This is a genomic window from Pseudomonas sp. GM25, from assembly GCF_000282255.1.
Taxonomy (GTDB): domain Bacteria; phylum Pseudomonadota; class Gammaproteobacteria; order Pseudomonadales; family Pseudomonadaceae; genus Aquipseudomonas; species Aquipseudomonas aphyarum.
In genome coordinates this window covers 1-53253 of sequence record NZ_AKJQ01000036.1, presented here as the reverse complement: position 1 = coordinate 53253, position 53253 = coordinate 1, and the positions used below count along the sequence as shown (strand labels likewise).

At 60.0% G+C, this 53253-nt stretch carries 39 protein-coding genes and 1 pseudogene; 16 read left to right on the top strand and 24 right to left on the bottom strand.

The window, feature by feature from the left end; all coding sequences use genetic code 11:
* The 11 genes and pseudogenes from PMI24_RS13100 to PMI24_RS13050 all read right to left on the bottom strand — a co-directional run.
* Nucleotides 1–471: pseudogene (locus tag PMI24_RS13100) on the bottom strand (S8 family serine peptidase); the annotation flags it as partial.
* Nucleotides 472–653: 182 nt separating this feature from the next.
* Nucleotides 654–3605: an autotransporter serine peptidase EprS gene (eprS, locus tag PMI24_RS13095; protein WP_007954593.1), complete on the bottom strand. Its 2952-nt coding sequence runs from the start codon at nucleotides 3603–3605 to the stop codon at nucleotides 654–656.
* Nucleotides 3606–3661: 56 nt separating this feature from the next.
* Nucleotides 3662–5029 (bottom strand): TolC family outer membrane protein, encoded by a 1368-nt coding sequence (locus PMI24_RS13090; protein ID WP_045121741.1) that lies wholly within the window; start codon nucleotides 5027–5029, stop codon nucleotides 3662–3664.
* 2 nt (nucleotides 5030–5031) lie between these two features.
* The gene (locus PMI24_RS13085; protein WP_007954591.1) at nucleotides 5032–6381 is read right to left on the bottom strand and encodes an HlyD family type I secretion periplasmic adaptor subunit; all 1350 of its coding nucleotides are present in this window, start codon (nucleotides 6379–6381) and stop codon (nucleotides 5032–5034) included.
* Nucleotides 6378–8165: a type I secretion system permease/ATPase gene (locus PMI24_RS13080; protein WP_007954590.1), complete on the bottom strand. Its 1788-nt coding sequence runs from the start codon at nucleotides 8163–8165 to the stop codon at nucleotides 6378–6380. Before PMI24_RS13080 ends, PMI24_RS13085 begins: the two co-directional genes overlap by 4 nt.
* Nucleotides 8166–8369: 204 nt before the next feature.
* The gene (locus PMI24_RS13075) at nucleotides 8370–8798 is read right to left on the bottom strand and encodes an AprI/Inh family metalloprotease inhibitor (RefSeq protein WP_007954588.1); all 429 of its coding nucleotides are present in this window, start codon (nucleotides 8796–8798) and stop codon (nucleotides 8370–8372) included.
* A 93-nt stretch (nucleotides 8799–8891) separates the two neighbouring features.
* Entirely contained in the window at nucleotides 8892–10358 is a 1467-nt protein-coding gene (locus tag PMI24_RS13070; RefSeq protein ID WP_007954582.1) for a serralysin family metalloprotease, read from the bottom strand.
* Between the two features lie 386 nt (nucleotides 10359–10744).
* On the bottom strand, nucleotides 10745–11830 hold the full coding sequence (locus PMI24_RS13065; RefSeq protein ID WP_007954580.1) for a polyamine ABC transporter substrate-binding protein: 1086 nt from the start codon (nucleotides 11828–11830) through the stop codon (nucleotides 10745–10747).
* Nucleotides 11831–11886: 56 nt separating this feature from the next.
* Nucleotides 11887–12231: a cupin domain-containing protein gene (locus PMI24_RS13060; RefSeq protein WP_007954578.1), complete on the bottom strand. Its 345-nt coding sequence runs from the start codon at nucleotides 12229–12231 to the stop codon at nucleotides 11887–11889.
* Between the two features lie 29 nt (nucleotides 12232–12260).
* Nucleotides 12261–13667, bottom strand: a complete 1407-nt coding sequence (locus tag PMI24_RS13055) for an NAD(P)/FAD-dependent oxidoreductase (protein ID WP_007954576.1) — start codon at nucleotides 13665–13667, stop codon at nucleotides 12261–12263.
* Nucleotides 13668–13718: 51 nt separating this feature from the next.
* Nucleotides 13719–14534: a helix-turn-helix domain-containing protein gene (locus PMI24_RS13050; RefSeq protein WP_007954574.1), complete on the bottom strand. Its 816-nt coding sequence runs from the start codon at nucleotides 14532–14534 to the stop codon at nucleotides 13719–13721.
* Nucleotides 14535–14797: 263 nt separating this feature from the next.
* Here PMI24_RS13050 and PMI24_RS13045 point away from each other — a divergent pair, with 263 nt between their 5' ends.
* Nucleotides 14798–15070 (top strand): DUF1652 domain-containing protein, encoded by a 273-nt coding sequence (locus PMI24_RS13045; RefSeq protein ID WP_045121742.1) that lies wholly within the window; start codon nucleotides 14798–14800, stop codon nucleotides 15068–15070.
* Between the two features lie 58 nt (nucleotides 15071–15128).
* Here PMI24_RS13045 and PMI24_RS13040 read toward each other — a convergent pair whose 3' ends face one another.
* Nucleotides 15129–17603: a UvrD-helicase domain-containing protein gene (locus tag PMI24_RS13040; RefSeq protein ID WP_007954570.1), complete on the bottom strand. Its 2475-nt coding sequence runs from the start codon at nucleotides 17601–17603 to the stop codon at nucleotides 15129–15131.
* A 278-nt stretch (nucleotides 17604–17881) separates the two neighbouring features.
* Here PMI24_RS13040 and PMI24_RS13035 point away from each other — a divergent pair, with 278 nt between their 5' ends.
* Nucleotides 17882–18577, top strand: a complete 696-nt coding sequence (locus PMI24_RS13035; RefSeq protein ID WP_007954568.1) for a pirin family protein — start codon at nucleotides 17882–17884, stop codon at nucleotides 18575–18577.
* Nucleotides 18578–18638: 61 nt separating this feature from the next.
* Here PMI24_RS13035 and pgm read toward each other — a convergent pair whose 3' ends face one another.
* The 4 genes from pgm to PMI24_RS13015 form a co-directional block, all read right to left on the bottom strand.
* Nucleotides 18639–20285 carry a phosphoglucomutase (alpha-D-glucose-1,6-bisphosphate-dependent) gene (pgm, locus tag PMI24_RS13030; protein WP_007954566.1) on the bottom strand — a complete coding sequence of 549 codons (1647 nt, stop codon included), beginning with the start codon at nucleotides 20283–20285 and terminating at the stop codon, nucleotides 18639–18641.
* Nucleotides 20286–20361: 76 nt separating this feature from the next.
* Complete coding sequence (locus PMI24_RS13025; protein WP_007954563.1) at nucleotides 20362–21792, bottom strand: aminotransferase-like domain-containing protein; 1431 nt, start codon at nucleotides 21790–21792, stop codon at nucleotides 20362–20364.
* A gap of 49 nt (nucleotides 21793–21841) precedes the next feature.
* Nucleotides 21842–23296, bottom strand: a complete 1455-nt coding sequence (locus PMI24_RS13020) for a hypothetical protein (protein WP_007954561.1) — start codon at nucleotides 23294–23296, stop codon at nucleotides 21842–21844.
* Between the two features lie 547 nt (nucleotides 23297–23843).
* On the bottom strand, nucleotides 23844–24866 hold the full coding sequence (locus PMI24_RS13015) for a zinc-dependent alcohol dehydrogenase family protein (protein WP_007954559.1): 1023 nt from the start codon (nucleotides 24864–24866) through the stop codon (nucleotides 23844–23846).
* Between the two features lie 270 nt (nucleotides 24867–25136).
* Here PMI24_RS13015 and PMI24_RS13010 point away from each other — a divergent pair, with 270 nt between their 5' ends.
* The 6 genes from PMI24_RS13010 (at nucleotide 25137) to PMI24_RS12985 (ending at nucleotide 33167) form a co-directional block, all read left to right on the top strand.
* Nucleotides 25137–26054: a LysR family transcriptional regulator gene (locus tag PMI24_RS13010; RefSeq protein ID WP_007954553.1), complete on the top strand. Its 918-nt coding sequence runs from the start codon at nucleotides 25137–25139 to the stop codon at nucleotides 26052–26054.
* Between the two features lie 134 nt (nucleotides 26055–26188).
* The gene (locus tag PMI24_RS13005; RefSeq protein WP_007954551.1) at nucleotides 26189–26542 is read left to right on the top strand and encodes a DUF4190 domain-containing protein; all 354 of its coding nucleotides are present in this window, start codon (nucleotides 26189–26191) and stop codon (nucleotides 26540–26542) included.
* A gap of 15 nt (nucleotides 26543–26557) precedes the next feature.
* Nucleotides 26558–27019 (top strand): DUF805 domain-containing protein, encoded by a 462-nt coding sequence (locus PMI24_RS13000; protein ID WP_007954550.1) that lies wholly within the window; start codon nucleotides 26558–26560, stop codon nucleotides 27017–27019.
* Between the two features lie 269 nt (nucleotides 27020–27288).
* The gene (gene mexE, locus PMI24_RS12995) at nucleotides 27289–28542 is read left to right on the top strand and encodes a multidrug efflux RND transporter periplasmic adaptor subunit MexE (protein WP_007954549.1); all 1254 of its coding nucleotides are present in this window, start codon (nucleotides 27289–27291) and stop codon (nucleotides 28540–28542) included.
* Between the two features lie 15 nt (nucleotides 28543–28557).
* Nucleotides 28558–31749 carry an efflux RND transporter permease subunit gene (locus tag PMI24_RS12990; protein ID WP_007954548.1) on the top strand — a complete coding sequence of 1064 codons (3192 nt, stop codon included), beginning with the start codon at nucleotides 28558–28560 and terminating at the stop codon, nucleotides 31747–31749.
* Nucleotides 31746–33167: an efflux transporter outer membrane subunit gene (locus tag PMI24_RS12985; RefSeq protein WP_007954547.1), complete on the top strand. Its 1422-nt coding sequence runs from the start codon at nucleotides 31746–31748 to the stop codon at nucleotides 33165–33167. The genes PMI24_RS12990 and PMI24_RS12985 overlap by 4 nt, the downstream gene beginning before the upstream one ends.
* A 58-nt stretch (nucleotides 33168–33225) precedes the next feature.
* On the opposite strand, the gene PMI24_RS12980 is transcribed toward PMI24_RS12985, so the two are convergent.
* Genes PMI24_RS12980 through PMI24_RS12970 form a run of 3 tightly spaced genes read right to left on the bottom strand, consistent with a single transcriptional unit; the run spans nucleotide 33226 to nucleotide 36536 of the window.
* Nucleotides 33226–34206, bottom strand: a complete 981-nt coding sequence (locus tag PMI24_RS12980) for an HlyD family efflux transporter periplasmic adaptor subunit (RefSeq protein WP_007954546.1) — start codon at nucleotides 34204–34206, stop codon at nucleotides 33226–33228.
* 4 nt (nucleotides 34207–34210) lie between these two features.
* The gene (locus PMI24_RS12975; protein WP_039768281.1) at nucleotides 34211–34411 is read right to left on the bottom strand and encodes a DUF1656 domain-containing protein; all 201 of its coding nucleotides are present in this window, start codon (nucleotides 34409–34411) and stop codon (nucleotides 34211–34213) included.
* The gene (locus tag PMI24_RS12970) at nucleotides 34401–36536 is read right to left on the bottom strand and encodes an FUSC family protein (protein WP_007954544.1); all 2136 of its coding nucleotides are present in this window, start codon (nucleotides 36534–36536) and stop codon (nucleotides 34401–34403) included. Before PMI24_RS12970 ends, PMI24_RS12975 begins: the two co-directional genes overlap by 11 nt.
* A gap of 192 nt (nucleotides 36537–36728) precedes the next feature.
* Here PMI24_RS12970 and PMI24_RS12965 point away from each other — a divergent pair, with 192 nt between their 5' ends.
* The 3 genes from PMI24_RS12965 to PMI24_RS12955 all read left to right on the top strand — a co-directional run bounded on the left by PMI24_RS12965 (nucleotide 36729) and on the right by PMI24_RS12955 (nucleotide 41083).
* The gene (locus tag PMI24_RS12965) at nucleotides 36729–37784 is read left to right on the top strand and encodes a tetratricopeptide repeat protein (protein WP_007954543.1); all 1056 of its coding nucleotides are present in this window, start codon (nucleotides 36729–36731) and stop codon (nucleotides 37782–37784) included.
* A 129-nt stretch (nucleotides 37785–37913) separates the two neighbouring features.
* Nucleotides 37914–39416 (top strand): ATPase domain-containing protein, encoded by a 1503-nt coding sequence (locus PMI24_RS12960; RefSeq protein WP_007954541.1) that lies wholly within the window; start codon nucleotides 37914–37916, stop codon nucleotides 39414–39416.
* Entirely contained in the window at nucleotides 39413–41083 is a 1671-nt protein-coding gene (locus tag PMI24_RS12955; protein WP_007954539.1) for an ATP-binding protein, read from the top strand. Before PMI24_RS12960 ends, PMI24_RS12955 begins: the two co-directional genes overlap by 4 nt.
* 13 nt (nucleotides 41084–41096) lie before the next feature.
* Here PMI24_RS12955 and PMI24_RS12950 read toward each other — a convergent pair whose 3' ends face one another.
* From PMI24_RS12950 to PMI24_RS12930, 5 genes are read right to left on the bottom strand one after another with little or no spacing between them, the layout of a single operon-like run.
* Complete coding sequence (locus PMI24_RS12950) at nucleotides 41097–41474, bottom strand: response regulator (RefSeq protein WP_007954537.1); 378 nt, start codon at nucleotides 41472–41474, stop codon at nucleotides 41097–41099.
* A gap of 44 nt (nucleotides 41475–41518) precedes the next feature.
* Nucleotides 41519–42733: a hybrid sensor histidine kinase/response regulator gene (locus PMI24_RS12945; protein ID WP_007954535.1), complete on the bottom strand. Its 1215-nt coding sequence runs from the start codon at nucleotides 42731–42733 to the stop codon at nucleotides 41519–41521.
* Nucleotides 42727–43320 (bottom strand): chemotaxis protein CheB, encoded by a 594-nt coding sequence (locus PMI24_RS12940; RefSeq protein WP_007954534.1) that lies wholly within the window; start codon nucleotides 43318–43320, stop codon nucleotides 42727–42729. The genes PMI24_RS12945 and PMI24_RS12940 overlap by 7 nt, the downstream gene beginning before the upstream one ends.
* Complete coding sequence (locus tag PMI24_RS12935) at nucleotides 43317–44150, bottom strand: CheR family methyltransferase (RefSeq protein ID WP_007954533.1); 834 nt, start codon at nucleotides 44148–44150, stop codon at nucleotides 43317–43319. The genes PMI24_RS12940 and PMI24_RS12935 overlap by 4 nt, the downstream gene beginning before the upstream one ends.
* A complete protein-coding gene (locus tag PMI24_RS12930) occupies nucleotides 44150–47641 on the bottom strand; it encodes a response regulator (RefSeq protein WP_007954532.1) in 3492 nt (1163 codons plus the stop codon). Before PMI24_RS12930 ends, PMI24_RS12935 begins: the two co-directional genes overlap by 1 nt.
* Before the next feature lie 263 nt (nucleotides 47642–47904).
* Here PMI24_RS12930 and PMI24_RS12925 point away from each other — a divergent pair, with 263 nt between their 5' ends.
* The 5 genes from PMI24_RS12925 (at nucleotide 47905) to PMI24_RS12905 (ending at nucleotide 53236) form a co-directional block, all read left to right on the top strand.
* On the top strand, nucleotides 47905–48270 hold the full coding sequence (locus PMI24_RS12925) for a response regulator (protein ID WP_007954531.1): 366 nt from the start codon (nucleotides 47905–47907) through the stop codon (nucleotides 48268–48270).
* A gap of 158 nt (nucleotides 48271–48428) precedes the next feature.
* Nucleotides 48429–49718 (top strand): glycosyltransferase, encoded by a 1290-nt coding sequence (locus PMI24_RS12920; protein WP_007954529.1) that lies wholly within the window; start codon nucleotides 48429–48431, stop codon nucleotides 49716–49718.
* Nucleotides 49719–49872: 154 nt separating this feature from the next.
* Nucleotides 49873–50718 (top strand): hypothetical protein, encoded by an 846-nt coding sequence (locus PMI24_RS12915; protein ID WP_007954520.1) that lies wholly within the window; start codon nucleotides 49873–49875, stop codon nucleotides 50716–50718.
* A 75-nt stretch (nucleotides 50719–50793) separates the two neighbouring features.
* Nucleotides 50794–51699 (top strand): AraC family transcriptional regulator, encoded by a 906-nt coding sequence (locus PMI24_RS12910; RefSeq protein ID WP_007954518.1) that lies wholly within the window; start codon nucleotides 50794–50796, stop codon nucleotides 51697–51699.
* A 226-nt stretch (nucleotides 51700–51925) separates the two neighbouring features.
* Nucleotides 51926–53236, top strand: a complete 1311-nt coding sequence (locus tag PMI24_RS12905; protein ID WP_007954515.1) for an ABC transporter substrate-binding protein — start codon at nucleotides 51926–51928, stop codon at nucleotides 53234–53236.
* The last annotated feature ends 17 nt before the right edge of the window (nucleotides 53237–53253 follow it).

The window sequence follows — 53253 nt, the reverse complement described above, 5'->3', positions numbered from 1 at the left end:
CCCGCCGTCACGGCTGCCGGCGGCGATACCGCCAACGTGGGTGCCGTGGGCGCCGAGCTTGCCGTCGGAGCCGACCGAAGGCGAACCGTCATAACGAAACGCGTCACCGGCTTTGACCGGGATGTACGGGTCGGTGTATTCGCGGATCCCCGAGGTCACCAGGGTGATGACCTTGTTGCTGCCGGAGAACTCCGGGTGCGCGGCGTAGACCGGCTGGTCGAAGATCCCCAGTTTCACGCCTTTGCCTGTATAGCCGGCGGCGTAGGCGTAATCCGCGCCGATGGCGCCCAGGCCCCAGTCGGCCTTGAACTCGGCACTGCGCCAACTGCCCGGATCCCCTGCCCGACCGCTTTCCACGTAGGGCGCGGCGTGTGCGCTGCCCCAGGTGGCCAGTGCGCAGAGCAAGGCAACGTTGAGAGATTTCAGGCGAAAGCCTCCACCCGATTGCGCGGGGGTGTTGTTGTTTTTCATCCAGCGACCTTCCTTAGTGATGTTGCGAAAAATCCGTCTATTGAATTGATCGTTTGATCGTTCCCACGCTCCGCGTGGGAATGCAGCCCGTGACGCTCCGCGTCACTGGACGCGGAGTGTCCCTAGAGGCGTTCCCATGCAGACGGTTCGACGCCTCGACGTGGGAATGATCATCCGTATGTTTAGAACTGCCAGTTCAGGCTCAGGCCCACGCCGTGTTGCTTCTCGCGGCTGGCCAGTTGTCCGGTGTAATCGAGGTTCACCCGCACGTCGCGGGTCAGTGCCAGGCTGGCCTGCACGCCGACCAGCGCGGCGTCGCGCACCAGTGGCGAGCTTTCGACCGTGTACGGCGCACTGCCGCTGGCGAAACGCAAATGCTGTTCGGATTCGATGTCGGTCAGGCTGTGCTGCCAGCCCAGATGCCCGCTCACTTGCAGCTTCTGCGCGGACGGCAGGTCGAAGGTCTTGATCGCCCGCACGCCGAGGGTGCTCAACACCGCGTCGCGCTGGTCGTCGCCGCTTTTCAGCGCGGCCGCGTCGCCCTTCTCGGTGAAGCCGTCGGTGTCGAGATGCACGTAGGCCAGGTTGGCGAACGGCTCCAGGGCCAGCGGTTGCAGGTTCAGTCGATAAGCCGCCTCGCCGAACACCTGGGTGGTAGCAGCATCGATCTTGGCTTTCTGTTTTGCGCTGACGTTGCCGTACTGCAAGTCGCGTTTCACATCGGCACGATGCCAGCTGTAGGCCGCGCCGGTACTCAGGCGCCAGGCGCCGATGTCGTGACCGGCGTAGGCGCCGAGGTGATAGCTGTCGACCTTGGCCGAAGAATGCGTGCCCGAACCCATGCTCAGCGAGCTATCGCTGTAACCGGTGACCAGACCGATGCGGGTCTGCTCGTCCAGCGCTCCGTCGACACCGGCCAGCAGCCCACCAATCGACGTGCTGTATCCAGCGGTGTCGTGGCGCGAGTCGGTTGTACCCCAGGCACCGAGAGCCTTGATCCAGCCGTTGCTTTGCGTGGCTTGCGCATCGTGCAGGCGTTCGCCGATGGCGTCGCGCAGTTGCCGGCTGTCGTTGATCAGCACCGAACCTAGGGCCGGATAGATTTCGCCACTCAACTGTTGAAAGGCTTGTTGCGCATCACTGGCGGTGGCCGACAACAGCAGGCTTTCGTAAACGGAGTTGCCCGCGCCCATGCCTTCCACGGCGGCAGCCACGGCGCGTTGATTCGGAGTCTGGCCGACGCTGGCGAACGATGTCGCGTTGCGCTCGACGTTCAAGCCGATGCCGTTACCGCTGTAGGCCAGGCTGCCACCGATAAACAGATAATCCGGCAGCACTGCACCGAACCGGCCCTGAATGCCGCCCGCCGCTTGCAGAATGTCGTACTGCCGGCCGAGCAGGCTTCTGGCCTCGGTGGTGCTGAGCAGCGTCGGGCTGTTTTCCAGCGACAGGCTCACGGTGGCGCCGCTGATGGAGGCGGTGCCGCCAGCGACGATACGGTCGCTGCTGGTGGGAGACAGTTCCACCGCGTAGGTCGAGCCCGGCGCGAAGGTCACGTCACCGGCGACGTTCAACGTGCCGATGGAATTGCCCGGTGCCACCCGGCCGCCGCTGTTGGCGGTCAACGCGCCGATCCGCCCGGAGCCGCCGAGGGTACCGCCGTCATTGACGGTCACGGCCGAAGTCAGCGATCCGTTCACCGTCAGCAGGCCGCCATTGACCGTGGTCGGCCCGCGATAAGTGTTTTCACCGGTCAGAATCAGTCGCCCGTCGCCGGACTTGATCAGACTGCCTTGATAAACCCGAGTGGAAGCTGCTGCGTCACGGGCCATGCCCACGGCGTAATCGGTCTGATCCTGCTGGCTGGCGCCGGCCGGCACGCCGTTCTGCCAGCCTTTGTTTTGCAGGGTTTGTTGCCAGGCGCTGTGTTCGGCGAGGTCTTCGCCCTGGCGCTGGATCAGCGCTTTGTCGCTGATGTCATTGCTCCAGACATCGCTTTGCCCAGCCGCCAGATTCGCGTCGAAAGCACCGAGCAATTGCCCCGGCCCGCGCATCGCCCGGTACAGGTTGGCCACGCCCCAGCCGACTCGCTCGGTCGGTGCGTCGGTCACCGAACCGTCGAGTTGAGTGGCGGTGGTCAGCAGCACTTCGAGAGCCTGCTGATTGTTCATGTACGGGTAGCGTTCCATCACCAGCGCCAGTGCGCCGGTGGCGTGCGGCGCGGCCATCGAGGTGCCGGACTTGATCGCATAACCGCCGTCGGGAATGGTGCTGTCGATCTTCGCCCCCGGCGTGGTGATGCACCAGTACTTGGCAATGCCGCACTGGTTGTACTTCTGCTGATTGCTTTGATCGAGCCCGGAAACCGCCAGCCAGTGGCCTTCCAGATCCGGCTGAAAGTACGGCAGCGCCGAGCGCACGCTGGCATTCGGGTAGCCACTGTTGCCGGCGCTGAACACGTTGATCACGCCTCGACGGGAAACGTCCGCCGCTGCGTCGAGCCAGGTGCCTTTGTTCCAGTGCTGGGCGTAAGCGGCGTGTAGATCCGCAAGGGTTCGATAGCTGACATCCGGCGGCTGGCTGCCCCAGCTGTTGTTGATCGCCCGCACACCGGCGTCGGCCAGGGCGTCGTACACCGCTTTGAAGTAGCGCGGATCGGGGTTGGGGCCGAACAGAAAACTGTCGTTCTTGTTGGTGTTGCCGACGTAGATCTGCGCGTTGTACGCGACGCCATGCATGCCGGCGCCGTCACGGGATGCGCCCATGGTGCCGACCACGTGGGTGCCGTGAGAGTCGTTGTTCGGGTTGAGGGTGCCGTTGACGTTGAACAGCGAGCCGTCGAGGTAGCTGCCGCTGGCCAGTACCGGGTGATAACGCTCGCTGGCGAACTCGGGATGGGCGGCGTCGAAACCGGAGTCCAGCGCGCCGATCTTCACGCCCTTGCCGGTGATGCCGGCGGCGTAGGCCTGATCGGCCTGCATTCGGCCCAGGCCCCAGTCACGCAGGAATTCGGCGCTGCGCCAACTGGCGGGATCGCCGGGTTTGCCGGCTTCGAGGTACTGGGCCTGAGCCTGGGTTGCAGAAATCACAAGCAGCAGGGTGCCGACCGAAACCGGCTTGATGCGTACGTCCATGTTCACCACTCTTTTTGTTGTTTTGGGTCGAAGCTTTTTGCGATGAAGCTACGGTGTTATTGCGTCCGTGGGCCCTGTCCGAAGGCCTCATCCACCCGCGCCAGATCCTGTTCGCTCAAGGTGCCCGCGTAGTAATGCAATTTGGTCCAGGCCATGAGGTAGTCATAGCGTGCCTGGGCCAAATCACGGCGGGTGGTAAATAGTTGTTGTTCGGCGTTCAGAGCGTCGAGGTTAGTCCGCTCGCCGCCGAGAATGCTTTGCTTGGTCGACACCACCAGCGCTTCGGCCGAGGCCAGGGCCTTTTGATAGGCGCGCAATTTGTTGACCCCGGACAGGCACGCACTGAATTGCCGGCGCAATTCGATCAGCGTCTCGCGAGTCTTGCCGTCCAGCTCATATTCGGCCTGTTCCATGGTGCGGCTGGCCTGACGGGTCGATGCTGATACCCCGCCGCCGGCGTACAACGGCACGCTGACTTCGAAACCGATGGTGTTGGTTTCGTAACGCTGGTTGTAGGTGTTGCCGCTTTCCGATTCGTTCTGGCGCATCGTGGCGTAAGCGCTGACTTTCGGCAGGTGCCCGGCGCGGTTGCGCTCGACTTCGTAACGCGCCACTTCCACCGCCTGACGCTGGGACGCGAGATTCGGGTTGTTGCTGACCGCCAGCTCGTGCCAGGTGTCGTAGTTGGCCGGCATCAAGGCGAATGTCTGGAAGTTCTGATCCAGCGGCGCCAGATCACTGATGTCCATCGCCGGCACGCCTACCAATGCGCCCAGCTCCCGTAGCGCGGCGTCCTGCTCGTCGCGGGCTTCGATTTCCTCGGCGGTCGCCAGTTCGTAACGCGACTCGGCTTCGAGGATGTCGGTGCGAGTGCCCTCGCCCTGCTTGAACATGTGCTCGTTCTGCTGGAATTGCTGTTCGTAGGCCTTCTTCTTGGCCTGCGCAATGTCGATCTGATCCTGGGCAAACAAGGCCTTGGTGTAGTTATCCAGTACGCGAACCAGCAGTTCCTGGCTCTTGCCGCGAAAGTTTTCGTCGGCAAACAGCGACTGGGCTACGCCCTTGCGATACGCCGCGTAGGCTTCGTAATCGAGCAACGGTTGTTGCAGGGTCAGGCTCGAGCCGTAACTGCTGTAGTTACGCTCGTCAGTGTTGTTGCGGGCGCGGGAGTCGAGTGAAGTGGCTTTCGACGAGTTGCGACCCTTGTTGTAGTTGTAACCCAGTTTCGGCAACAGGCCTGCGCGGCCGATGGCGCGGTTTTCAAGGCCTGCGTCGCGTTCCTTGATCGCACCGAGGAACACCGGGTCATTGCGCAACGCCTGTTCGTAAATCTCGAACGGCCCCATGGCCGCCACTGCACTGTTGCCCGCGAGCAGCGCGAACGCTGCCGCCAGCATGGAAAGCTTATTCATACAGCCGAACATCCTTATTCTTCGGTCAACGCGGAACCGGCGCGGTCGAGCAGCGGCTTGAACAGGTAGTTGAGGAGTGAACGTTCGCCAGTGCGAACGAACATTTCCGCCGGCATGCCGGGTTTGATCACCAGACCGTTGAGTTTTTCCATGGCCTGATCGCTGACGCTGCTGCGCAACACGTAGTACGGCACGCCGGTTTTCTCGTCGACCATCTGGTCGGCGGAAATCAGGCTGACTTCGCCGGGAACCCGTGGCGTCTTGCTCTGGTTGAACGCGGTGAACAGGATGTCGACCGGCAAGTGTGTGCCGACCTTGTCGATCAGGTTGATCGGCAGGTGCCCTTCGACTTCCAGGCGCGTGCCTTGCGGGACGATTTCCAGCAGGGTTTCGCCCTGACGGACCACGGCGCCTTCGGTATGTACTCCGAGGTTGACTGCCACGCCGTCGGCGGTGGCGAGGATTTCGCTGTGTTGCAGGTCGAAGCCGGCGGAAGTCAGTTGCTCCGACAGCGTGACGCTTTTCAGTTGCGCGTCGGCCAGCTGGGTACGGACTTCCTTCTGGTATTCCTCACCGTGCTGTTGCAGCTTCAGGCGGGACTCAAGGATGCCCTGCTCCACTCGGCCACTTTCGCCGGTGTTCTCGGCCAGTTGCTGCTGAACCTGCGACAACTGACGCTGGTATTCCATCAAGCGGTTGCGCGGGATGTAGCCGTTGTCGGCCAGCGGTTGCAGGTTGCTCAACTGTTGTTGCAGCGAGTCAGCCTGCGCATTCAGGTCAGTACGCGCGCGGCGCATGCCTGCCAGTTGCGCGGTGGCGCCTTCGATGCTGGCGCGCAGTGCGGCTTGCTCGCGGGAAAACGCTTCGCGGCGGCTGCTGAACAATTGCCGCTGGCCTTCCAGTACCAGCGCCAGGCGCGGATCGGCGTTGTCGCTCAGTTCTGCCGGGAAGGTCACTTGCTTGAGGTTGTCACGCTCGGCCTGCCAGCGCGCCAGGCTGGCCCACGCCATGCAGTATTGCGCCTGCAGCGATTGCACGTCGGCGGCGACCTGGGTCTGGTCGAGGCGGAACAGCGGCTGGCCCTGCTTCACGATTTCGCCTTCGCGCACCAGAATCCGGCTGACCACGCCGCTGCTCATCGACTGTACGGCTTTGCGCTTGCCCGATACGACCACGGTGCCTTGTACCGGAATGCCTTGATCCAGCGGCGCCAATGCCGCCCAGGTGAAGAAACTGCCGGCACCGACCAGCGCCAGAATCCAGCCCATGCGGGCGAAGAACTTCGCATCGCGCTCCGGGCGTTCGGTGATGTACGCGTGTTCCATGGTTGCTTCGTTTTGCGTGTTCATGCTCGCGCTGCTCATACACCCGAATTCCTTGTCGTCGGCTGATACTGTCGGCTCATGCTGAGCCCGGCCGGTGCTTGCGCAGGTTTTTCATTTTGTTGTGACGGGTTGCCGGGCTGATTGCCAGACAGCGCCTTGAGCACATCGTGGCTCGGGCCGAAGGCTTGCAGGCGACCGTCGTTGAGCACCAGCAGCTTGTCGGCCTGGGCCAGTACCGAAGAACGGTGGGTCACCAGCACCACGGTGGTGCCCTGGGCCTTGAGCTGCACGATCGCGCTGGACAACGCGGCTTCGCCGACGGTGTCGAGGTTGGAGTTCGGCTCGTCCAGCACCACCAGGCTCGGGTTGCCGTACAGCGCACGGGCCAGTGCCACGCGCTGCTTCTGGCCACCGGATAAACCGCTGCCGTCCTCGCCCAGTTGCGTGTCGTAGCCTTGTGGCATGCGCAGGATCAGTTCGTGCACGCCGGCCTGTTGCGCGGCGGCCACGACCTTTTGCGGATCGGCTTCGCTGAAGCGGGCGATGTTCTCGGCGATGCTGCCGCTGAACAGCTCGATGTCCTGCGGCAGATAGCCGATGTATGGGCCAAGCTGATCGCGGTTCCAGCGGTGGATGTCGGCGCCGTCCAGACGCACCGTGCCGCCAAGGGCCGGCCATACGCCGACCAGCACACGCGCCAGAGTCGATTTGCCGGAGCCGGAGGCACCCAGCACGCCGAGCACTTCACCGGCCGCCAGGTTGAAGTTGACCATGTGCAGGGTCGCGGCACGCTGACCCGGAGGGCCGGCGCTGACTTGTTCGAAGGTGATCTGGCCTTTCGGCGCCGGCAGCGCCATGGCGTCATCGCTCGGCGGGAAGGCTTGCAGCAACGCATCGAGGCGACGGTAAGCCAGCTTCGCGCCGCTCCACTGCTTCCACACGGCAATCAACTGGTCGATCGGGCTCAGCACCCGGCCCATCAGGATGGAGCCGGCGATCATCATCCCGGCGGTCATGTCGCCCTTGATCACCAACAGTGCGCCAAGGCCCAGCACCAGCGATTGCAGGCACAGACGCAGGGTCTTGCTCAGCGAGCTGATCACCGCGCCGGTGTCGCTGGCCTGATTTTGCAGACCGAGAAAGCGCGAATGCACCTGGAACCAACGTTTGCGCAAGGCGCCGAGCATGCCCATGGCTTGAATGGTTTCGGCGTTGTGCAGGTGGCTGGTGGCCAACTGGCTGGATTTCTGCGAGAAGCCGGCGGCTTCGCCCAGCGGCTTTTTGGTCATGTATTCGTTCATGCACGCCAGCGCGATCAGCAACAACGCACCCGCCGTGGCGAGCACGCCGAGCCAGACGTTGAACAGGTAAATCACGAACAGGTAGACCGGGAACCACGGCGCATCGAAGAACGCGAACAGCGCAGGCCCGGTGACGAACTGGCGAATGTGGGTCAGGTCGCCCAGGGACTGCCCGGCGTTGCCCTCGCCCTTGAACAGATTGCGTTCGAACGCCGCCTGATAGACCCGCAGATTGAAACGACGCTCCAACTGGCTGCCGATGCGGATCACAATAAAGCTGCGCACCACTTCCAGCAGACCAATGAAGGCGAAGAAACCGACGACCATCAGCGACAGCATCGCCAGGGTGGTTTCGTTCTGCGAAGACAGCACCCGGTCATAGACCTGAAGCATATAAATGGAGGGCACCAGCATCAGCACGTTAATCAGTGCGGTAAAGCATCCGACGCTGATCAGAATGCTTTTATAGTCACCCAATGCCTTGAATAAGGGAGCGGTGGCTGGGGCCTTCGCCATCTTCATTGATTATTCCTGAAATGGTATTTCCCGCCCTGCTTGGCGAGACTTCAATTAATTGTCCGCATTGAGTGCGGGACATACACCGCCAGTACTTGCTTACACTTCAATAACAACTTTGCCGATTAACACCGGCCTGCGTGTTATTGCGCTATGGCTTATAACTGTAACGGGGTGCTTTATATTTAAACTGTCAGTCGGTTTCGGTCATCAAGGTTGCTGTACAGCACGCTTGAGTGTAATCACCAGGCCCGACTTCAAAGTGCTCAGATAAAGCCCATCACGTTGTCGGCTGAAAAACTGGATTCTTGAGCCTTCCTTGCCGGTGATCGACAGACCGTCCGGATCGGGGAACCAGCCGATGGCGCTGTCTTGCAGCCACGCGCTCAGGCAATCGGCACCGTTGCCCAGCGTCTGGTTGGCTTCAAGGTCGATAAGACAAGTGTTCGACGGTTTGTCCTGCAAAGCCTGGGCCTCTGGAGCGTCGTTGCGGTCGCTCAGGGTCGCTTGCCACTGCCCGGCAAATACCGATGGGTCTTCGAGTCTCAGGCTGCTTGCCATGGTTGTTTCTCCAGAAATCATCATCAGCATCGGCAACAGATACGCCGCCGCTTTGCGGGTAAAAGCGAATTGGTTCATAGGAAATTTCACTCCGGCACGTAGCCTTGCTTACCGGTCACGGCGATGCAAGTGAAGAAAGCGGCGCACGACGCGCCGCTTTCCCGTGTTACATCACGCCACGATGTCGCTGGTGGCTGCCTGGCCAACGGTGCTGACCTGGAAATCAGCCACGCCGTGACCGGAGAAGTCCACCGACAGCAGGCTGTTGCCGCCCGAGGACGTCAGAACCGCATCACCCGCCGCGCCGGTGAAGGCGCTGACGAAGTGCAGGCCTGCGCCCTTGGTGATACCGGTCAGGTCGATTTTGTCCAGACCGCTGACGAAATCGAGGATCTGATCGATCGCACCCGGCTTGGAGTCGGAGCTGGCCGCGAACACAAAGGTGTCCGAACCCGCGCCGCCCCACAGCTTGTCGGCACCGCCGGCGCCCCAGATGATGTCGTTGCCGGCACCGCCCTTGAGCTCGTTGGCCGCGCTGTTGCCGATCAGCAGGTCGTTGCCCGAACCGCCGATCGCGTTCTCGATGGTGACGCCCTTGGCGATGGACACGTTGCCCACCAGGCCGCCAACGTCGGAGAACGAGGCTTCATTGAGGTTGATCTTCTGGTTCTGGGTGAAACCCGAGAAGTCGAAGGTGTCCTTGCCGCCCGCATCCCACACCGAGAACACCAGCTTGTCGGCCGACGACGAGGCGCTGAGGAAATCGCGACCGGCGTTGGAGTTGAAGCCGTAGGTGGTGTCACCGGTACGGGTGGTCATGTTGGCGCCGTAGAGCTTTTGGATCGCTGCAATGTCATCCATCAGCGGGCCGGAGGAATAGGCTTCCACGCCGCCCTTGCTGAAGTTCTGGCTGGTGTTGCTTTCGCTCCAGTAGCTCATGACGCTGTAGCCGCGGGTATCTTGCCCGTAGGTCGCGTCGTTGTAGGTCGGGTTGCCGTTGCCGGCGTTGTAGTCGCCCGGGTGCGCCAGGCCAAGGGTGTGGCCGATTTCGTGGGTCAGGGTCTGACGACCGTAGTTGTTCAGATCCGGGGTCTTGTTCTGCGTGTAACCGCTGTTGATCAAGTACCACGAAGTGCCGTCGTAACCCGGACCGGTACCCGGCAGGTAGGCGAACGCTGCTGCGCCGTCCACACCACCGCTGTAGTTGGCGAACGTCATGTGGCCATCACCGCCCGAGGCTTTCTCGGTGAAGGTGACATTGGCCACGTCGGCCCAGGATTGCATGGCGAGCACGGCCTGGGCTTTCTGTTGAGCACTGAACTGACTGAACCCGGTGATCCCGTGCTTGTTCATCGTGCTGGACGATACCGAAGTCAGGAACGTGTAGGTGAGTTCGATCTTGCCGCTGCCATCCTTGTCCTGGTAGGCAGCGCCGTCGCGCAGCAACTGGGTTGCGGCCTGGTCGACGGAAAAGGAGGGTTTGCCATTGACCGTGAGGTTGCCGCCACGATCGTACTGATGGCTGAAGCTATTGATCTGGTTATACGCCGTACTGGTCGCTGCCAGAGGTTGCGGCGCCGCGCCCAGCTGGAAAGCCTGTTCGGCGGTATCAACAGCATTAGCTTTTACTTTCGACATAAACACACTTCCTTGTTTAGCAATGGAACAGTTTTTGTCCGATAGCGACAACCTCTGGCGAGATTGTCCTATCACTCGCCCAATGAAGGCGTAAGAAACCTGACACAATTTGAAATCTAACGTCTAGCGTTTTTTTGAGATCAAATTGAACTGTTCCGGGAAACTCCCGTAAACAAAGCGCGTGCCGCCGAAAGAAGTTTGTAAGTGTGGTGAATTTGCCTAATTGTCTGACGATTTCTTATTTAAATATTAAATATCGGTAAGTTGTATTTTGTTAGCAGCGTCTCACTTTGCTGCACTTTATCAGTGCAATGCCAGTGGTTTGATATCAAGTTGATTCAACAGTACATATCAGGCGAGGGCCGTACTGCCCTCGCCTGTTTTCTTCAGCTGCCAGTCCGAATCTTGTTCCACACCCGCGTGCGGATCCGGTCGATGTTCAGCGGCATCGCTTCCAGTGCGAACAGCTTGCCCATCATTTCCGGGCTCGGATAAACCTTGGTGTCGTTCTTGATCGCCGGATCGATCAGGCTGTCGGCCTGTTCGTTGCCATTGGCGTAGTGCACGTAGTTGCTGATGCCGGCCATCACGTCGGGCTGCAGCAGGTAGTTCATGAACGCGTAGCCGGCCTTCTCGTCCGGTGCGTCGGCGGGCATGGCGACCATGTCGAACCAGATCGCGGCGCCTTCCTTGGGAATCTCGTAGCCGATTTCGATGCCGTTCTTCGCTTCTTTGGCGCGGTTTTCCGCTTGCAGGATGTCGCCGGAGAAACCGACGGCCACGCAGATGTCGCCGTTGGCCAGGTCGCTGGTGTACTTCGAGGAATGGAAATAGCTGACATACGGCCGCACTTTCATCAGCAGCGCTTCAGCTTTCTTGTAGTCCTCGGGGTTCTTGCTGTGATGCGGCAAGCCCAGGTAATTGAGCGCCGCCGGCAACAGTTCCGGACCGTTGTCGAGGATCGCCACACCGCATTTCTGCAGTTTTTCCATGTATTCGGGTTTGAAGATCAGGTCCCAGGAATCCACCGGCGCGTTGTCACCCAGCACAGCCTTGACCTTGGCAATGTTGTAGCCGATGCCGGTGCTGCCCCACAGGTACGGAAAGCCGTGTTCGTTGCCCGGATCGTTGGTCTGCAAGGCCTTGAGCAACACCGGGTTGAGGTTCTTCCAGTTCGGCAACTGGCTCTTGTCGAGCTTCTTCAGCGCCCCGCCCTCGATCTGCCGCGCCATGAAGTGGTTGGACGGAAACACCACGTCGTAACCGGATTTGCCGGTCATCAACTTGCCGTCGAGGGTTTCGTTGCTGTCGTAGACGTCATAGGTGACGCCAATGCCGCTGGCCTTTTCGAAGTTCTTGGCGGTGTCCGGCGCGATGTAGTCGGACCAGTTGTAAACCTTGACCGTATCCGCCGCCTGAGCGAGGGAAACGGCGAGCATCAAGGGTGCGAGCGCGAGGGTCTTTCGGATCATGGATCGATTCCTGTATTGGCTATTGTTGTTGGCAGGCAATCAAAAGGATCAAAACGTCAGAAAATCAGGACATAGGTCTTGCGCACGGTTTCTTCGATGTCCCAGATCCCGAGCGTGTTGGCCGGCAACATCAGTGCGTCGCCACCTTGTATGTGCAGGGTTTCGCTGCCGTCGTCCGGGGTGAACGTGCAGCGACCGGAAATGAAATGGCAGAACTCCTGAGCGGTGATCTGCCGGCGCCAGCGACCGGGAGTGCATTCCCACACGCCGGTTTCGACGCCGTCGTCGCGCTCGACGCTGGTGGTCGAGGCAATCGCCACCGGCGTGCCGAGCGGCACGGCCACCGGGTTGGACTCATCCAGTTGCAACGTGGCGGTGTTCTTGAATTGGGTGATGCTCATGGCGTTACCTGTCTCGTAGTAAACAACGTTTAGTGCATGAAACCTTCCATGAACCCGGCCACCTGGCTGGCAAGCTTGCGCCGCCAGGGCGCGGTCGCCGGGTTGGCCAGGGTCTGGTCTTCGTGGACGAAACTCTTGATGATCGCGTTGTAGCCGAGCCAGCGGCACGGTTCCGGCTCCCAGGCCCGCAGCGCGTGGATCCCGCCGTCGGGCAGCACCCACGGCTGCTGCGTCAGCTCGGTGTCGCGCTCGAGAATCAGATCCGCAAGCGTCCGCCCGCCCAGGTTGGAAGCGCCGACACCCTCCCCGCCATAGCCGCCGGACAGCGCGATGCCGTTGGCCCGGTCGCAGAGCATGTGCGGTTTGAAATGCCGGGACATGCCGAGGTTACCGCCCCAGGCGTGGGTGATCTGGACGTTCTTCAGCTGCGGGAACAGCTCACCGAACAGGTAGCGGCGCAGCTCGACTTCATCGCGGGTCAGGTCGAAGTTGTGGCGTAGCTTGCCGGCAAACTGATAACCGCCACGGGCGCCGAAGATCAGACGGTTGTCGGCGCTGCGCTGGCCGTAAGTGACCTGACGGCTGAATTCGCTGAAAGCCTGGCCTCGACTGAGGCCGATTGCGTCCCAGGTCGCGGCGGACAACGGCTCGGTGGCGACGATCAGGCTCTGCACAGGTAATTGATAGCGGCCCAGCGGTGGCAGCGTGACGGAATAACCTTCGATGGCCGGGACGATCCAGCGGCTGCGCACGCTGGCCGTGTCGGTCCGCAAGCTGCCTGCCTGCCAATGGGTGACCGGGCTGTTTTCGTAGATCTTCACCCCCATGCTTTCAACGGTTCGCGCCAGACCGCGCACCAGTTTCGCCGGGTGAATGGTCGCCACATGTGGCGCGAAGATGCCGCCGTAAGGCTTGGCGATGCGAATCTGCTGCGCCAGTTGTTCAGGGCTGAGCCAGCGATAATCGTCGTCGGTCAGGCCTTGAGCGTGGAGTTTTTTCAGGTAGTCGCGAAGACTGACTTCCTGTTCGGGATAGCGCGCGGCGCAGTACAGCACCCCGCCTTTGCGGTAATCGCAGTCGATGCCTTCGCGTTCGAGGACGACTTCTACCTCATCAGGAATGCCGTGCAACAGGTCGAACGAAGCGCGGCGTTGTTGTGGCGACAGACCGGCCAGCAGGCGATCCTCGCCCAGCAGATTGCCCATCAACCAGCCGCCGTTGCGACCGGATGCACCGAACCCGGCGGTTTGCGCTTCGATGATGGCGATGTTCAGGCTCGGCGCCTGTTGTTTCAGGTAGTACGCAGTCCACAGCCCGGTGTAACCGGCGCCGATGATCGCCACGTCGACGTCCAGATCCTGCGCAAGCGACGGGCGCGCGGTCAGCGGCTCGTCGAGTTGATCCATCCACAAACTGATAGTGCGCCACGCCGGCATGCAAGACTCCGCCAATCCAGGTTTCGATGGCGTCGATCCTAGAGGCAGAACTCAGGGATTGTCTTGCGCGCGTGTCCGCAAAGAAATTTGCTTGGCGTAGGCCTTGGGTGACTGGCCGGTGTGCTGGCGAAAGCAGCTATAGAAAGCCGACAGCGAATTGAAACCGGCAGCGAAGGCCAGTTCATCGATGCGCAACGGCGGCGTGGCGTTGTCCAGCGACTGCAATAGATGTTGCAGACGCGCCTGATTGACGTAGCGGTAAAAGCTTTGCCCCAGCACCTGATTCAGCAAATAGGAAATCTGATTGCGGCTGTACCCGCACTCTTTCGCCACCCGTTGCAGGTCCAGTTCGGGGTCGAGGTACGGTTGCTGACGCTGGAAATATTGCTGCAAGTCATCGGCCATGAAACTCAGCTGACGCGGCGACAGCCCCAGTCGACTCACCGCCGGGCGCTGGCTAGTTGCCGTCGGGCTGTCGGCCTGTTCGCGCACCAGCGAAGCGTATTCGTTGACCCGCCAGATTTGCCCGTCCTTGACCGTGATCGCTTCGCTGGAGCGAAACGACACCAGCCCGTTGCCGCCACGCAACGTCACTTCGTACTGAATGAAGGCGGTGTTGCCGTCGATGCGGATGCGGTCGCAGTGCTCCAGTGCTTCGTCGGATTCACGCGGCATGCTGACCCTGACGTACTCGCGCAACTCGTCGAGGCCGAGCACGCGATTCTGGAAAAAATCGTTGTACTGGATGTCCGGGTGGTACAGCGTCATCACGCCGTCCAGGTCCCGGTGTTTCCAGCACAGGTGATAGCGCATGACCGTTTCGGCCGTGGCCCGCGTCTGTTCCGGGCCGTCATCGTCGGCGTGCATAAGGGACTCTTGGAAAAAGAACCGAGCTTGCCCAACTTCTGGCCCTGCATCAACAACCCGTCGTAATGGCACTTTGGCGACGATTGGGGTGGAGCGTGACTTACATCAAAAAAATCCGCGCAATCGCTAAATGAACTGAAAATTCTCACAGGAATTTCACATCCAGATGCTACTTTTAAAGGCAATCACCGGTTGGGCCAATGAAGGCTCTTCCCACCTACCATGAGCAAACGGAAGCGCTCGATGAAGAAGGCGGGCAACACATGAATAAAGGGTCAAGCAAGGTCACGTTCCCCAATGCCTGCCAGCTGATGCGCTGGCATTTTCATCCCATGGGTTTCGAGGCGACCATGGATGCGCCGAGCAGTCTGGTCGCGCGTCTGTTCGATCGGGCCAGCGGCGAAACCCTGATCGCCATCGCCGGTATTCCCTGTGCCACGGTGATGAACGCGGCGGATGTGGAACGAATAATCGAAGCCGTCGAGGACGAACTGGAGGCTTTCATTCCTCCAGAATCTCTCAAGAGTTACGCGTAACTAGCTGATTTAAAATAAAAAAGCCCGCTTTGTGCGGGCTTTTTCATGGGCGTTGGATTCAGGCCGTTTTCTTTTCCGGACGATGATCGACGAAGAACGGTTTGCCTTTGGCGACCCGGTCCGAGGCCCGAGGCATGTTGACCGCTTGAGTGTCCTGCGGCTCGACATACCAGTAGCAATGGCTGACTGCACGGGTGATACCGACGTAGGCCAGGCGCAGGATTTCGTCTTTTTGCGCGCTGTCGTACGGCTCGCTGTCGCCAGCCTTGCCTAGTCCGGCCATGCGATACACCTGATTCTTGTACGGCGAACTGGTCAAGTGCTGGCAATCGCCCAGCAGAAAAACCGCGTCGGCCTGCAGACCTTTGGCGCTGTGATAGGTCAGTTGTTTCAGTCGACGAGACTCGTACGGCAAGCTCGAATCCACATTAATTACAGACTGAATATGCTGCTCAATCAATAACTTATCGCTGCTTTTTCGATAGAGCATCAGGATTGAATCGCCCTTTCGATAGTGTTCTGCCAGGCGCTGGCCGAGTGCCTGATCGTCGCGCTCCAGTACGTTGACCGGTTGCAACGGCCTCTCCTCGCCGCTGGCCTTGGCCTTCTTGCCGGGAATCGCCGGCGCTGCACGAACGATGTGCTCCGCCGCGTCGATGATGTGCTGATGGCTGCGATAGTTGTCGCTGAGCATCACCCGGGTCGTGCTCGGTGACGGGAACTCCTTGTTGAACTCCATGAAGTAACTCGGCGAACTGCCGCGCCAGCCGTAGATCGACTGCCAGTCATCGCCTACGCACAGCAGCGACGATCGCTGCGCGCCTCGTCCGACGTGCATGGCCGGGCCGCGACTGCGGATTTCCGAGAGGCTGGCGCGAATCCACGAGACGATCTGCGGCGAAACGTCCTGAAACTCATCGATCATCAGGTGCGACATCGGCCGCAGCAACTCATCGCTGAGCAGCTTGAAGTTTTCCGGCGAATGCTCGCTGAACAGCGCGAACATGCGGTTGTAGGTCATGACCGGCGGCTTCTGATCCAGCAAATGGTCTTCCAGGGCTCGCCAGAACAGGCTCAAGGCTTCGAAGAAAAACCGGTCCGGATCGTCCTTGGCGAAACTCATGCGGCCAACGGCGTCCGGCACATCCAGGCCCAGGTTCTCGATGAAGCCTGCGGCGGCGACAAAACAGTCGAGCAATGGCGCGGACGCGAGCTCACCCTTGACCTTGTAGTCGAAGCCGGGACCGGCGCTCACATCACCTGCCAGTGTGGCCAATAGACGCTTTGACGACTCATAACTATCCAGCCAAATCAATGGCTTACGACAGAAAGCTTGAAACAGGGTGCGCTTGACTGCCCACTCTGCACGCACTGTCAGCTTGGCGTTGGGGCGGCAGACCTGCGGGTTTTCCCGAGGGTCGAAGCCCAATACCACCCACGCGTCCAGGCTCGGAATGTAGCCGTGGCAATGGAAGGACGCTCCGTTGATTTCGAATGTCTGGCGGCTCGGTTCGATGCCCTTGATAGGCCAAGCGCCGGCGCGGAGCCACATGTCCTCGATCATGTCGCACAGCTCTTCATCGCGGCGAGCTGCCAGCTCCGTTACAGCGACGCGCTTTTGCACGTCCGGGTGATCGCGTTCCAGCTCCTTGAGCTGCAAGGCGTGCCGGGACAACGGCTGGATCAATTGCGCAAAGCGCGGGTCTTCTTTGTAGAGACGGTGGTAGCAGGCGTTTAGCTGCTGGCGTTGCGCGTCGTTGATGCGCAGATCGAACGGATTGCTGTCGACGTCCTCGTCCCCACCCTGCGCGCGGTGGCTGAGGTTTTCGAATGCCTGCAAGCGCTCGAACCCCGGCAAACTGCGAACCATCGGCAAGATCCGCGAGTGGAAGGTGCGCACCAGATCCCGCGCGTCTTTCTGACTCAGTGCCCGGCCCCACAATGCGAACAGTTCGATCAGTTTGTTGATGAAGTCCTTGCGCGACTCGCGGGTGAACGTCACCACGGTCATCGAATCCAGCTCAAATCCCAGGTAGTGAGTCAGCATCAGGATCCGCAGCACCAGCGTGGTCGACTTGCCGGCTCCGGCGCCGGCAATCACCGAGGTTGACGGGGTATCGCTGAAAATCATCTTCCATTGCGCAACGCTTGGCTGTGCATGGGCCGGTAACAGGCGCGCGACGTCGGCTTTCATGCGCTTCTTCAGCTCTGCGCTGAGTGGCAGGCGCCAGTCGTCGAACAGGTGATTGTCGATACCCGGTGGCCGGTGTTCGGTATTACGGCTGTCGCGGATCAACAAGACCTGGCGGCCCTCTTCCAGCCCGTCAGCCTTGCCTTCCTTGTACCCGTAATCCACGCCGGCGGTATGCCCGCTGCGAAAACCGTCGGCCTGGCCGTGCAACCACGAAGCCCGGTGCTGGGCACGCAGTTGCGTCAGGCCGTGCCCAAGGAAGCGCGCCGCCAGGCGTTTGAACCAGGGCATCTCGGCCAGGGGACGAAGTTCGGGAGGAAGATCGGGGGTGTGTTGCGCCACGCTGACGGACTCCGGATGTGAGGCTGTTGAGGGCTATGGTGTCTGCATTTGCTTTTTTGTTCTAGCGAAATGCTTACAGGTCATTGGTTTAGGCGATGAACTGAAGGTGGGATGAGACGATTTCGAGCTTTTTTCATATCAATCGATTCGATGGGAATGCCGCACTTTTTACGCTTTTTCTCGATGATTGACTGATAGATGATGCCTGCCATCAATCACCGGTCTCGCTTCGTGGCTCAGGCATCACGCCCCATGACGAACCTTTTGAGGAGACGATCATGCTTGAACTCAGACCTTTCAGCTCGCTGGGCGGCGCCCATCACGGCTGGTTGGATGCCCATCACCATTTTTCGTTCGCCGAGTACTACGATCCGCAACGCATGAGCTGGGGCAACCTGCGCGTGTGGAACGACGACATCATTGCCGCCGGCACGGGCTTCCCTACTCACCCGCACCGCGACATGGAAATCATCACTTACGTGCGTGAAGGTGCGATCACCCACCAGGACAACTTGGGTAACAAGGGCCGCACCGAGGCTGGCGACGTGCAGGTCATGAGCGCCGGCACCGGAATCGCCCACAGTGAATACAACCTGGAAGCCACGGACACCAAGATCTTCCAGATCTGGATTCTGCCGACCGAAACCGGCGCACCACCGTCCTGGGGCGCCAAACCGTTCCCGAAAGGCGACCGCGAAGGTTTCGTGACCCTCGCCAGCGGCAAGGACGGTGACGATCAGAGCCTGCGCATCCGCGCCGATGCGCGTTTGGTGGCAGCCAATATCAAGGCCGGGGAAACCGCTGAATATCGCCTCGATGCCGGACGTCGTGCCTATCTGGTTCCGGCTACGGGTGTCATTGAAGTCAATGGTTTGCGCGCACAAGCTCGCGACGGTGTGGCGGTGGCTGATGAACAGGTGTTGACCGTCACGGCGCTGGAAGACAGCGAGATCGTGTTGGTGGATCTGGCCTGATCGGCGAATCGCGGGCACAAAAAAGGGCGACCTCAGGGTCGCCCTTTTCCGTTGTCTGGATTTATTTGGTGCTGATCGCACCGTCTACCAGAGTTTGCGCTTCGGCCACCAGTTGCTTGAGGTGGTCGTCGCCGATGAAGCTTTCGGCGTAGATCTTGTAGATATCTTCGGTGCCCGACGGACGTGCAGCGAACCAGCCGTTTTCGGTCATCACTTTCAGACCGCCAATGGCCTGATCGTTGCCTGGAGCCTTGCTGAGAATGCTCTGGATCTTCTCGCCCGCCAGTTCGGTCGAGGTGACCTGCTCTGGCGACAGCTTGCTCAGCAGCGCTTTCTGCTCAGGATTGGCCTTGGCGTCGACACGCACCGAGAACGGCTCGCCCAGCTCATCAGTCAGTGCACGGTAGGCCTGGCTTGGGTCGCGGCCGGTGCGGGCGGTCATTTCGGCAGCCAACAGGGCTGGAATCAGACCGTCCTTGTCGGTGCTCCAGACACCGCCGTCCTTGCGCAGGAACGAGGCGCCGGCGCTTTCTTCGCCGCCAAAACCCAGCGAGCCGTCGAACAGGCCATCGGCAAACCATTTGAAGCCGACCGGTACTTCGTACAGGCGACGGCCCAGACGCATGGCCACGCGATCGATCAGGCCGCTGCTGACCACGGTTTTACCCACGGCTGCGTCGGCACGCCATTGCGGACGGTTCTGGAACAGGTAGTCGATCGACACCGCCAGGTAGTTGTTCGGTGCCAGCAGGCCGCCGGACGGTGTGACGATGCCGTGACGGTCGTGATCCGGGTCGCAGGCGAACGCCACGTCAAAGCGCTCTTTCAGACCGATCAGGCCTTGCATGGCATGGCTGGACGATGGGTCCATGCGGATCTGCCCGTCCCAGTCGACGGTCATGAAGCGGAACGTCGAGTCGACTTCCTTGTTCACCACGTCCAGGTCAAGACGATAGTGCTCGGCAATCGCCGACCAGTAGCGCACCCCTGCTCCGCCCAGCGGATCGACACCCAGGCGCAGTTTGGCGCCGCGAATGGCATCGAAGTCGATGACGTTGATCAGGTCGGCGACGTAGGTGTTGACGTAGTCGTGACGGTGGGTGGTTTCGGCCTTGAGCGCTTGGTCGTAGCTGATGCGTTTGACGCCGGCCAGTTTGTTGGCCAGCAGTTCGTTGGCCTTGGCTTCGATCCACTTGGTGATGTGAGTGTCGGCCGGGCCGCCGTTGGTTGGGTTGTACTTGTAGCCGCCGCTTTGTGGCGGGTTGTGCGATGGGGTGATGACGATGCCGTCGGCAAGCCCCGTGGTGCGACCACGGTTGTAGCAAAGAATGGCGTGAGAAACCGCCGGGGTCGGCGTGTATTCATCGCCTTCGGCGATCATTACGGTCACGCCGTTGGCCGCCAGTACTTCCAGGGCGCTCGCCCCGGCCGGGGTCGACAGCGCATGCGTGTCAATGCCGACGAACAGCGGCCCGGTGATGCCCTGGGCTTCGCGATACAGGCAGATCGCCTGGCTGATGGCCAGAACGTGCCACTCGTTGAAACTCAAATCAAAGGAACTGCCCCGGTGCCCGGAGGTGCCGAACGCCACGCGCTGGGTGGAAACCGAGGCGTCGGGTTGACCGGTGTAATACGCCGTAACCAGTCGCGGGATGTCGACCAACAATTCTGCCGGTGCCGGTTTGCCCGCAAAAGGACTGAGTGTCATGCAAAACCTCTGAAATAGAGTGGTTCAGGAAATTACACCGGAGTTTACTGGCAGTTTGTCCGGAGTGCGATGGGGTCTATTGCGTACAAGCCGAGTGTTTTCGCGCATCTGTCCGCGGAGCCAGTCGCAACGCATCCCCAAGCAGTCCGACAAGTCTTAACAACTCGTGTTCCGTACCACCAATCGCGCTCAAACGCATGTGCTGCGCGTGCAACCCTCTGAGACTGAACAACTCCCCCGGTGCAATCAGCACATGTTGCTTGAGCAGCCGCTGAAACACCGCGTCCATCACGACCGGGCGCGCAGAATGCAGCCAGATCGTCGCACCGCCCTCAGGTTCGATGACGTGCAGAATGTCCCCCAGACGTTCGCGTATCAAATCGATCCATTGCGTTCGGCGTTCCCTGAGCAAGCGCTTGAGCACCGGCAGATGCTGGTCGACCCGCCCGCTCGCGTAGAGTCGGGCGATCGCTTTCTGGCGGATTGGTGAAAGGCGAAACGAACGCAACAGGAAGTGACGCTGCAGGTCCGCGCGCCATTGCCGCGACAGGACAAAACCATAGGGCGCCTCGACCCCGATGACTTTTTCGAACATGGAAAACACCAGCAGACGGTCGGGATCCACCAACTCGCGCAGCGGTTCCCCTTCGGCGTCGTCCAGCAAGTCGCCGTGGCAGTCATTTTCGAGCAACCAGGTGCCATGACTCAGCAGCAAATGCGCAATGGCCTCACGGCTGGCCGGCGGGATACGACTCCCGTGGGGCATGTTCAATCGGGAGGACAGCAGGATCAATCGCACCCGCTCGCTTTCAAGCAGTCTCTGGAGTTTCTGCGGATCGAATGCCCCGTCTGGCTGCAGCGGCAACTCGATCACCTGAACCTCGGCGGACTGAAACAAGCGCAGGATCATCCAGTCGCAAGGCGATTCGATCACCACGGTCGCGTGGCGCAGCTCAAGGACGGCGATCAGGATTTCCAGCACTCCTCGCAGATCGGCACCGATGTAGACATCTTCGGCGTGCCAGCAATGGGCGGCCGATGACGTGTAGCGGGCCGCCAGCAGCGTGCGCAGCTCCAGCTCGCCGCAAGGCTGGGCCGGCGTTTGCAGGTGTCGGGGATACTGGCGCAACAACTCTCGTTCAAGCATCAGCAAGGGGCGATCGAGGGGCTGGATCGACGCCGGCTCATCGGCGCTCAATACCTGCATGCCACTGCATCTGGCATTGACGTACACCGTTTCCAGCAAATCACCGCCGCGCCCGGGCGACATGACCGACGATGTAGGCTGCGCGAAATATCCGGATTTGGCCACGGAATAGACCCGGCCTTCTTTCTCCAGCAGTGCGTAGGCGTATTGAATGGTCGAGATCGACACGTTCAACCGCTCGGCCAACTGCCTCAACGATGGCAGTCGAATCGCTCCCTGGTTGCCCGGCTCACTGATCAGTTGCGTCAGGTAGCGATAGACCGCCTGGTAGGCAAAATCAGATTCTCTCGGCTCACTCATGAGCGTACGTCCGCATAGACGTCCGTGTGATCGGGCAGCAAAATCCCATTCAACCTTCCGCCGAGCGGTCGCCAAGAGTCACCTCGCGCTCGGGCAACTCCTGCGCTTGTGCGACGTGCTCGCCTGTCCGGACAGCCCCCATTGCATACAACCGGCAGATCAGTCGCAGTGGCAAGCCGCTGACATCGGTCATCCATTGCAAGACCTGCTCCGGTGCGTGCAGGCCCTGCATGGCGCGGTGCAGGTCCGGCATGGCGACCAGCATCCCCGGATGACAGGTGCGCAGGAATCGCTCGAGACCGGCACCGGCATCGTTGAAGGGAGCGAACAGCAGGCACACCAGTTGCGACTCGTTGAGGCCGAGATTCTTTTGCAGGGACGACGCAGCCAGCGACCGTTGCTCGGCTAGATCGCAAGAGTTGCCGAATGTGGAGACAAAACGTTCGCAAACCTGCTCTGGCGTGTTTCTGCGGCGCATCGTCGCCAGGCATTGCTGCAGATAGTCCGATACGCCGGTTTCATAGGTCCGGCCTTCGGTGTAACTGGCCTGCAAACCTTTCAGGAACGCACCGACCAGGGGATCAGCGCACTCGCCGGTGCGCGCTTCAAGCATCAGATCGTCGGCCTGAAACCCGAGGAAATCGCTGAGCAAGGGCCAGCGTTCCTCCATTTTGCCGACGACCATATCGTCGATACCGATATAGCTGGTGCGACGACAGGCTTCGAACTCGCCGAGGGGGCGCCAAGGCACCCGATCGTCTTGCGAGTAGAGTTCGCGATAACAATCGCCGCCGAGGCTGTCGAGCAGACTGAACAGCTCATCGAACCCTCCGCCCTTTCGCGACAACTCGCCAATCCCGACCTTGCGCACTGCCCTGTCCAGACCATCGAGAAACTGCTCCTGACGGCGCGCGTTGTCGCTGCTGATCAAGGCATCGACACCATTGCTCCATCGGGCGACCTGGCCATAGAACTCAGCGGTGGTCAGATACTGGTCATCCCACAATGTCAGATCCTCATCCCATTCACGGCGATGCCCCACCATCAGTAGGTCGAGTCTGCCGGCCTCGCGCCCATCATCACAAATGGGCGCCAGATGGTTGAAAGGCAGGATTTCCCGATGATCGACCATCAACAACTCGACCCTCGGGTCATCATGCAGAAACAGTGCACTGAAACTGCGATGCAGGTTGTGCAACGCCGAAGCCGGTACGCCGTTGCACCGCAGGGTCGCGACTCTCAACTGAAACGTGGCAGGTGCGCGGCCGGCGATGCTCAACTGCGCCGCGCGCAACAGGGCCAGGCTGTAGCAACAGTCGCGTGTGCCGGATTGAATCACCAACACCTTGAATTCACCGATGCGATCCATGCCCCCGGCAGCGACCGCCAGACGCTGGATCAACAGCTGCAATGCCGTGCGCTCGGCCCGGGAAAAGAAACTCAGCAGTCGTTGCAGAACTTGCTGGTAGACATAGTTCATTGCCTGATCATGGATCGTGCTCATCAGTACTTCACCCGGTATCAAAGGTTTTATATCGCGCGGCCAAAAATGGCGGACGCGCAATCATTCTTCATTAATTAATAGACGCTTAAATGCTAACACTTATGTTTTTGTAGTTATTTGAAACAGTTGAGCGCATGGCATTTAAGAATCACGATCGGCATGGCTGAAAGCCCCGTCGCTGCTGGACTCCTCGCAAGGCAGGGTTTTCCTAGGAAACTTCTTACAAGCCCCTGCACATAATGAGCACAAGAAAAAAAGAAGGGATTACATGGCAGCCCTACAAACTTTAAACAGAAGTTTGAGGTGCGATGATAAACAGCCGTTTGATACTGCACAGAACAAATAGAATGCACAGACATAGCTCATTCCTTGAGATGAAAGTAGTCATTCAATTATCAGGGTCTGGAGGGCAATTAGAAGATACAGATCGAGAGCAAAAACCAGTTCAGTTGCTGAACGTCCCCAGGCGTCTGACCCAGGGGTTTCTCGATATCTGAAGGATTAAACGCACAAGAGTCCGTGGGGCCACGGACTCTGAATGGAAAGGTCAGGCAGTTTCGATTTGCAGGGCAACCCGCTCGCGACATGGGCATTCGTCCATGTAGCGGTGAGCTTCGACAAACTCGTTGAACGGAAACACACGAGTCTTGAGCGGCAGCAGCACACGGTCGGCAGTGAGCTGGTTGATATCACGCAAGGCACGTTGCAAGGCGACGTGATCCTGAACGATGCCGAGCTCCGGCTTGCCGGTGAAGTTGCCGATGCAATGCACGAAGAACTGAATGTTCTTCTGGAACGCTGCGCAGGCCGGGAATGGCGTCTGGTTGCCGCCCTGCAGGCCGTACAGCACCAGGCTGCCACGCGGTGCCAGCACATCGCCGAGCAGCGACATCTGTGGCCCGCCTAGACCGTCGAACACCACGTCGACACCGCGGTTGTCGGTGATCTTGTTGATCCGCATCAACAGGTCTTCTTCTTCGGTGACGATCACTTTCTCGGCACCGAGAGACAGCAGGTACTCACGCTCCTCTGCCGTTTTGGTGGCAGCAATCACCCGCACACCCAGCGCCTTGCCCAACTGGACGAAGGACGGACCGGCACAGTGGCTGGCGTCGGTCACCAGGGCGAACTGCCCGGGTTTGACCCGTGCCAGATCAACGTAACCGAAATAGGCGATCAACAGCGGCGTGTAATGCACGCTGGCTTCAATCGGGCTGAGCACGTCGGGATAACGGGTCAGCGCGGTGCGCGGCAGAACGATCAGTTCGCCATAGACCGGGTAATCATTGGGGCTCTCGGCCGGGAAGCTAGCCACCTTGTCGCCCACGGCCAGATCTTCGACGCCGTCGCCGATGGCCGTGACCACGCCGGCCATTTCATGACCGAGGCCGGAAGGCAGACGCGCCTGGGACGACGCCAGATTCTGGCGCCAGAGCGTGTCATACCAGCTGATGCCGATCGCCTCGACACGCACCTGCACTTCGCCAGGACCTGGCTGAGCAGCCGCATGCTCTTCGCATTTGAGCACCTCGGCTGGACCAAACTTGTGAAAACGGATCGTGCGGGACATCGCAAACCTCGTCAAAGTAACCTCTAATGCCATGAACTCTATCTGGGCTTTCCAGCCAAGACTATCAGTGGCTATTAATAGTCGACATGCCTGTCATTGATTCCGCAGCATGGTCAGCATTGAGAAAATCCATGAAAAAACTGCTGCCGCCTTCTCAGTAAAGCTGAATTACCCGGTGCAGACTACCAGCCTTTCCCCGTAAGATTCATGCCGGCCATTGTTCTCATATGGTCGCTCTCGTCAAGCTTGATGACTCTGCCAGGACTCCAGATGAATCGTAATGACCTGCGTCGTGTCGACCTCAACCTGTTGATCGTGTTCGAAACGCTGATGCATGAGCGCAGCGTGACCCGTGCGGCGGAAAAGCTGTTTCTCGGCCAGCCGGCGATCAGCGCCGCGCTTTCTCGCCTGCGCGGCCTGTTCGACGACCCTTTGTTTGTGCGCACCGGGCGCAGCATGGAGCCGTCCGCCCGCGCGGTGGAAATCTTCGCCTTGCTCTCCCCGGCCCTCGACTCGATTTCGACGGCCGTCAGCCGCGCAGCGGAATTCGACCCGGCGACCAGCACTTCGGTGTTCCGCATCGGTCTGTCGGACGACGTCGAATTCGCGCTGCTGCCAATGCTGCTCAAGCGCCTGCGCGCCGAAGCGCCCGGCATCGTCCTGGTGGTGCGCCGCGTCAACTACATCCTGATGCCCGGCCTGCTCGCCTCCGGCGAAATCTCCATCGGCGTCAGCTACACCACCGACCTGCCGGCCAACGCCAAACGCAAAGTCCTGCGCCGTAGCGCACCCAAATTGCTGCGCGCCGATACTGTGCCGGGGCCGTTGAGCCTGGACGATTACTGCGCCCGACCGCATGCGCTGGTGTCGTTTGCCGGCGACCTCAGTGGTTTCGTCGATGAAGAGCTGGAAAAACTCGAGCGTAAACGGCACGTGGTACTGGCGGTGCCGCAGTTCAACGGACTGGGGACGCTGCTGGCGGGCACCGATATCGTCGCGACCGTCCCCGATTACACGGCGGACGCGCTGACGGCGGCTGGTGGTCTGCGCGCCGAAGATCCACCGTTGCCGACACGCACGTTTGAACTGCATATGGCGTGGCGTGGGTCGCAGGATAACGATCCGGGTGAGCGGTGGCTGCGGTCGCGGATTCAGATGTTTTTTGGGGATCCGGATAGCCTTCAGTAGCGCAAGACCTGATTTTCCCGGCGAGCGATGCGGATACTGGCAAAGTGCCTAATGACAAATCCGGTAATAAAGTTTAATTTACCGCCGCCCGGACCGATGGAGGGTCGGGCATTCGCACTCAGTTAAGGAAAACGATGGCAATGGTCTATTGTCGTGCTTGCGCCAAGGAGCTTCACGAAACGGCGCTCACTTGCCCCCAATGCGGGGCCGCCCAACAGGCCTCCGTGCCGCAAACGCAAACGCAAGCCGAAATGCCTTGGCTGGCCATCGTTTCGTTGATCCTCGGAATTATCAGCGCACTCACCCTGTTTGATGATTCCGAATGGGACAGGGACGCGATTGTCGGTGTGGGTATTCTCAGCATCGCGGGCCTCACTTGCGGCATTGTCTGCATCAACCAAAAACATCCAGGAAGAAACCTCGCGATCGCCGGCATTATTCTGTCCGGTCTTACTGCGTTCGTTGTGTCCTGCCTATCGATTGAATAATTTTAGGGAAAAAATATGAGCATGGTTTTCTGCCGCGGTTGCGCGAAGGAAATAAGCACCCTGGCCTTGGCTTGTCCGCAGTGCGGGGCGCCTCAGGCGACCCAACAGGCCCAACCGACCTATGCAAGCGGGCCGGCCATCACGACGGGTAACCCATACGTCGAAGCACTGAAGAATTTCGCGGAATTCAAAGGGCGCGCCACCCGCCGTGAATACTGGATGTTTATTCTGATCAACATGGGTATCTGCATTGTCATCGGTGTTCTCGATGCGATGCTCAATACCAAGGGCGTCCTTTACAACCTTTACAGCTTGGTGATGTTGTTGCCGAGTATCGCGGTAGGTGTACGCCGCATGCACGACACTGACCGCAGCGGCTGGTGGTTGCTGTTGCCGATCGTCAACCTGGTGTTCCTGGTGCAAGACAGCCAGCCAGGTCCGAACCGCTTCGGCCCGAACCGCAAAGGCATCAACTGAGTCAGCCTGCACTACGTTGATCGAGACGGCCGCCATGGCCGTCTCTTTGTTTTCGCGACCAACATTTAATCGTCTGAATTCTTGCTCGCCGCGCAACACAGCTTTGTCATCAGCCCAATTGATAGCCCCCTAACGAAAGGCGCATGCTAGAGGGCTTCGCTCGGGCTTATATCATTCCGAATGATAGTTACCTTCGTGTCATTCGATTCGTTTGCCATCTACCCGCCGAGCATCATCCGCCCATCTTCAATACATTGGCGGATGCATCCATGGAACAATCACTCAAACATTTGCGCTTCCCGTTGGCTATGTTGGCCGTGCTGGTGATGAGCGCCTGCGGCAAGACTCCGGAGACCGCCGCCACCATGCCTGCTGCCAAAGTCAGCGTGGCCAAGGTGCTGGAACAACCGGTCAACGAGTGGGACGAATTCACCGGGCGTCTCGAGGCGCCGGAAACCGTTGAAATCCGTCCGCGGGTGTCAGGCCAGATCGACGAAGTCGCCTTCACCGAAGGTGCGCTGGTCAAGAAAGGCGACCTGCTGTTCCAGATCGACCCGCGTCCGTTCCAGGCCGAGGTCCGCCGCCTCGAAGCTCTGGTAGCCCAATCCCGCGCCAATGCCACCCGCAGTGAAAACGAAGCCGGCCGTGGCGAACGCCTGCGTGCCAGCAACGCCATCTCCGCCGAACTGGCCGACTCGCGCACCAGCGCTGCCCAAGAAGCCCGTGCTGCTGTCGGCGCGCTGCAAGCGCAACTGGATCTGGCCAAACTGAACCTGAGCTTCACCCGCGTCACTGCGCCAATCAGCGGCCGCGTCAGCCGTGCCGAGATCACCGCCGGTAACCTGGTGACCGCCGACACCACTGCGCTGACCAGCGTGGTTTCCACCGACAAGGTCTACGCCTATTTCGACGCCGACGAGCGTGTGTTCCTCAAATACACCCAACTCGCCCGTCAGGGTCAGCGCGGTGCAACCACCCCGGTGTACATGGGCCTGTCCAATGAAGACGGCAACCCGCACCTGGGTCAGATGAACTTCGTCGACAACCAGGTCAACCCGAAAACCGGCACCATCCGTGGTCGCGCCGTGTTCGACAACAGCGACGGTACCTACACCCCGGGTCTGTATGCACGCCTGAAACTGGTCGGCAGCGGCACCTACAACGCCATGTTGATCAATGATGAAGCGGTCGGTACCGACCTCGGCAAGAAGTTCGTGCTGGTGATGGATGGCGACAACAAGACCGCCTACCGCGCCGTTGAACTCGGTCCGAAGATCGAAGGCCTGCGTATCGTGCGCAGCGGCCTGAACAAGGACGACACGATTATCGTCAAGGGTCTGCAACGGGTTCGTCCTGGCTCCCCGGTTTCGCCTGAAGTGATCCCGATGGCCAGCGAGCAAACCATTGCCGCTCTCGCTCAACAACGACAAGCGCTGGAAGCCAGCAACCTGCCCAAAGTCGCACCTGCCAAAGGTGCGCCGGGTTCGGTTGTGAAACTGGCTGCTGCGACCCCACGCGGTTAAGGGACGACAACTCCGATGAATTTTTCCCAATTCTTCATTTCACGGCCGATCTTCGCAGCGGTGCTGTCGCTGTTGATCCTGATCGCCGGTGCGATTTCGCTGTTCCAGTTGCCGATCAGCGAATACCCGGAAGTCGTGCCACCGACCGTGGTGGTGCGTGCCAACTTCCCGGGCGCCAACCCAAAAGTCATCGGTGAAACCGTGGCGGCTCCGCTGGAGCAGGCCATCACCGGCGTCGAGAACATGTTGTACATGTCCTCGCAGTCCACCGCTGACGGCAAGATCACCCTGACCATCACCTTCGCCCTGGGTACCGACCTGGACAACGCGCAGGTGCAAGTTCAGAACCGCGTGACCCGGACCGAGCCGAAACTTCCAGAAGAAGTGACGCGCATCGGTATCACCGTCGACAAGGCTTCGCCCGACCTGACCATGGTTGTGCACTTGACCTCGCCGGACAAACGCTACGACATGCTGTACCTGTCCAACTACGCGATCCTCAACATCAAGGATGAGCTCGCTCGCCTCGGTGGTGTCGGTGACGTGCAGCTGTTCGGTATGGGCGACTACTCGCTGCGTGTATGGCTCGACCCGAACAAGACCGCTTCGCGCAATCTGACCGCGACTGATGTGGTGACCGCGATTCGTGAGCAGAACCGTCAGGTGGCCGCCGGCCAACTGGGCGCGCCCCCTGCCCCGAATGCCCAGAGCTTCCAGTTGTCGGTCAACACTCAGGGCCGTCTGGTCTCCGAGGAAGAGTTCGAGAACATCATCATTCGCGCTGGCGACAACGGTGAAATCACGCGTCTGAAGGACATCGCCCGCGTCGAACTGGGTTCCAGTCAGTACGCCCTGCGTTCGTTGCTGAACAACCAGCCGGCCGTAGCGATCCCGATCTTCCAGCGTCCTGGCTCCAACGCCATAGAAATCTCGAACGAAGTTCGCGGCAAGATGGAAGAACTGAAGAAAAGCTTCCCGCAAGGCATGGACTACAGCATCGTCTATGACCCGACGATCTTCGTGCGCGGCTCCATCGAGGCGGTGGTTCACACCCTCTTCGAAGCACTGATCCTCGTGGTTCTGGTAGTGATTCTGTTCCTGCAGACCTGGCGCGCCTCGATCATTCCGTTGGTGGCGGTGCCGGTATCGTTGATCGGTACGTTTGCGGTGATGCACCTGTTCGGCTTCTCGCTCAACGCCCTGTCGCTGTTCGGCCTGGTACTGGCGATCGGTATTGTGGTGGACGACGCCATCGTGGTGGTGGAGAACGTCGAGCGGAACATTGAACTGGGGCTCAACCCCTTCGATGCGACCAAAAAGGCCATGGGTGAAGTGACCGGCCCGATCATTGCCACGGCGCTGGTGCTGTGTGCGGTGTTCGTTCCGGCGGCATTCATCTCGGGCCTCACCGGCCAGTTCTACAAGCAGTTCGCACTGACCATCGCGATCTCGACCGTGATCTCGGCCTTCAACTCGCTGACCCTGTCGCCAGCGCTGGCCGCTGTGTTGCTTAAAGGTCACGACGCACCGAAAGACCGCTTCTCGCGAGTGCTGGACAGGATCTTCGGTGGCTGGCTGTTCCGTCCGTTCAACCGTTTCTTCGACCGCGCCAGCCATGGATACGTCGGTACCGTGCGCCGGGTCATCCGTGGCAGCGGCATCGCCCTCTTCCTGTACGCAGGTCTGATGGTGCTGACCTTCTTCGGTTTCTCCAGCACGCCGACCGGTTTCGTACCCGGCCAGGACAAGCAATACCTGGTGGCCTTCGCGCAACTGCCGGACGCCGCCAGCCTGGATCGTACCGAAGACGTGATCAAGCGCATGTCCGACCTGGCACTGAAACAGCCTGGCGTGGAAAGCGCCGTAGCGTTCCCGGGCCTGTCGATCAACGGGTTCACCAACAGCCCGAACGCCGGCATCGTGTTCGTGACCCTGAAACCGTTCGACGAGCGTAAAGACCCGAGCATGTCCGCCGGTGCGATTGCCGGTGCCTTGAACGGCCAGTACGCCGGGATTCAGGAAGCCTACATGGCGATCTTCCCGCCGCCGCCGGTACAAGGCCTGGGCACCATTGGTGGTTTCCGCCTGCAAATCGAAGACCGGGGCAACCTGGGCTACGAAGAGCTGTACAAGGAAACCATGAACATTATTGCCAAGAGCCATAACGTTCCGGAACTGGCCAACCTGTTCACCAGCTACACCGTGAACGTGCCGCAGGTCGATGCCGCCATCGACCGCGAAAAAGCCAAGACCCACGGCGTGGCCGTCAGCGACATCTTCGACACCCTGCAGATCTACCTGGGTTCGCTGTATGCCAACGACTTCAACCGCTTCGGTCGTACCTATCAGGTCAACGTTCAGGCAGAGCAACAGTTCCGCCTCGAATCCGACCAGATCGGCCAGCTGAAAGTACGCAATAACAAAGGCGAAATGATCCCGCTGGCGACCTTCATCAAGGTCAGCGACACCTCGGGCCCGGATCGCGTGATGCACTACAACGGCTTCATCACCGCTGAGATCAACGGTGCGGCAGCTCCGGGCTACAGCTCTGGCCAGGCCGAAAAAGCCATCGAGAAACTGCTCAAGGATGAACTTCCGAACGGCATGACTTACGAGTGGACCGACCTGACCTACCAGCAGATTCTGTCCGGCAACACTGCGCTGTTCGTGTTCCCGCTCTGCGTATTGCTGGCGTTCCTGGTGCTCGCGGCTCAATACGAAAGCTGGAGCCTGCCACTGGCGGTGATCCTGATCGTACCGATGACCCTGCTGTCGGCCATCACCGGTGTGATCATCTCTGGCGGCGACAACAACATCTTCACCCAGATCGGCTTGATCGTACTGGTGGGACTTGCCTGTAAGAACGCGATTCTGATCGTCGAGTTCGCCAAGGATAAGCAGGAAGAAGGCCTCGATCCGCTGGCCGCTGTACTGGAAGCCTGCCGTCTGCGTCTGCGGCCAATCCTGATGACCTCGTTCGCGTTCATCATGGGGGTGGTGCCACTGGTGTTCTCCAGCGGTGCCGGTGCCGAGATGCGTCATGCCATGGGTGTGGCAGTGTTCTCCGGGATGCTCGGTGTGACCTTCTTCGGTCTGCTGCTGACCCCCGTGTTCTATGTGCTGATCCGCAACTTCGTGGAGCGCAGCGAAGCGCGCAAAGCGGCCAAGGCGCAAAATCTTCAAAAGCCACTGGAGGCGCACCAATGAGTCTGAAAGTCTTCCTGCCGAGCCTGCTGGTGCTGGCCCTGAGTGCCTGCGCCGTCGGCCCTGACTACAAGACCCCGACGACGGAGGCGGCGAACATCACGTCCGCCACCGACGGCGCCGCCGGCCAGAAGAACTTCGACCGTTCGAAATTCGAAGGCATCTGGTGGCAGCAGTTCGACGATCCGACTCTCAACCAGTTGGTGACTCAATCGCTGCAAGGCAACCGTGAACTGCGCGTGGCATTCGCCCGCTGGAAAGCCGCCCGGGCGATCCGCGATGACGCCAGCAACGACGCGATGCCGACCATCACCAGCCGCGCCAGCAGCGACTTGGCCAAAGGTCAGATTCCTGGCCAGACCACCAAACGGGTCAATAGCGAACGCTACGACCTGGGTCTGGACATGGCCTGGGAGCTGGACCTGTTCGGACGCATCCAGCGCAATCTGGAAGCCAGCGACGCCGACCAGCAAGCGGCCGAAGCCGATCTGTACCAACTGCAAGTCACCATGATTGCCGAACTGGTGGACGCTTACGGTCAACTGCGCGGCGCTCAATTGCGGGAAAAGATCGCCCTGGCCAACCTGAACAACCAGCAGGAGTCGCGCAAGATCACCATCAGCCTGCGTGACGCCGGCGTTGGCGATCAGCTCGATGTTGAACGGGCCGATGCCCGTCTGGCGTCGGTCGAAGCCAGTGTGCCGCAGTTGCAGGCGGAACAGGCGCGGCAGAAAAACCGCATCGCCACCCTGCTGGGTGAACGTCCGGACAAACTGACCGTCGACCTGAGCCCGAAAGACCTGCCAGCGATTGCCAAGGCCTTGCCGATCGGTGATCCGGGTGAACTGCTGCAGCGTCGTCCGGACATCCTCAGCGCCGAACGCAAACTGGCGTCGGCCACGGCGCGTATCGGTGTGGCCAAGGCCGACCTGTTTCCTCGGGTCAGCCTCAGCGGTTTCCTCGGCTGGACGGCCGGGCGTGGTTCGCAGATCGGTTCCTCGGCGGCCAACGCCTGGGCACTGGGCCCGAGCATCACCTGGGCAGCGTTCGACCTTGGCAGCGTGCGGGCCCGTTTGCGCGGCGCCGATGCCGATGCCGAAGGCGCACTGGCGACCTACGAGCAGCAAGTATTGCTCGCGCTGGAAGAGTCGGAAAACGCCTTCAGTGATTACGGCAAACGTCAGCAACGTCTGATCTCGCTGATCCGTCAGAGCGAGTCGAGCCGCAAGGCCGCTGACCTCGCCGAGATTCGCTACCGCGAAGGCACCACCGATTTCCTGGTGTTGCTCGACGCCCAGCGTGAACGTTTGAACGCCGAAGACAGCCAGGCCCAGGCCGAAGTGGATCTGTATCGCGGCATCGTCGCGATCTACAAGGCCCTAGGTGGCGGTTGGCAGCCAGAGACGGTCGCCAGCAAGTAACATTTTTTTAAAGAGCTCCTTTGGTTGGCCGCAACCAACCAAATTTTTGCCCCGCGTATCATTCGGTCGCGGGGCTTTTTTGTACCTGTCTTTCATGGTTTTCCAGCACGGTGACCGTCGCGGTGGTGCCGGCTCTCAGTCGGTCCTTGCCTGCGTAATCGGGATCGATGCCGATCCGCACGGGTACCCGTTGCGCCAGTTTCACCCAGGTGTAGCTGGGGTTGATGTTGGCCAGCAATCGACTGCCCGGCGCATTTTCCCGGTCAGCAATGGCAAAGGCGATGCTTTGCACGGTGCCGCCGAATTTTTCCCCGCTCATCAATTCGATCCGCACCCGATCACCCTCCTCGATCCGTGGCAGTTTGGTTTCCTCGAAATAGCCGCTGACGTAAAAGGAGCCACTGTCCACCAGTGCCAGCAACGCGCTGCCGGCCACCGCGTAATCCCCCTGACGGGTCAGCAGGTTGGTGACATAACCGCTGACCGGCGCTTCGACACGGGTACGTTGCAGATCCAGTTCGGCCTGGGTCAACGCTGCAATCGCCAGTTGCACATTGGCTTCGGCCAGACCGAGATTGGCCTGATTACGCAACAGATCGGCCTGGGCCACGGCCACGTCGGTACTGGACTTTTCCCACTCCTCCCCGGAAATCGCGAATCCTTGCTTGAGCGTACGTCGCCGACGCTCTTCACTTTGGCGTTGTTTGAGCAACGCCTCGCTGGCGACGATGGCTGCTTGTGACTGACCGAGCGTAGCCTTCGAGACCTCCACCGAGCGTTTCGCATGCTCGACGGCGAGGCTGTAGCGAGCCGGATCGATCTCCAGCAGCAACTGGCCCTTGTCGACATGCTGGTTGTCCTGCACCGCGAGCATGACGATGCGGCCCGAAACATCCGCCGACAGCGTCACCACATCCGCCCTCACCCGCGCATCCCGCGTCCACGGGGCCCGGGTGTAATGCTCCCAGGCGAACCAGCCAAGCACGATTGCCAGCAGCACCACCGCCAATGTCGTCAATCGAGTGAGCAACGTCTTCAAGGTTTCAGGCTCCCATCAGCAAAATCAGTGCGGCGCATACACAGGCGTACAAGGCGCCTTCGAACAGCGCCTCGTGCCAGACAAAACGCAGGACGCCAAGCCGGCGCAAACCCCAGTCGAGCAGCAGAAAAACCGGAATGGCCAGCAACAGGGCCTGGGCGATGGGAGGCAGGTAAACGCCGCCGATCTCGAAATCAATGGGCAAGGACGGGCCCTCCTTCAGAACGGTCGGGCTGCAAATGCTCGCCATGTCGCTCCAGAAACGACACCACGATCAAAAGGGCCACACGCATGCGAAACACCGACCACAAGTGCTCATGGGTGGCGACATGCAAGGCATCCAGCTCATCGCCAAGCGCATGCAGCGTAGTCAGCAACGGTGTCAGGCGCACGTCCGGTCGGCCGGCGACGAAACGGCCGGTCTGACGCAATGCCGTCGACAGCTGCCGACCGAATGCGTCAGTGAGCAGAGTATTGTTCTGTGCCTGTTGCCTGAGCTGGTGCATGGCCACGCCCAGCGCTACACAGGCGAGACTGATTTCATACAAACGCTGCATATCCCGATCATTGGCGGCCGGCAGCACGCCCAGCATCGAGGTCAGGCGATCGACCATTCGACTTTCGAAGGCGAATTGCTGCTCATCGGTGGCCGGACTCTTGGTCAGTTGGTAGACCTGCTCCCGCGCCTCGTTATAAAAGCGCCTGATTCGAAAGGCCGGGCGGAACGGGAAGATCCAGGCATAGACAATCAGAGCCAGCATCGCTGCACTGACATAGGCTCCGGCGAATTCGAACCATTGAATGGCGGTGTTCTGCCCAGTGCCGACGTTCTGCGGACCGAGCATCAGGAAACTCGACAGCCCCAGTCCCATGCCAATACCGGCGGTGGCCGGGCTGGACAATCCGACCGCGATCACATACAGCAGCGGCGCGAGCAGCAAGGCCAACATTTCGAAATCACTGATCGCCGGGACCAGCATGAACTGATAAAACGCCGAAACCACCAGGGCCAGTCCCAACCCTCGCGCGTAACTTTGCGCAGCAACCAACGGGCGCGGAAACGTCGCCATCAACGAACACAGAATCCCCACCAGAATCATCCCGCCCCGCGCGCCGTCCCAAGCGGTTTCGATCCAGATCAACCCGGCCACGAGCAACGCGCTGAAGGCGCGGATGGCGTTCATCGTCGCGAGGGTAAAATCCAGGTGCAAGGGGCTGGACTGGCCACGGAACATGCAGCTGGCCTCCCGCCCTTCCTGTATCGCGTCGCTCAGTTCGAGAATCTGCTCCAGCTGCTGCAACAGCCGCGCCTGTTCCCAGCGCAATGCCCAGGCCAGCGAGCGCAGGGTTGCACTCATGTCTTCCGTCAGTTGTTCGGCCTTGTAGGCGAGCGCTTCGAATTGCTGTTGCAGCGCGACGAACTGGTGCCGCACCTCGGCTGGCAATGAGCGCCCTTGTTGTGCGAGCTGGTCGAGCAGTGCCAGCTCCTCGGCACGCAATTGCTGGATATCCAGCGGCAGATCGCCCTCCCAGCGTTCGGTGAGCAATTCCCGCTGGTGGCGCAACGCGGTCAGGCGCGAAGTCAGCAGCATCAGTTGATTGCCCAGCAACAGCACCAGATTGTTGGCACTGCGCAGGCGCGGAGCATCGAAGTACAAATGCCGACGCAGGCCTTCGAGGGCGCTTATTTCTCCCAGCAGCTGCATTTGCCGGCGCTGAAAATCCACTTCGCTTTCTTCAGTGCGCAGCACGGCGGCTGAATGGGTGGCGACCAATTTGATCACCTGATCGACCTTCGCAAAATAGTTGCGCGATACCGCTTCGGGCCGCGCCGTCAGCAGGCTGACCACGCATACGCACGCCACCGCCAGCAAGGTTTCGGTGACCCGGGTCACCGCCAGGAGAAAGGTGCCGTCCTGATCCGGAATCGCCAGCAGCGCCACCACCACGGCGGTATACCCGCTCAGCACGAACGCCTGGGAACTGGTGTAGCGCAGCAACGTGCCGCCGGCCGTGCACAGAGCCAGCCATAGCGCGAGCGTCGTAATGAACGGCAACGGCGCCTGAGGAAAAATCGCCATCAGCAGCACCGCCACCACTGCACCAAGGGTTGTCCCGATGATTTGCCCGAAGCTGCGTGCCAACGCCATCCCGGCCAGTGGCTGGCTGATGATCACCACAGCCATGATCGACCACTTCGGCTGATCCAGATCGAACAGGAACGCCAGGTACAACGTCAGCAATCCGGCGGCAATGGTGCGCAAACCAAACAGCAGCACGGCCTGGCTGGGGTGGATCACCGCCTTGAAATAAATAAGCAGGAATTGCATGGGTAGCCTCTTCAAAACAACTTCTGCAAGCGTAGACACTGCAGGGAGGGCATGACGGCGAACAGGGTCGACACAAGCTGTAGGTCGATTCAACGCCTGTAGTAGGTCATATCAGGCAGAGGGTTTGACTCACGGCGCGAGCTGACAGAAGCTTGCGACCTCCGCTACAAAACGAAAGTTTCGGAAATTCGCATGCCTCAGTCTCGCCGCTATTTGCTCATCAGCCTCGGCCTTGTGCTGGTCCTCTTCGTGGGCTGGCTGTCATTGCGCAGTACTGCGCCCGTGGTGCCGGAAGCGATCAAGCACGGGTACAGCGAAGCGCTGGCCGCCGCTCGGGCTGGCCAACCGGGTGCCGCGCGGGTTTTGTATCAGCAACTGGGGCGTCCGGATCTGTCGGTCAAGCGGCGTGTCTGGCTGCATGCCGAGCTGCCCAATTACCCAAGCCCGCAGGCCCTGAAACTGGCGGATGCCGATCTGCAAAACGAATCGCCGGACGTGCGGCTGGCGGCAATCAAAAGCGTGACCGGTCTGGTGCCGGGCGGTCAGCGCAGCCTGCTGCTGGGCCCGTTACTCGACGATGAGGATCAAACCGTACGCTTTGCTGCGATCAACGCCCTGCTCGGCTTGTCTCCGGATCAACTGGGCCTGTATTTCGCTCCGCTCCAGCAAGGCATCGACGTGTGGGAGCAGGCGCTGAAGGCCCAGCCGGAAAGCGCCGCCAACTACGTGCAACTGGCGCGCCTGTATCTGCACAACGCCGAACTGAAACAGGCACAGGAAGCGCTGGAACAAACCCTGCGCCTCGACCCGGGCAACCTGCCGGCACTGGTGATGCAGATCGAAGTGCTCGACCGTCAGGGCCAGAGCGATGCCGCACGACAATTACTTGCCCGACAGTTGAAGGCCCAACCCGATTCGGCTTATCTGCAACACGCGCTGGGCCTCTGGCTTCTGCATCACGATCAACGCGAGTACGCCCTGCTCGGCCTGTCCAAAGCCGTGGAGCTCGAGCCCGACAACAAGGACTATCGCTACGACCTCGCTACCACCCTGCACAGCGCCGAAGAACTGGAAGCGGCGCAAAAGCAGCTGCAGGAAATCGTCCAGCGTCACCCTGCCGATCGCAAGGCACGGGTGTTGCTGATCAACTACTGGAAAGAAAGCGGTCAGTTGCAGAACGTGCAGATCCTGCTGGCTCAGCTCGAACAGATGAATCCAGACGATCCCTCGCTTCAGCAAGGCCTCTAACTGCCTTCTCGACACATCCTGCAAGAAACTCGGAACCGCCGTCTCGGCAAAGGGTCAAGTAATCAGGCAGTGCCAAAACGGCGTCCGGCGCCCGCTGCCTCGTTTCCCCTAGTCATGAGAGGGCATTTTTTGTCTACATCGAACGCGTTGATCAGTGCAAAAGCCGCCACCGGCATCGAGGGTCTCGACGATATCCTGGCCGGTGGTTTGTCCCGCAGTCATGTTTTCTTGCTGGAGGGCGAGCCTGGAACCGGTAAAACCACAGTCGCGTTGCATTTTTTGCTGGCCGGTGCCCGTGCCGGCGAACGTTCGTTGTACATCACGCTGTCCGAAACCGAGCGCGAGTTGCGCCAGGGTGCGGCGTCCCACGGTTGGGAACTGAACGAAAACATCGAAATTTTCGAGCTGACTCCCCCGGAAAGCCTGCTCAACGCCGAGCATCATCAAAGTCTGCTGTACTCCTCGGACCTTGAGCTGGGTGAAGCAACCAAGCAGATTTTCGAAGTGGTCGAGCGCTTCAAACCCACCCGGGTCGTACTCGACAGCCTCTCGGAAATCCGCCTGCTGGCGCAAAGCTCCCTGCGCTACCGTCGACAGATCCTGGCGATCAAGCATTACTTCGTGCGCTACGACGCCACGGTATTGCTGCTTGACGACCTGACCACCGAATCCCTCGACAAAACCGTGCACAGTGTCGCTCACGGCGTGATCCGCCTCGAAGAACTGACCCCCAACTATGGCGCCGAACGCCGTCGCGTGCGGGTGATCAAGTATCGCGGCCAGAAATACCGTGGTGGCTTCCATGACTTCACCATCATGGGCGATGGCGTACACGTCTTCCCGCGTCTGGTGGCGGCCGAGCACCGGGGCGATTACCCACGGCTGCAACTATCCAGCGGCATCAAGGAAATGGACGCCCTGCTCGGTGGCGGTATCGAGACCGGCTCCAGCACGCTGATTCTGGGCCCGGCGGGGACCGGCAAATCCTTGATCACCATGATTTTCGCGGCAGCAGCCGTGGCGCGTGGTGAAAAGGCTGCGCTGTTCATTTTCGACGAAGAACTGGGTCTGTTGTTCGAACGCATGAAGAACATCGGCATCGACCTCAAGGCCCTGCAGGCCACCGGCAATCTGCTGATCGAACAAGTGGACGCCGCCGAGCTGTCGCCCGGCGAGTTCTCCCACCGGGTGCGACGCTGCGTCGATGAAGGTGACATCAAGACCGTGGTGATCGACAGCATCAACGGCTATCAAGCCGCGATGCCGGAAGAAAACGCGCTGGTGCTGCACATGCACGAGCTGTTGCTGTACCTGAACCGCAAAGGCGCCGCGACGTTCATGACCGTCGCCCAGCACGGTCTGGTCGGCGACATGCAGGCTCCGGTCGACATCACCTACCTCGCCGACACGGTGATTCTGCTGCGCTACTTCGAAGCCCTCGGCAAGGTACGCCGGGCGATTTCGATCATCAAGAAACGCACCGGCAGCCATGAATCGACCATTCGCGAATACCGCATTTCCACGCAAGGCATGACCATCGGTGAGCCGCTGGAAGCCTTCCAGGGCGTGCTGCGCGGCGTCCCCACCTACCTCGGCGCGAGTAACCCGCTGCTCAAGGATGACAACTTGTGACCGTCACCGTACCGCTGTCGGAACGGGCGTTGATCCTCGCGCCCCTGGGTCGCGACAGCCAGGTTGCGCTGATGATTCTCAACGAGGCGGGTTACGGTGGCCTGATCACGCCCGATCTGGCCACCCTGTGCACCGAACTTGATCCCGGCGCCGGGCTGCTGCTGATCGCGGCCGAGGCCCTGAATGGTCCGGAGCTCGAAGGCTTGCTGCTGTATCTGGAGCAACAACCGGCGTGGTCGGACTTGCCAATTGTCTTGCTCACCCATCACGGCGGATCCGAACAAGGCCCTTCGTCGCAGCTCAGCAAATTACTGGGCAACGTGACGTTCCTTGAGCGCCCTTTTCATCCGGCAACGTTGGTCAGCCTGATTTCCACCGCCCTGCGCGGGCGACGACGACAGTACGAGGCCCGCGACCGCCTGATCGATCTGAGCAATAGCGAGCGACGTCTGCAATCGACCCTCGAAACCCTCGAGCAACAAGTCGAAGAGCGTACCGCGCAGCTGCGGCACAACGAAGAAGCCCTGCGCCAGTCGCAGAAGATGGAAGCGGTCGGCCAACTCACCGGCGGGATCGCCCACGACTTCAACAATATGCTGACCGGTATCATCGGCAGCCTCGAATTGCTGCGCCGGCGACTGGCCCGTGGCCGCACCGACGACCTCGACAGCCTGATCGATCTCGGCGTGACCTCGGCCAACCGCGCCGCCGGCCTGACCCATCGGTTGCTGGCGTTCTCCCGTCGCCAGTCGCTGGACTCCAAAGCCGTGCAGATGAACGAGCTGGTGCAGTCGATGGGCGAACTGCTGCAACGCAGCCTCAACGAAAGCATTCAGCTGGACATGCGCCTGCACGAACAATTGTGGGTGGCCGAGGCCGACCCCAACCAACTGGAAAGCGCCCTGCTCAACCTGGTGATCAACGCACGCGACGCGATGCCCGACGGCGGCAATCTGGTGGTCGAGACGGGCAATCAGGTGCTGGATCGCGACTACACCGCGACCTATAGCAATCTTGAGCCCGGTGATTACGTCGTATTGAGCGTGACAGACAATGGCTGCGGCATGCCGGAGAGCGTGATCAATCGCGCGTTCGACCCGTTTTTCACCACCAAACCAATCGGCCAGGGAACCGGGCTGGGCCTTTCGATGATCTATGGGTTCAGCAAGCAATCCGGTGGTCATGTGTCGATCGACAGCAAAATCGACGAGGGCACCACGGTCAAACTCTATCTGCCGCGCTTCCAGGGTGAGTCACTGCCTCACGCGCCAGCGGACACGGAGCAGGCGCCGAACGCCGTGGAAGGCGAAACCGTCTTGATCGTCGAAGACGACCCGGCCGTGCGCGTGCTGGTCAGCGCGGTATTGAGTGAATTGGGTTACGGGTTTGTTGAAGCCGGCGACGCTGACGGTGCCATGCCGATTCTGGATTCGGAGCAACGTATCGATCTGCTGATCAGCGATGTCGGCCTGCCCGGCATGAACGGTCGGCAACTGGCGGAAATCGGCCGGCAATACCGGCCAGACCTGAAGGTCCTGTTCATCACAGGTTATGCCGAGCACGCGGCGGTGCGCGGCGGATTCCTCGACCCGGGCATGCAGATGATCACCAAGCCGTTCACCTTCGATCTGTTGACGGCGAAGGTGCGGGAAATGATCAAGAGCTGAGGCGGTTAACGCCTCAGGCCAGCAGTTCCTGAATCTTCTCCTGCAACACATCCAGATCGAACGGTTTCTCCAGGATCGGCGCCCGGCGGGTAATAGGGCTGCCGGTCTCGCGGATTTCCTGCGGATAGCCGCTGATGAAGATCACCTTCAGATCAGGGCGCAACTTGACGGCGGGCTCGGCGATCTGCACGCCGGAGATCCCGCCAGGCAGGCGGAAATCAGTAATCAACATGTCCAGATGCGGCTTGCTCGCCAGAATCTCGAACGCCTGCTCGCCGTTTTCGGCCTGCAATACGCGATAGCCCTGGCCTGACAAATAATCGGTCAGGACCATCAGGATCACCGGTTCGTCCTCGACGACGAGTACTACATCTTGTGCATCTACGCTCATGGGAAGCCTTTGTTCGGTCAATAGCTGCTGATACGACCGTGTGGTCACTCAGAGGTTGCGTTTGTTTTGCCGTTTTCCTGGAGCGGCAGACAAACGCGAAACAGGGCGCCCTCGTTGATCTTGCTTTCGACGACGATGGAGCCGCCATGGGCGGCGACGATCTGCTCGGAAATGAACAGACCCAGTCCGAGGCCGGCCACCACCGTCTTGGCAGAGACCCGTTCGAACTGTTGAAAAATGCGTTTCTGGTTCTCCTCGCTGATGCCGATGCCCTGGTCCTGAACTTCGACCCGAGCTTCGTTTCCTTCGCGATAAACCCGAACCTGGATCGGACTTTTGCCGCCATAACGCAAGGCGTTGGTCAGCAGGTTCGACACCACTTGCTCGATACGGAACTCGTCCCACTGCCCTTCCACCGGCTCGGTCGCGGTGAAACTGACCTCGGTCTCGGCCGCTTCGATCTGCTGAGCGAAATTCTCCAGCAGAGTGCCGACCAACTGCGCGAGATCGAAGAGACTCGGTCGGATCGACAGCTTGCCGGTGCGGATCCGCGACACGTCGAGCATGTCCTCGATCAGGCGGATCAGGCTTTTGATCTGGCGCTCGTCGCGGTCGACCATGGCGTGCATCTTGTCGAGGGTGAACGCGGCGGCGTTGTCCCGGGCCAGGTGCATCTTGCGCAGTTGGGTTTCGAGGATAAGGCCGTTGAGCGGCGTACGCACTTCGTGGGCGACGATCGACATGAAATCGTCGCGCATGCGCACGGCCTGCTCCAGTTCGCCCTGGGTGCTTTGCAGTTGCTGCAACAGCGCTTCCTGTTCGCGACGGCTCTGCTCGAGGGCTTCGACCTGTTGCTTCATCGCCTTGCTCTGGCGGTAGAGGTCGACGAAGACGTTGACCTTGCTCTTCACCGCGTGGATATCCAGCGGCTTGTGCAAGAAGTCCACCGCACCGCTTTCATAGCCCTTGAACGCGTAATTGAGTTCACGGCCGGCGGCGCTGACAAAGATGATCGGGATGTTCTTGGTTTTCTCGGTGCCACGCATCAGTTCGGCCAGCTCGAAGCCGTTCATGCCGGGCATCTGCACGTCGAGAATGGCCATGGCGAATTCGTGTTGCAGCAGCAGCGACAGCGCTTCGTCCGCCGACAGCGCTTTATAGACGGTGCGGTCTTCGCGTTTGATCAGCGCTTCGAGGGCCAACAGGTTCTCGGGCAGATCGTCGACGATCAGCAGTTTTGCCTGGATATTACTCAGCATGCGATTCGTTCCAGCTCGACAAGCAGACGGCCGATGCCGTGGATGGGAAGTATGTAATCCGGTTGATGTGTCTTCAGTGCCGCGCGGGGCATGGTGGCGACCTGCGCCTCGTCCGGGTCTTGCACGATGGTCAGCCCGCCCTGGCGTTTGACTTGCGCCAGGCCCCGCGCGCCATCGTGGTTGGCACCGGTCAACAATACCGCGACCAGCGCCGGCCCGTAGGCATCGGCGGCGGACTCAAACAGGAAATCGATCGAAGGCCGCGAATGATGCAGACGGTCTTCAAGGCTCAGCGACAGGCTGAGGTCCTGCTCCACCGACAGGTGATAACCCGGCGTCGCGAAGTACACGGTGCCGGGGGTGATGTCCTGCTTATCGATGGCCTCAGCGACCGGTAGCGCCACTCGCCGGGCAAACACCTCGGCGAGCTGGCTGCGGCGCTCTTCCGGCAGATGCAGCACGATGATGATCGGCAGCCCGAACCCGGCCCGCAGTGAACCGAGCATCGTCAACAAAGCCTCGACGCCACCGGCGGAAGCTCCGACCACAATCGCCTCGACCCGAGGCAATTCCGCTGCACTGTTCATGATTTGCGGTAGATCCGTTCTTGTTTCACCAGCGGTTCGAACTGGTTGGAGTAGCCGGAGAAATCCAAAGTTTCCTTGCTGCCCAACACCAGAAAACCACGATGACACAACGACTCATGAAACAACCCGAACGCTCGATCCTGAAGTTTTTTATTGAAGTAAATCAATACGTTACGACACGAAATTAATTGAGTTTCGGAGAATACACTATCGGTCGCCAGGCTGTGATCGGCGAAGGTCACGTTCTCGCACAGGCTCTTGTCGAAAATCGCGTAGCCATAGGCTGCAGTGTAGTAGTCGGCGAACGAGCGCTGACCGCCGGCCTGCTGATAATTGGCGGTGTAGGCGCGCACGTTCTCCATCGAAAAGATCCCCTGCTTGGCCTTGTCCAGCGAGCGCGGGTTGATGTCGGTGGCGTAGATGATCGTGCGGTCGAGCAGACCCTCTTCGCGCAGCAGGATCGCCATCGAGTAGACCTCCTCGCCGGTGCTGCAGCCGGCGATCCAGATCTTGATCGACGGATAGGTCTTGAGCAGCGGCACCACCTCCTGACGGATCGCCAGGAAGTGCGACGGATCGCGGAACATCTCGCTGACCGGGATCGTCAGCAATTGCAGCAACTGCATGAACGCCGTCGGGTCGTGCAGGACTTTCTCCTGCAAGGCCGAGATGGTCGCGCACTCGAACTGGCTCAGCGCATGTTGCACCCGGCGCTTGATCGAGGCGCCAGAGTAATCGCGAAAGTCATAGCTGTATTTGAGATAAATCGCCTCGATCAGCAACCGCAGCTCGATTTCACTGTTTCGTTCAACGTGATTACTACGTTCCACTAAATGCGTTCCATCTTCGGTAACCACACGCGAATCAGCGAGAACAGACGATCCAGGTCGATGGGCTTGGCCAGGTAATCATTGGCGCCCGCCTGCAGGCAGCGCTCCTGATCGTCCTTCATGGCCTTGGCCGTCACCGCGATGATCGGCAGCTTGCGCCAGCGCGGATCCTTGCGGATTTCCATGGTGGCTTCAAAACCATCCATTTCCGGCATCATCACGTCCATCAGCACCAGGTCGATGTCCTCGACTTCATTCAGTTTTTCAATCGCCTCGCGACCGTTACGGCCGATCACCACGACTGCACCCTTGGTTTCCAGCGCGCTGGTCAGGGCGAAGATGTTGCGCACATCGTCGTCCACCAGCAGAACTTTGCGCCCTTCGAAGACCTTGTCGCGACTGCGGGCGGTCTTGAGCATCTTCTGCCGTTCATGGGACAACTGCGATTCGACTTTGTGCAGAAAGAGTGTGACCTCGTCCAGCAGACGTTCCGGTGAGCGCGCGCCTTTGATGATGATCGAGCGCGAATACTTGCGCAGGTCGGCCTCTTCATCGCGGGTCAGATTGCGTCCGGTGTAGACGATCACCGGCGGGAACGAGCAGATGTCCTCGGTGGACATGCGCTTGAGCAGGTCGTTGCCGAGCATGTCCGGCAGCTTCAGGTCGATGACCATGCAATCGAAGATCGTCGTGCGCAGCAGCTCCAGCGCGTCTTGCGCCAGGCCCACAGCGGTGATTTCGATGTCGTCGTCGCCGATCAGGCGGGCGATGCTTTCCCGTTGCAGATCGTCGTCCTCGACCAGCAGCACGCGTTTGACCTTCTGGGTCAGCTTGGCCTCGAGACGGGCGAACACGTCCTTGAGCTCTTCGCGGGTGGTCGGTTTGACGGCGTAACCGATGGCGCCCATGTGCATCGCCGCTTCGACGCGGTCTTCCACGGAAATCACGTGCACCGGGATATGGCGGGTTTCGGCGTGTTCTTTCAGGCGTTGCAGGACGGTCAGGCCCGAATGGTCCGGCAGGCGCATATCCAGCAGGATCGCGTCCGGCACGAACTCTTTCGCCAGGTCATAACCTTCATCGGCGCCATGGGCGACCAGGCACTGATAACCTAGTTCATGGGCCAGGTCGTAAAGGATGTGAGCGAAATTCGGCTCGTCTTCCACCACCAGAATGCAACGGGTAGCGAACGGTGCCTTGTTGCGGTCATCGTTGAAGCGCGGGATGTCGACAGGCGCCAGAGGCGAAACCGCTGCGACAGGCGCGATGACCGGAGTAGAAGCCGGCGGGCTGAAGGTCAGCGGCATAACCGGCGTATCGCCCGGCTCGCTGTATTGCTGCGGCAACACCAGCGTGAAGGCACTGCCCTGCCCCGGCGCGCTGCTGACGCTGATCGAACCGCCGAGCAACGTCGCCAGATCCCGGGAGATCGACAGGCCCAAGCCGGTGCCGCCGTATTTGCGGTTGGTGGTGCCGTCGGCCTGGCGGAAGGCTTCGAAAATGCTTTCCTGCTGATCCTGCGCAATCCCGATCCCCGAGTCGCGCACGATGAAGGCGATGCGGTCGTCCGGCTGGCCGGCGATGGTCAGGCTGACTGTGCCCTGCTCGGTGAATTTCACGGCGTTGGACAACAGGTTCTTGATCACCTGCTCCAGACGCTGGCGGTCGGTGAACAGGGTGATCGGCGCATCAGGCTGCAATTCGACGTTGAAGGTCAGCTTCTTGTCCGCCGCCAGCGGTTCGAACACGCTGCGCAAGCCATCGGCCAGACGCGCGACGCTGGTGTTTTCCGGCATCACCTCGAGTTTGCCGGCTTCCACCTTGGAAATGTCGAGAATGTCGTTGATCAGGTTCAGTAGATCGTTTCCGGCGGAGTAGATCGACTCGGCAAACTTGACCTGCTCGGCGCTGAGGTTTTCCTGCGGGTTTTCCGCCAGCAGCTTGGCCAGGATCAGCGAACTGTTCAGCGGCGTGCGCAGCTCGTGGGACATGTTGGCCAGGAATTCGGACTTGTACTTGCTCGAACGCTGCAATTCTTCGGCGCGTTCTTCGAGCTGCACCTGGGCCTGATTGAGCTCGGTGTTTTTCTGATCCATGGCGTCGCGCTGCTCGGCCAGGGTCTGGGCCTGTTCGGCCAGTTGCTCGTTGGTCTGCTCCAGCTCGACTTGCTGGGTTTCCAGATGCGCCTGGGATTCCTTGAGAATCCGCGACTGTTCTTCCAGCTCTTCGTTGGCGGTTTTCAGCTCTTCCTGCTGCACCTGCAACTCTTCGTTGAGCTGCTGGGTTTCGGCCAGCACTTCCTGCAAACGCTGGCGATAGCGCGCCGCTTCGATGGACGTGCCGATGTTGCCGGCGATCAGTTCCAGCAGCGCAACATCGCGGTCGGAGAGCGGACGCAGGAAACCCAGTTCGATGACGCCGTTGACCCGGTCGTCATCGCTGGTCGGTACCACCAGAACGCTGTGCGGCAGGCCTTCGCCCAGACCGGAACTGACCTTGAAATAGTCGGATGGCACCGAATCCAGTCGAATCAGCCGCGCCTGCTGCGCAACTTGGCCGACAATGCCTTCATCGCTGTAGATCGACTGTTCCTGTTGTTCCTGCTCGCGGGAGAAACCGTAAGTCGCCACGCGCTTGAGGCCGCCATGTTCTTCGCGCACATACAGCGCCGCCACGGCGGTGCCCAGGTACTGGGCGCAGAACTGCAGAATGTTGCGCCCCAGCAGGTTGAGCGTCAGTTGCCCCAGGACCTGCTCGGCAAGCTGCGTCTGACCGTTGCGCAGCCAGGCTTGCTGCTCCAGACGATGGGCGCTGGCTTCTTGTGCCGCCAGGGTCGCGCCATAACTTTGCGAAAGGTTGAGCAGATCGCGCCGGCCGACATAGGCCAGCAGACCGCTGATGCCGGCCACGAACAGCAGATAAAGGCTGATACTCCAGATCGTGGTGCGGCGCACGTCTTCGTTGCGTGAGGCGCGCAGCAACTGTTCGGTTTCAATCACATCGTCAAACTGCTTGCGCACTTCATCGGTCAGGCGCTTGCCCTTCCCCGCCTTGACCGCGGCCTTGTAGTCACCGCTGGTGCGTTGCAGGTCGATCATCGATTGCGCATAGGTGGCCCACTCGGCTTGCAGCGCCTGAAGACGGCGCAGGCGATCGGTCTGCACCGGATTGTCGGCAGTCAGTTCGAGCAAGGTGCTCAGCGCCACGGCGATGCGCGGCTTGGCCGTCTCGTACGGGTCGAGGAAGTGCTCGTCGCCGCTGAGCAGAAACCCGCGCATGCCGGTTTCCAGATCCACGGTGAGTTTCACCGCTTCGTTGGCGTTATTGATCACCCGGTCGGTGTGCTCCACCCACTGGATCACGGACAACAGATAAGTGATCAGCGAAACGAAGAACACGGCACTGACGACGCCGACGCCCAACGGCAAACTGACGTTGCGGCTCAGGAGTTTGCGAAACCGTTGCTCATCAACCGAAGACGGAGAGGACATGTGGCAGCCTTGTCGAACTGTTGAAAACCAGGGAGTTTGCCCCAAAACGGCGGCATGGATCCATTTTTCTCACAGTTTTAGTACTGTTTTCCCACAATTGCCCGCGCCGAATCCCAGGCCAACGGTTATCCTTGCCCGCCCGTTTGCGCCTATGCTTTTTTGTATCCATCCGGGAACTTGTGGCTATGCGCCACTTACTCATGCAAGAGCCCGGCATTTTTGATCGACCGGCGCCCCATCACCCATTCTTGAGAGCCGCCACTATGTCCAGCACTGCGTCCACCATCCTTGTAGTAGAAGACGACGCTATCGTGCGCATGCTGATCGTCGACGTGCTGGAGGAATTGGAGTTCAAGGTCCTGGAAGCGGACGGCAGCGAACAGGCGCTGGAAATCCTCAAGGACGTGAACCAGCACATCGACCTGATGATGACCGACGTCGGCCTGCCGATCATGGATGGCCGTCAGCTGGCCACTGAGGCCCGCAATATTCGCCCTGCATTGCCGATTCTGTTTGCCAGCGGTTATGCCGAAACCATTGAAGTGCCGGCGGACATGCATGTAATTGGCAAGCCGTTTTCCATTGATCAACTGCGCGACAAGGTCAAAGCGGTTCTCGGACAATCCTGAACACGAGACTTCAATGCCTTAATAAGGCTGTCACGCCGACGGCCTTCCCGCTCGGACTTGCCCGACGTACACCCGATAAAAACGGATCACTCGACACGTGGGTTATGGTCTAATCCGCGCGCCTTTTTTCCGTCAATTCGTCCCAGGAACCGTTTCTCATGAGTCAGCCCGCAACCAAAGTCCTCGTCATTGGTTACGTCTGGCCGGAACCCCGCTCCTCCGCCGCGAGCGGGCATGTGATGCAGATTCTCGAGACATTCCTGCAACAGGGCTGGCAAATCACCTTTGCCAGCCCGGCCGGCACCGGTGAACATCGCGCCGATCTGACTGCTCTGGGCATTCGCGAAGTCCCGATTGAACTGAATAACAGCAGCTTCGACATCTTCATCAGCGAACTCGCCCCGGATATCGTGCTGTTCGACCAGTTCATGATCGAAGAACAGTTCGGCTGGCGCGTGGAGAAACATTGTCCCGACGCCCTGCGAGTACTGGAAACTTCGGACCTGCAAAGCTTGCGGCATGCACGGCATCAGCGGCTGAAGGACCGGCTGAAGCTCAGCGATGACGCCAACGACTTCGCTGAGCTGTTTGCCCCGGCGCTGGCTGAAGAGTTCGAGCTGATGGCGGACACCGATCTGGCCAAACGCGAGATTGCCGCGCTGTATCGCTGCGACCTGAACCTGATGATCTCGCAGGTGGAAATCGAGTTGCTGGTGCACCAGTTCAAATTGCCACCCGAACTGTTGCACTGGTGCCCCTTGATGGTCGAGCCACCGAGCACGCCAGCGAAACCCTTCGAGGAACGTGCGCATTTCCTCAGTATCGGCAACTTCCGTCACGCGCCGAACTGGGACGCCGTGTTGTGGATGAAATCCACCGTCTGGCCGCTGATTCGCGAGCAACTGCCAAAAGCCCAACTGCACCTCTACGGCGCCTACACGCCGCCCAAGGCAGCGGCCTTGCACAACACCGCCCAGGGTTTTCACATCATGAACTGGGCCGAGGATGCGTTGCAGGTCATGTCCGATGCGCGCATCTGCCTGGCGCCCTTGCGTTTTGGCGCCGGAATCAAGGGCAAATTGATTGATGCGATGCTCTGCGGCACGCCGAGTATCACCACGCCCATCGGCGCCGAGGGTATGCACACCGACCAGCCTTGGCCGGGCGCTGTTTGCCGTACGGCGCAGGAACTGGCCAATGCCGCGGTGGAACTGTATCGCGACGAAGCCCGTTGGCATGCGGCCCAGTCTCAGGGGTACGCGCTACTCAAGAATGTTTATCCGCAAGCCATTCATGGGCCGGCACTGATCAATAAACTGCTGGAGTGCCGAGACAACATTACCCAACTAAGACGTAAAAATTTTACTGGAAGCATGTTGCGACATCATTCACACAAGAGCACGCAATATATGGCTCAGTGGATCGAGGCCAAAAACCAGAACAAATAAATGCTCTGGAAAACTATAAATACAATACCCAACAACTTGCATCACTCCTCGAATAGCCAGCCAAACGCTTAAACCTTATAAACATCCTGCAAGTGGCACCTTGAATATTCAACAAGACGCCATTCTTATTCAATAAATTATGCAGGATGTAATCATGAGCACTTCCAACTGGATGGGCGCGACCCCCGCCATTGACTCGCTGAACATCAGCGAACTGACGTTGCCCGGCACTCACAACGCAGGCAGTGACTGGAGCGCCTCCTACCCGCTTTTAGGCCCTCCGCGGCACTGGCTGGCGTGTCAGCATGACAGTTTTCATGCGCAGCTGAATCATGGGGCCCGGGCGCTCGACATTCGCCTGGCCCATAACGCCAAGGCCGAAGGCCTGGAGAAATTCGTCATGCACCACAATGGCCATCGAAACTCCCGAACGTTGGGAAACCTAGTGGTAGACATCAATACTTTTCTTGAAAACAACCCCGACGAGTTCATTGTTCTGGATTTTCACAGCCTGGACGGTGACAACTTCGATTACGACCACTTCAACAAACTGATGGAGCAGTATCTGGGACATCGCATGATCCCGCGCAACAATCAGTCCCTCAGCCTTGGAGACCTCAAGCAAGTCAACAAGACACAACGGGTCTTTGCTGCAGCCATCTCGCACTGGCAACTGGACCACAAGTTATTCCACAGCCATATCGATCATCAATGGTCCGGAAACGGCATCACCAGCCCCGGTGAGTTGAAGAAGTTCATTGAGCGTGTTCTGCAAAACCCGCCAGGCAGCTGGAGACCCTGGTCTCTGTCCGCCACCAGTTACACCGCGCTGGGCGGTCCCGTCGATATCCATGGTTCGCTTAACGACTGGTTCGATCTGGATAAAAGTGATTGGGCATTGAAGTGCAACATCATTAACGTCGACTTCATGGAAGAGTCCGACCTGATGGAGTTTTGCCGGGTCGCCAACGTGATCAAGGCCGAACAACGCTCGCGCTGAGCCGCAATGGAAACTGGCGCAACCGGCGCGACAAGAGGCATGATCACCTGGCGATAACAAGAAAAGCATCCAGCCATGACCCGAACAGCCCGCGTCACCGACCCCTCTTATGAACTGATGGATGACCACAACGGGTTGTCCATCATCTATCGCCAGCACGGTTTCCCCTGCCCGCTGGTGCGCTGGCACTTTCACAAGGAATACGAACTGCACCTGATCGTGGCCAGTTCGGGCAAGGTGTTCATCGGCGACTACATCGGTAATTTCTACCCGCAGACGCTGTTCCTGACCGGCCCAAATCTGCCGCACAACTGGATCAGCCAGGTGGCCGAAGACGAAGTGGTCGAGAAGCGCGACATGCTGGTCAACTTCACCGATGAGCTGTTCGAAAGCGGTCATCAGGTGTTCGCCGAGCTGAAGACTCTGGCGCCGCTGCTGGAGCGTGCGCAGTACGGCATAGAGTTCCGCTGCCCGCGCACCATTCGCCAAGCGACGAACCTGCTGCAGAAGATCGCCGATACCAAAGGCATCACCCGCCTCGGGCATTTTTTCATCCTGATGGAATTGCTGGCCGCCACCGACGACTACCAACTCCTGTCCGGCGCAACCACCCCGCAACTGGCGGACGAGCACAACATTGACCGCACCAACCGGGCGGTGGATTACATCTTCGCCCACTACGCCCGCGAATTGCCGCTGGAGGAAGTCGCCGAGCATCTGGGCATGAAGCCGACGTATTTCAGCCGCGTGTTCAAACAGGCCACCGGGCGCAATTTCATCGAATTCGTCAATCGTCTGCGCATCAGCAAATCCTGCGAACTGCTGGCGGACGGCGACAAACCGGTGACCGAGGTGTGTTTCGAGTCGGGCTTCAACAATATTTCCAATTTCAATCGGCGCTTTCAGCAGCTCAAAGGCATGACGCCGTCGCATTATCGGCGGCTGGTGGTGCAGCGCCTGACCGAGCAAAACCACGGCTGACCGGGTAAAACCTGTACGGATTCATGGCTGCCGCCCTGCTGAAACGCCCTTCCCTGCGTTTATCACGCCAATCCCGAGTGCAAAAAAGTATCGATTCAAGTGCTAGGGATGATTTGTCAGCCCTGCGTTAGAAGGCTGTAATCAGTGCACATTCTTCCCCCGCCGGAAGAACACAAAAACAATAACTGTCCTTCTGCCCCCGCCGGGTGCAGAAAAGGAGTGCACGATGCAACCCACTGCAAAAGCTCTGCTGGCCCTCACCTGCATGACCCTCAGCAGCGTCAGCCTTGGCGCCCAGACCCTGACCATCGCCACCGTCAACAACAGCGACATGATCCGCATGCAAAAGCTCTCGAAAACCTTCGAGACCGAGCATCCGGACATCAAGCTCAATTGGGTGGTGCTGGAAGAAAACGTTCTGCGTCAACGCCTGACCACCGACATCGCCACCCAGGGCGGTCAGTTCGACGTGTTGACCATCGGCATGTACGAAGCCGCACTCTGGGGTGCAAAAGGCTGGCTCGAACCGATGAAGGATCTGCCGGCCAATTACGCCCTCGACGATGTGTTCCCGTCGGTGCGCGAAGGTCTGTCGGTCAAGGGTTCGCTGTACGCCCTGCCGTTCTACGCCGAAAGCTCGATCACCTATTACCGCACCGACCTGTTCAAGGACGCCGGCCTGACCATGCCGGAGCGTCCGACCTGGGAACAGATCGCCGGCTTCGCCGAAAAACTCACCAACAAGGACAAGGAGCAGTACGGCATCTGCCTGCGCGGCAAGGCCGGCTGGGGTGAAAACATCGCGCTCATCACCACCGTGGCTAATGCCTATGGCGCGCGCTGGTTCGATGAGCAGTGGAAACCGGAATTCAACGGTCCGGAATGGAAAAACGCGCTGAACTTCTACGTCGACACCATGAAGAAGTCCGGCCCGCCCGGTGCATCCAGCAACGGTTTCAACGAAAACCTCGCCCTGTTCAACAGCGGTAAATGCGCAATGTGGGTCGACGCCAGCGTCGCCGGCTCGTTCGTCACCGACAAGACCCAAAGCAAGGTCGCCGATCACGTCGGCTTCACCTACGCGCCGCATCAGGTCACCGACAAAGGTTCGGCGTGGCTGTACTCGTGGGCGCTGGCGATTCCGACCAGTTCCAAGGCCAAGGACGCCGCCAAAGAGTTCAGCGCCTGGGCCACTTCCAAGGAATACGGCGAACTGGTCGCCAAGACCGATGGCATCGCCAACGTTCCGCCGGGCACCCGCGCCTCGACCTACAGCGACGCGTACATGAGCGCCGCGCCGTTTGCCAAAGTCACGCTGGAATCGCTGAAAGCGGCTGACCCGAGCAAACCGACCCACAAACCTGTGCCTTACATCGGCATCCAACTGGTGACCATTCCTGAATTCCAAGGCGTGGGCACCCAGGTCGGCAAGCTGTTCTCGGCCGCGCTGATCGGCCAGACCACGGTCGACCAGGCGCTGACCGCTGCCCAGCAAACCACCGAACGCGAGATGAAGCGCGCGGGTTACCCGAAGTAACTCGCAAAGCTCGCTCC

Bases quoted from the DNA above. Each gene is read 5' to 3' on its own strand.
- eprS (WP_007954593.1), bottom strand. From the start codon at position 3,605: ATGGACGTACGCATCAAGCCGGTTTCGGTCGGCACCCTGCTGCTTGTG.
- PMI24_RS13090 (WP_045121741.1), bottom strand. From the start codon at position 5,029: ATGTTCGGCTGTATGAATAAGCTTTCCATGCTGGCGGCAGCGTTCGCG.
- PMI24_RS13085 (WP_007954591.1), bottom strand. From the start codon at position 6,381: ATGAGCAGCGCGAGCATGAACACGCAAAACGAAGCAACCATGGAACAC.
- PMI24_RS13080 (WP_007954590.1), bottom strand. From the start codon at position 8,165: ATGAAGATGGCGAAGGCCCCAGCCACCGCTCCCTTATTCAAGGCATTG.
- PMI24_RS13075 (WP_007954588.1), bottom strand. From the start codon at position 8,798: ATGAACCAATTCGCTTTTACCCGCAAAGCGGCGGCGTATCTGTTGCCG.
- PMI24_RS13070 (WP_007954582.1), bottom strand. From the start codon at position 10,358: ATGTCGAAAGTAAAAGCTAATGCTGTTGATACCGCCGAACAGGCTTTC.
- PMI24_RS13065 (WP_007954580.1), bottom strand. From the start codon at position 11,830: ATGATCCGAAAGACCCTCGCGCTCGCACCCTTGATGCTCGCCGTTTCC.
- PMI24_RS13060 (WP_007954578.1), bottom strand. From the start codon at position 12,231: ATGAGCATCACCCAATTCAAGAACACCGCCACGTTGCAACTGGATGAG.
- PMI24_RS13055 (WP_007954576.1), bottom strand. From the start codon at position 13,667: ATGCCGGCGTGGCGCACTATCAGTTTGTGGATGGATCAACTCGACGAG.
- PMI24_RS13050 (WP_007954574.1), bottom strand. From the start codon at position 14,534: ATGCACGCCGACGATGACGGCCCGGAACAGACGCGGGCCACGGCCGAA.
- PMI24_RS13045 (WP_045121742.1), top strand. From the start codon at position 14,798: ATGAATAAAGGGTCAAGCAAGGTCACGTTCCCCAATGCCTGCCAGCTG.
- PMI24_RS13035 (WP_007954568.1), top strand. From the start codon at position 17,882: ATGCTTGAACTCAGACCTTTCAGCTCGCTGGGCGGCGCCCATCACGGC.
- pgm (WP_007954566.1), bottom strand. From the start codon at position 20,285: ATGACACTCAGTCCTTTTGCGGGCAAACCGGCACCGGCAGAATTGTTG.
- PMI24_RS13025 (WP_007954563.1), bottom strand. From the start codon at position 21,792: ATGAGTGAGCCGAGAGAATCTGATTTTGCCTACCAGGCGGTCTATCGC.
- PMI24_RS13020 (WP_007954561.1), bottom strand. From the start codon at position 23,296: ATGAGCACGATCCATGATCAGGCAATGAACTATGTCTACCAGCAAGTT.
- PMI24_RS13015 (WP_007954559.1), bottom strand. From the start codon at position 24,866: ATGTCCCGCACGATCCGTTTTCACAAGTTTGGTCCAGCCGAGGTGCTC.
- PMI24_RS13010 (WP_007954553.1), top strand. From the start codon at position 25,137: ATGAATCGTAATGACCTGCGTCGTGTCGACCTCAACCTGTTGATCGTG.
- PMI24_RS13005 (WP_007954551.1), top strand. From the start codon at position 26,189: ATGGCAATGGTCTATTGTCGTGCTTGCGCCAAGGAGCTTCACGAAACG.
- PMI24_RS13000 (WP_007954550.1), top strand. From the start codon at position 26,558: ATGAGCATGGTTTTCTGCCGCGGTTGCGCGAAGGAAATAAGCACCCTG.
- mexE (WP_007954549.1), top strand. From the start codon at position 27,289: ATGGAACAATCACTCAAACATTTGCGCTTCCCGTTGGCTATGTTGGCC.
- PMI24_RS12990 (WP_007954548.1), top strand. From the start codon at position 28,558: ATGAATTTTTCCCAATTCTTCATTTCACGGCCGATCTTCGCAGCGGTG.
- PMI24_RS12985 (WP_007954547.1), top strand. From the start codon at position 31,746: ATGAGTCTGAAAGTCTTCCTGCCGAGCCTGCTGGTGCTGGCCCTGAGT.
- PMI24_RS12970 (WP_007954544.1), bottom strand. From the start codon at position 36,536: ATGCAATTCCTGCTTATTTATTTCAAGGCGGTGATCCACCCCAGCCAG.
- PMI24_RS12965 (WP_007954543.1), top strand. From the start codon at position 36,729: ATGCCTCAGTCTCGCCGCTATTTGCTCATCAGCCTCGGCCTTGTGCTG.
- PMI24_RS12950 (WP_007954537.1), bottom strand. From the start codon at position 41,474: ATGAGCGTAGATGCACAAGATGTAGTACTCGTCGTCGAGGACGAACCG.
- PMI24_RS12945 (WP_007954535.1), bottom strand. From the start codon at position 42,733: ATGCTGAGTAATATCCAGGCAAAACTGCTGATCGTCGACGATCTGCCC.
- PMI24_RS12940 (WP_007954534.1), bottom strand. From the start codon at position 43,320: ATGAACAGTGCAGCGGAATTGCCTCGGGTCGAGGCGATTGTGGTCGGA.
- PMI24_RS12930 (WP_007954532.1), bottom strand. From the start codon at position 47,641: ATGTCCTCTCCGTCTTCGGTTGATGAGCAACGGTTTCGCAAACTCCTG.
- PMI24_RS12925 (WP_007954531.1), top strand. From the start codon at position 47,905: ATGTCCAGCACTGCGTCCACCATCCTTGTAGTAGAAGACGACGCTATC.
- PMI24_RS12920 (WP_007954529.1), top strand. From the start codon at position 48,429: ATGAGTCAGCCCGCAACCAAAGTCCTCGTCATTGGTTACGTCTGGCCG.
- PMI24_RS12915 (WP_007954520.1), top strand. From the start codon at position 49,873: ATGAGCACTTCCAACTGGATGGGCGCGACCCCCGCCATTGACTCGCTG.
- PMI24_RS12910 (WP_007954518.1), top strand. From the start codon at position 50,794: ATGACCCGAACAGCCCGCGTCACCGACCCCTCTTATGAACTGATGGAT.
- PMI24_RS12905 (WP_007954515.1), top strand. From the start codon at position 51,926: ATGCAACCCACTGCAAAAGCTCTGCTGGCCCTCACCTGCATGACCCTC.